The sequence below is a fragment of the Emticicia sp. BO119 genome (assembly GCF_013912375.1).
GTDB lineage: Bacteria > Bacteroidota > Bacteroidia > Cytophagales > Spirosomataceae > Emticicia.
The window spans coordinates 230,685-288,355 of record NZ_JACETV010000003.1; the positions used below are offsets into that span (position 1 = coordinate 230,685).

Sequence of the window (57,671 nt, forward strand, 5' to 3'; positions counted from 1 at the left end):
GAACGCCCGGAAGGCAAGACAGGTACTCTTTTAGGCGCAGGTTTACTATTAGGTGGCGGTGTGCTTCTGTATAAAGCCCTGCCCTACCTCATTACTTTAGCTTCAAACACGCTTTATCTGGCTGGTTTGCTGATAGTACTGGCGGCGGTTATCTATATGATACTCGACCCTAAAATGAGAAATCTGATTTTCTATATTTACAAAAGTATAATGCGCTGGATAACTGGTCTTTTTGTTCAATTGGACCCGATTGGAATCCTGAAGACATATATTGATGAACTGAAGGGCAATCTGGGCAAAATGAATCAGCAGATTTCGACGCTGAAAGGCCAGATGTATAATCTGAAAACTATCATCGAAACCAATAAAAAACAGATTCAGAATGACCTCAATCTGGCAAGTAAAGCGAAAGAGACAGATAAACAGGCCATGATGGTACTGAAAGCCCGTAAGGCAGGCCGCTTACAGGAGTCTAATGTAAAGCTGGAGGATTTATACAAAAAAATGGAGATTTTATACCGGGTTTTAGGTAAAATGTATGAAAACTCTGAAGTAATGCTGGAAGATATTAAAGACCAGGTAGCGGTAAAAGAACAGGAGCGTAAAGCCATTCGAGCCAGTCACTCTGCCATGCGTTCGGCCATGAATATCCTGAATGGTAACAAAGACCAGCGCCAGATGTTTGATATGGCTATGGAATCAATTGCAGATGATGTAAGCCAGAAAGTCGGTGAAATGGAACGTTTCATGGAAATGTCGTCTAACTTCATGGACTCTATCGACCTGCAGAATGGAGTATTTGAGGAAGAAGGCCTGAAAATGCTGGAAAAATGGGAGCAGGAAGGGGTATCGTTACTATTGGGTAATGATAAAAAAGCCCTCATTGCAGGCAAAGATGTGCCTACTACCCGACCTTCAGGCAATCAGTACGATAAACTTTTTGAATAAGATCTAAACTAAAAAAGAATGAAAACAACACTCACCCCATTTGCCCGCTTTCTGATTACGCTCGCAATTCTTGCCGGGCTATTTTTTGGAGGGAAATATCTGCTGGATAATACCGAATGGGGCAAATCTCTGAAAAACGGGTCTGCAACTGACAGAAAATCAGCTGATAATGATGGCAATGCTGCTTCAGGTGATGTGGTGAAGGTAGGTGTGGTTACCTGGGGTGGGTATGCTGGCGGACAGTATTTTAATAATGGTTTCAAACCCAACGCTGATTCGCGCTATAGAGAAGACTATGGCTTTGATGTGGAATTTAAGGTGCTTGACGATTTTGAAGCGTCACGCGCGGCCTGGAAAAATGGCGATATAGATTTGCTCTGGACAACAGCCGATGCCTTTCCGACAGAGGCATCAGGTTTGAGTGATTTCGACCCACAGATTGTTTTCCAGTCGGACTGGTCGCGTGGTGGTGATGCCATTGTGGCACGCAGAGGTATCAATTCAGTGGCAGACCTGAAAGGCAAGAAAATTGCTGTAGCTGAGCTAACACCTTCGCACTCATTCCTGCTTTGGTTATTAGAAGCAGGCGGCTTGAAGCTGTCTGATGTGGAAATTGTAAAACAGGCAAGTGCCATTGATGCCGCCAGTATTTTCAAGGCCAAACAGGTAGACGCTGCCGTGGTGTGGTCGCCTGATGATGCCCTATGCGTACAGGCCGTTGAAGGCTCAAAAGTATTGCAAAGTACCAAATCGGCATCCAATATCATCGCTGACGTATTTATTGCCAAGAAAAAATGGGTAGATACCAACACCGATAAACTACAGAAGTTATATGAAGGCTGGATGAAAGGCGCAGCCGAAATCAATACCGATGCCAAAGCCAAAAACGAAGCAGCAAAGATTTTAGCTGCTCAGTTTCAGATTTCAGAAGCAGACGCCCTGCAATCTATCAATAACGTGCGCCTTACCACTCACGGTGATAACCTGAATTTTTTCGGCAAAAATGCTGATTATAAAGGAGTAACAGGTGAGCAACTCTATAGCCGCATGGGTGGTGTGTATAAAGGCTTAGGTTATGTAGACAAATTAGTCAACTGGCGTATTGTAGCTAACCCAACAGCTATCAATGCGACTTCGCTTTCGGGCAATGCCAATGATGCCGAAGGACAAAAAACCTTTACAACAGTGTCATCTGAGGATGCCACTAAAGAAGCCATTGCTACCAAACGGGTCAGTATCAGTTTCCGCTCAGGTGAATATCAGTTAGACGATAACGCCAAGTATATTGTAGATAAAGAAATGGTTGAGATAGCCAAGGCATTTTCTGGTGCACGTATCAGAGTAGAGGGCAATACAGACAATGTGGGTAGTGCTGCAACTAATACAGCGTTGTCAAAAAGAAGAGCACAATCGGTAGTTGATTACATGGTCAGTACTTACGGAATGCCCCGTAATCGCTTTATTGTGGTAGGAAACGGTCCAGGCAAACCCATAGCCTCTAATGATACAGAAGAAGGCAAAAGTAAGAACCGACGTACTGATTTTGAGATTGTAGAATAAGTTATCAGAAACCGTTTCTTAAATCAAAACTCCAAAACCGCTATGTTTAAACTTCATGGCAAACTCACTACGCAACAGACTTTAGTGTTAGGCATATTGGGTTTGGTAATATTTCTTGTGTGCTGGTTTTTGCTGGCCGAGGCGTTTTCAGAGCAAAAGGCCGTGGTTTCTGCAACAGATTCAACCAAAATTAGTTATGAGAAAGTATATCCACTCCTGCCACGCCCCGACAGAGTAGTGAAATCGTATCAGGAATTATCACAGAAAGATGGTTTGTGGTCAAACACTTCCCGTTCAATCTGGCTTAATCTGAAAGGCTATTTCTGGGCTGTTATTTTAGCTATTCCTTTAGGAGCAATTATTGCTTTAATTCCACTTTTAAGAGGGCTCTTCAGTAAGCATGTAGACGCTTTAAGGTACTTACCATTAACTGCTCTAACCGGACTGTTCATTATTTGGTTTGGCATTGAAGACCAGATGAAGATTGCCTTTCTGGCCTTTGGGGTTCTGGTCTATCTCCTGCCCATTGTAGTGCAACGCATAGACGAAACCGAAGATGTATATCTGAAAACTGCCTATACATTAGGTGCAAGCAACTGGCAGATTATCAAAAGCGTGTATATGCCTTCGGTCTTTTCTAAGCTGATTGATGATATACGGGTATTGACTGCTATCTCATGGACTTACATCATTATTGCCGAATTACTCAATCGTGAAGGAGGCATAGGCGCATTGATTTACATTAAAGCCAGGCAGGGGCAAATCGATAAAGTATTTGCGATTCTGATAGTAATTATTCTGATTGGCTTTTTACAGGACAGGCTCTTTGCTTATCTGGACAAAAGGTTTTTCCCGAATAAATACTACAAAACCACTGTTGCCGGCAACGAAGAAGTCAGGTATGGAGTTTGGATTATTTTAGGGACTTTTACCCTTAAAGTCTTACAGGAAATCTTTCTTCCACATATTTCGGAGAGCATCAACAGTTTTATCTGGATTGTGGTACTGGCAAGCGTGGGTGTAGTATTGTATGGAGAATTCAGACTCAGAACACAAGCCAAGAGTGCTGCTAACTAATCTTAATTGCGAAGGAAATGATAAAGTTTACAGATACACCCCTTAACAACATCATTGAGCTAAAGAATGTCTCACAGAGTTATGATGGAGGGAAAAGCTATGTAATTCAGGATTTAAACCTTTTGATTGAAGATAAACCGGCGCAGGGGCAGTTTATTGTCTTGTTAGGGGCATCGGGTTGTGGTAAATCTACGGTGCTACGCTATATTTCTGGTTTACAGGAGCCTACTTCGGGGGAGATATTGTTGTATGAGAAAAAACTGGCAAGCGGGCAGCACGTGGGCATGGTATTTCAACAATATTCGTCGTTTCCTTGGCTCACAGTATTAGAAAATGTAGCTTTGGGGCTCGAATATCAGGGACTCGGCAAGAAAGAACGCAATGAAAAAGCAATGGAAATGCTTAAACTGGTTGGCTTGCAAGGACACGAAAACAAGTTTGCTCAATACCCTACCTTGTCTGGCGGACAGTTGCAAAGGGTAGCTATTGCCCGCAGCTTGTTAGTGAACCCGGATATTCTTTTGATGGACGAACCCTTTGGGGCTTTAGACATCAACACCCGCTTACAGATGCAGGAATTATTATTAGAGATATGGCATAAAATTCATCCAACCATTATTTTTGTGACGCATGATATTTCGGAAGCGGTTTATCTGGGTGATGATATATATATGATGAAAGCACCACCCTCGTTAATTACTGAGCACGTAAAAGTAGATTTACCCCTTAACCGTAATCATGAAACCAAACGTCAGAAAAGATTTGTAGAGTTAGTAAGAGAGGTAGAAGATAAGATGATTGTATTGGGAGGTGGAAAGATTTAAGAATGAATGGTCAGGAACAATGGCCATCACAAGTCTGGGACTTTGATTGAGCAAAGAATAAAGCCATTTAAGCCGAAATACAATAAATTTAAGTAAATACCAAAATAACAAATATCCATTTACACAAAATCTCAGTAGATTTTAACTTTTAACACAATGAAAACAACACTTACACCATTTGCCAGATTTCTGATTACCCTTGCGATTCTTGCGGGTTTATTTTTTGGGGGCAAATATATTCTTGAAAATACCGCCTGGGGCAGGTCTGTGTTGAATAAAAGCAATGAGACCACCACAGAAGAATCATCCACGAAAGCACCGGAAGATGGCCCGGCAGCTGAAAGTTCTGCTACAGCTACCTCATCTGGCAGTGAGAACAGTGATAATGAAGCCACAGCTGCAGGTTCTTCTTCATTCAGTTTTGTAGCACCTGAGCCTGTGAATGGCAAACTGAAAGGTGTGGTAGAATTAGGTGCCAGCGGTTTCAACTCATTCATTGTAAGAATAGACAAAAGTAAAAACTGGAAACTGGAAAAATCAGAGTTCGGAAACAGTCTCGTAACCGAAAACATGGCTACTGATGAGGACATCAGAACAGGTCTGAAAAAATATATCGGTAGTATGCTTGATTTCGGTGTGAGTGGCCGTGATATTCACTTTGTGGTGAGTTCGGGTGCAGTAAAAGCAGATGTTACACAGAAAATCGTAAAGAACTTAAAAGCACTTAATTATTTCGTAAATACTGTATCACCAGAGCAAGAGGGCGCTCTGGCCTTGAAATGTGTACTACCTAAAGATTTTGAAGACGAGGCTTTTGTAACTGATATTGGTTCGGGTAATACCAAAATCTCATGGTCGAGCAACGGCAGTGTATCGGCCCTTGAGACCTATGGAGCAAAATATTTCCAGAATGGCGTAGATGATGGCAAAGTATATGATGACGTAAAAGACAAAGCCTCATCAATACCAGGCATGAAACGCAAAACCTGTTTTATTATAGGCGGGGTGCCTTTTTCAATGGCTAAGAAAGTGAGAAACGGCAAAGAACGCTATACTGTTTTGAAAGAACCAGCCTATTACAAAGATCTGAAAGATGCCAAGGATAAATCAGGCGTAAATATCTATAAGGCTATTAAAGATGCTACTAATTGTAATCAGTTCGTTTTCGACTGGGATGCGAATTTTACGATTGGTTTTTTGTTAGGATTACCTTGAGGAATCAATCATGAATACTGAATTAGCGAATATCTTATTTAGTGATTGAGCGAACATACGACACAGTTGAGTTCTCCCACTTTATAGATGCGGGAGTGTCTAAAAAGGTTTTTACGCCAAATAATATTTGGAAAAGACCCCATCCCAACCCTTCCCAACAATGGGGAAGGGCTAAAAAGTCCCTCTCCCCACAGTTGGGGAGAGGGATTTAGGGTGTGGGCGGACGCCGCGCGGGTTGAGATTAGCCAAATAATATTTTGCGACTCTGGACTTTTTAGACACCCCCTAATTCAGGTGCTCTGCAAATCTTATATCAGTCAATCTAATCAGACAACTACATACCTCTATTCTACTTTTAAACTCTTCACCGGATTCATAAGAGCCGCTTTGATACTTTGAAAACTTACCGTCAAAAGTGCCAAAAGCAATGAGATAACGCCTGCCATTACAAAAATCCACCACTGCGTTTCCATTTTATAGGCAAAATTCTGTAACCATTGATGGCTCAGATACCAGCCTGCTGGTATTGAGATACATACAGCAATTAATACCAGCTTAAGGAATCTGGCAGACAATAAAGCTATAATACTTGCTACTGATGCACCCAGAACTTTACGTATCCCGATTTCTTTGGTACGTCGGTGTGCCGCAAGTCTGGCTATGCCAAAAAGACCAAGACAGCAGATAAAAAAAGAAATGAAAGTAGCATAGCCAATAATCTTTTGCCAACGCTCCTCCTGATAATACTGTTGATGATTGAGATCATCTAAAAATCTATATTGATATACAGCTCCTGGCATTATCTTTTTGAAAATTTTCTCCCATGATTTTAAAGCAAGTTGCTGATTTTTATGATTTATTTTTAACCAGATGCCCCCTGCAAACGGTTCGTACATGAATAGAATCATCGGTTGAATCCGTTCTTTTAAAGACCCTGAATGAAAGTCTTTAATAACTCCTATAATCTCCCTTGAGCTATTCTCATAATAGGGCGCAATTTCTACCTTTGTTCCTAACGGATTTTTAAGATTGTATGCTTTGACAAATGCCTCATTCACAATCAGCCCGCGTTGCTTATCTCCTGAAAAATGCGAGGAGAAATTTCTGCCAGCAATTAATTGAATACCTAATGTCGGGATATGATTATAGTCTCCATTCCTGTAAGTAGTTTTAATGGTACGATTGCCCACTTTTGTATCATAAGTACCTGCCTCAGCACCGAATGAAATATTCTCAATGAATGGATCACCAAAGACCTCAGTTCTCAATTGTGCACTGATTTTAGGTACATCTCTGTTACCCGGTATCTCCGTTCTTAAAATCTGAGCAGGAACATAGCCTAAATCCTTGTTCCGGATAAAATCCATCTGGCTGTAAAATATCAGAGTGGCAATAATCATAACCATAGAAAGCGAAAACTGAATCACAACAAGACTATTACCCAACAGACCATTATTCAATAATTTTGTCTTTTTATAAAGCACATCAACAGGTTTCAGAGAAGACATCACCATTGCAGGATACAAGGCCGCCATCAGTATATTTATTAAGAGTATTGCCCAAAACCACCAAACAGTCTGGATACTGAATATATCTCTAAACTGAATAAATTTTCCTGATAAAACATTAAACACAGGCAGTACAACAAGTACAATTGCTATTGCCAATACAAAAGCAATGATACACACAAGAGCAGATTCACCCAGAAACTGGAAGATTATCTGGCGCTGTGTACCCCCTGTTGTTTTACGGATGCCTACTTCTTTGAAACGAGAAAACGAATTGGCCAGACTTATATTAATAAAATTAATACTTGCCATAACAAGAATAAAAGCAGCAATACCGATAAAGAGAGAACTATAAACAGGCGAGCTTGTATTCACGACGCCTGATTCACCCCCTCCATTCAGTGGGTTCAGGTGTATATCTGTAAAAGGTTGCAAGCTATAGCTTATCTGAGGATCAAATTTGTTTTTAAGGCTTTCTGCCAACTGGTCTTTTGCATATACACTATAAATCTTATTCATTTTATTGATAACATTCCGGGTATCAGCTTTAGGATTCAGCACCATAAATGTTCCCAGATAGTTATTCAACCAGTTGTCATCGTTAAAAGCAAGTTGCATAAACCCGAATGGGAGCAGCATATCAAATTGAATTGACGAGTTTTCAGGGGGATCTTTTACAACACCTGAAATGATTAAAGGCTTACCTAATCTTTCTGCAGACGGGTCAGCATCAAGTTCCAATAATTTTCCTAATACATCAACAGTATTAAAGAAACGAAGGGCAGTTTTTTCAGTAATTACTACCGAATTTAAGGTGTTCAGGCTTTTTTCTTTCGTACCTCTGATCATCTCAAAAGAAAAAACCTCAAAAAAAGTACTATCGACAAATAAAGGCTGTAGCCTGATTGCTTTATTTTCCGACTTCACATCACTGTAAATCTCACCACCCATTACTCTCGCAATCGTTTCTATTTCAGCAATCTGTTGTTTAAAAGCAGGTGCCTGTACCATTCCTGTGCCGCCAGACAGGTGTGTTTCAGCCTCTCTTTCCTCTTTGATAGCCGTTATAACCCGATAAAGGTTCGGATTATGCCGATGAAAGCTATCAAAGTTCATTTCATCTCTGACAAACAGATAAGCTAACAGCATACAGCTCATACCAATAGCCAGACCAACAACATTGATGAAAGAATAAATCTTGTTTTTAGCAAGATTACGAACAGCAACTTTCAGGTAATTTCTTAACATACAAGTATAATTGTGAATAGTGAATCAGCGATTGGCACATTGAGAATATTTACTAAATGTCAGATATATCCCTTTCTGATAAATCAAAAGCATATCCTATTCAAAGAAAGTGTTTTCGTTATGATATTTTCCTGAAAGATTGTAAATCGTTTGTAAAAGAATGTAAATCAACTTTATCCAAAACGGATATTCAAATAAGAAGGCTATGAAATAAAAATATCCATTGCTATAAGCTGGTTCTTATAGTAATGGATATTTTAAAACTAAAATTTTCACTAACTCTGCAACGTTGCCAGTTCAATAACGAATCACGATTGCTTCACCGCCTCTATCACCCGCATCTGGGCTACTATCTGTTCGGGTTTAATCAATTGCTCCTTCCCTTCGGCAATCACTTCGTAGAGATTCTGAAATAAGATGCCCCAGTTTCCAGGCTCAGTATCAACTGTTCCTCTGAAAGACACACCGTTTATCTCTGCATTCAGAATACCGCTATTGGCTTTAGATTCCACACCAAAGCCCTCCATACCAGGCATTAGTCCGGCTTTCAGATTGTCTTCCTGCACGTCCAACCCGTATTTCACAAAAGAGCCTTTGGTGCCGTGTATCACATATCTCGGGCCTTCTTCTCTTACTAATAAACTTGATTTAAGGGTTACTTTTAGTTTACCGTAATCAAGACGGATGTCAAAAGCATCATCAATGGCAGAGCCTTGTCTTTGAATAAAGGTTTCACCCCAGACGCCTTCAGGTGCGCCAAACAGGGTGATTGTCTGGTCAATGATATGAGCACCCAAATCGTAGAGAATCCCGTTAGCCGGGCTTACCGCTTCTTTCCAGGGTTTAGGATTCAACACAGGTTTATACCTGTCATAATGCGCCTCGTAGCTGATTAATTCGCCTAATATGCCACTTTCTACCACTTTCCTGACAGTTCTGAAATCACCGTCAAAACGTCGGTTCTGAAACACACAAACTACTTTATTCTTTTCGGTGGCTAAAGCAATTATCTCTTCTGCCTCTGCAACCGTAGATGTAAATGGCTTTTCAACGAGAATATGCTTATTAGCCTGTAGGCTCTTGATGGCTAATTCGTGGTGCGTAAGGCTGGGAGTACATATACTCACCAGTTCTATCTCATTATCGGCTAATACTTCATCGATGCTTCTGGCTACTTGCACATTCGGAAAAATAACTCTTGGATCCTGACTATTACAAACGACCGTCTTTAAACGAAAGTGAGGGTTAGCTTCAAAAAAAGGGGCTTGCAGGTATCTCCCCGATAGTCCAAAACCTACTAAGGCAACGTTAATCATGGTTATAATAAAGTAAGGTTGTAAATGAAGGGCTAAATTAAGTAAAAAAGCCTTGCTGAAATAATACAACAAGGCTTTTTTCTCCGAAACCTGATACGTTAGTACTGATTTGCTGGTATAAAAATCTCAAAAGTAGCCCCCTTACCTGGTATGCCAGTTGCCCTTATTACCCCATGATGGTTGTCTACAATTTTCTTTACAATAGCCAGCCCTATCCCAGTTCCCTTATACTCACTTTTTCCGTGCAAGCGTTGAAATATCTCAAAAATCCGGTCTTTATATTCTTCTTCAAATCCTATACCGTTATCTGCCACCGTTATCTGACAATACTTCTGGTCAGGACTAAAAGGCAGCCGGGCTTTATCATTTGTTAATATAATCTTGCATTCAATCTGAATCTTTGGCACAACCCCAGGTTTTGCAAATTTCAGGGAGTTGCCAATAAGATTACTCATGATCTGTTTAAACTGGAAAAGAATGGCTCTCACTTCACAGGTGCCTTTCACCTCAATAACTGCCTTTTTTTCTGCAATAATCTCTTTAAAATCCTCTTTTACCTCATTAATTATTTCTTGTGTATTAATTTGTGTAAAAACCCGCTCTCCTGTATTGGTTCTCGAATACGCAAGCAGGTCTTCAATCAGTGTTTGCATTCTGGCTACTGATTTCTTTACCCTTTCTAAATAGTCTTTACCCGTAACTGATAAATTCTCCAATTCTTTTTCTAATAACCTGCCCGAGAAAGTCTGTATTTTTCTCAGGGGTTCCTGTAGGTCGTGGCTTGCAACGTAGGCAAAAGACTCCAGTTCGGCATTTATTCTTTCCAGTTCTTTGTTTTTTTGTTCAAGTTTCAATGCATCAACTTGCCTTCTGTCATCGGCTCGTTTTTTTTCTGTCAGATCATGCGTAACTTTTGAGAAGCCAATCACTTCATTCTGGTCATTATGAATAGCTGTAATTACCACATTCGCCCAGAAAAGGCTCCCATCTTTACGAACCCGCCAGCCTTCATGCTTCGCTTTGCCAATATCTCTTGCCTCTTGTAATAATTTTTCGGGCAATCCACTTTCTTTATCCTGCACCGGATAAAATGTCGAAAAACTCTTACCTACAATTTCGTGTGCAGTATAACCTTTTATTTTTTCTGCTCCCTTGTTCCAGCTCTCAACTATCCCGTTCCGGCTGAGAGAGAAAATGGCGTAATCCTGTACTTCCTCAACCATCTGATGATACCGCTCTTCATTCTTTTTCAATACCTCATTCAGGCGCTTCATCTCTATTATCTGGCTTTCTACCTCTTTTTCCAATTGATTAGCAAATGCCTTCTGTTGGTGTATATCCGTGCTTGTACCTACCCACATCTGTATATCTCCTCTGGCATCTCTTTGTGCAGTAGCACTACTCAAATGCCAGCGGTAGGATCCATCTTTACGTCTGAACCGGTGCTCAAACAAGAACCCCTGACCCGTTGTCATTGCTTCAATCCATTTTCTTATGTTCTCTTCTCTGTCATCAGGATGAACCATCTGAAACCACTTGTCTTCTTTAAAATCTTCAGGTGTAAAACCAGCGTAGTCAACTACCGCCTGATTGTAATAATTCAGATTTCCTTGTGGATCGCTCGTCCATACAAACTGGGGCATCGAATCAGCCAATAATCTGAACTTCTGCTCACTTTCTTTCAGTTTTTTTACCGAATGTACTTGCTGTGTAATATCCTGCAATGTACCACTAAAGCGATAAGCCACCTTGTTTTCGTCAAATAAGGCTTTGCCCTTGGCCACTACAATTCGCTCCTGATTCGTTACAGGATTCAGAATTGTATATTCTATTGAGTAATGTCCTCCTGAGTTATATTGCAGAGCCGATTGAATGGAATCTATTACCCTTTGCCTGTCTTCTTCTATGATATTATTTATTGCCAATGGAAGTTCTATTTCAGCACCTTGTGGCAAGCCAAACCAGTCTTTTAAACGTGCATTACCAGTAAAGCGATTTGTAGAGGGGTTCAGATCCCAAGTACCCAATTCGGCAGCATCAATCGTGAAGCTAAGAGTATCCTCTCTTTCCTGCAAGGCTTGTATATTCTGAACCTGTCGGGTAGTTTCATAACAGGTAACAAAAACGCCGACAGGTTTATTGAACTCATCATTAACAGGGCTATAGCTGAATGTCCAGTACACATCTTCAATCCGATTATTCCGATAAATCGGCACTAACTGATCCTCGCTCCAGGTGGCTTCGCCCGTAGTTAACACCTGATCAATAAGTGGTTTAATAATATGCCAGATTTCAGGCCAGGCTTCCTGAGCTCTCATTCCTAAAATCGAAGGATGCTTCCCCTCTTTGCCTAAGCTTGGGCGATAAGCATCGTTATAAAAGCATATCAACTCAGGCCCCCACCACAAAAACATAGGAAACTTTGAATTAAGCAGAAAATTAACCATTGTTTTTAAACTTTGTGGCCAGTTTTCAGGACTCCCGATGGTAGTTGTACTCCAGTCTTTCAGGCGAGTCAATTCGCTCATTTCTCCCCCTCCCGAAATAAATGAATTTATTGTGGCTTTAGATTTCATGCAGTTCATATATTAATCAATATAGTTTTACCACTATACTGTTCTGAATGATACCGATTCTTTAAGTATAATAATTTAGCAATAGAGCAATTCTGTTTTAACAATAAGACTTAACCCGATGATAGTAAAGTTAACATCAGATTGTCAGCAAGAAAATTAGAAATTAATAAATAAAAAATAGAGTTATCTATCTGAATAATAGAGGTAACAATCTATTCTTTCAGACAAATATAAGGGAGGCGGCAGGTAGGTGTCAACAATTATTGTTGAGTTTTTAATTAAAAAAACCGACCTAAAATTAAACAAATAAATTAAGATTTTAAACAGATATTTTCAGTATATATAGATAAGCATTTAATATCTTAGGCTGAATTAGCCAAAAAGGAGTGTCTAAAAAGTTTTTTACGCCAAATAATATTTGGAAAAGACCCCATCCCAACCCTTCCCCAACAATGGGAAAGGGCTAAAAAGTCCCTCTCCTCACAGTTGGGGAGAGGGATTTAGGGTGTGGGCGGACGCCGCGCGGGTTGAGATTAGCCAAATAATATTTTGCGTAAAAAACTTTTTAGACACCCCCTTTTGGGCAGTTAATTATCAGTCTATCTCACTACTTCACATCTCCATGATTTACCGCTGCAAGCGTTTATTCTTTATAGGTGATTAAAATTCTGGCGGGTCTTCCGGCAATATTTGCATGGTTACCACTTGAGTTTTCAATGACAATCGTAGTACTTAAAACAAAAAAATAGTACTCGAAACCCGTAAAAACAGTAGATTTATAGCTGGGTGGTATATCGCTCCCTGTAGTCGCATTAACAAGAATCGATACTGATAATATCTTGGCTTGTGTCAGTCCGTGTGCTATCGATGCCGTACCTGAAGATGCACCACTGGTGGTCAGTGATAGTTCTTTCATTTTTATCTTAGGTGCGGCAGCTCCCCCTAAACTTGTGTAGCCACCAACAGAAGCATTTCTTTCTATAATCGCATCTCCTTCACCTGTTAACTTGAGTGGCGTTTTACTGAAAGTCGTATTTACCCACGAAACGATATTGGCAGCTGCGGTATCGCTGGTTGCAAAACGATTTTCCCACTTCCCAGACCGGGTAGAAATAGCTCTGATAACCGAAGCGGCAGAAGAAGTACTTTCCAGTAATAAGTGAGGGTTATCACTTACCGCCAAATGCGTGATATGCAACTTAGATTTAGGTGCAGGTGTATTGATACCGATATTGCCATCATGATAAATGGTTAATCTCTCTGTTGTAGCATTAGTATTAAGAGGTGTTGTCCAGAACGTAATTCTTGCACCCGATGCCCCGGGGCCCCAGTTCTGGCTGGCAACAAAATACATAGCGGCTCTCTCTGAATAATAGCTTGCCGGAAGGTAGTAACCACCCCCACCTATTCTCAGTAAAGACTGCCCGAGTGTTACTGCTGTTTCTGCGTCAGTTGTACCATTATATTTATAACTTTGAAGACCTATCAGGGAGTTACTTGATCTTAGCGTAATATTATCGCCGGTTGCGTTGTCTGAGCGTACTTGTTCAGGCAGAATCGTGAGGCTTTGCCCGTAAGACGAAAGAGCGGTGAAAAACAACAAAAGAAAAATAAGATTAAGTGCAATCTGGTAATTATTTTTTTTCATGTCTTATAAATGTTTAAAATACAAAATCAACAACATCAAAAGCACATGAAAACTATATAATTATTGGTCTTTAGAGTAATGATTCCTGGCCTGAGTTAGTGAATACCAGCCTTTGCTTCGTGAATAACAAAGAATTTATTAAACGATTTGAAGTTTCCTGAGTAATTCTTCTTTACGGCTTCTTGAAACCGGAATTTCAGAGCCATCTTGCAACGTTAAGCTACCACCATCGCCTCGCTTATACTTCGTCACTAAGCTGCAATTGATTATGTGTGATTTATGAACCCTGATAAACTTTGATACATCGAGTTTTTCTTCAAATTCCGCCATCGTGCTTGAGGCCATAACTTGCGGTTGGTTCTGCACATAAAAAATAGTATAATTCCCGGCTGCTTCAACTCTGATTATATTCTCCTGCCTGATAACAATGGTTCCTTTATTAGTAGCAATGCTCAGTTTATCAGGCTGTAGCGGTACTTCTTTTTCTTTATGTTTATTGAGTTCTTCCAATAGTTTCTGATGCTCATTATGCTGGCTTTCAAGGGTCTGTTTCATAAGTGCGGTACGGTGAAACAAGCCTGTGGTGAAGAAAGCCATTTCGCCCAGATACGAGATCCCCCAGAGCAATTGCAGGTATTCATCCTGTTCGAGTCGGCTCAAAGTACTCAGGCGCAATAGTATCTGCTGTCCGACAAAGGCACCTAAAAACAGTGTACATACACCCCAGACCAGAAATTTATTTTGTTGATTGTATAACCTTAACAACCCCAGAAGCGTAACCATGCTCAATATCATTTCTACAAACTCGAAGCCATTATGAACTGAGATGTAAAGCGGTACAGTATATTTCTCGACCACGAAGAAAAGCTCGCCCATCATGTACAAAGCCATGAAAAGGATTTGAAATTGGATAAATTTATCGAATAAAGGCCATCTTTTAGGAATATCGGCAAACTCACGGATGAAAAACAGATAGCAGATGATTGACAGAAATGAGAATGTTTGAGAAAAACGACTGATAAAACCAACTTCTCGAAGCCCGACAAATATATCTTCAATCACCAGTAAGCTTATGCTCATGGCTACCCTTAGCAAGATAAAAACTATGTAAAGCAGATAGATAAAATAGATTCGCTCCCGAAAGAGAAATAGCTGAATGGCGGTGATTATCAGAATCAGCACTACTACGCCTAAGAAAATGGGTTGCGCGTATTTGCTGATAAACGAATTACTCTGGTTAATCTTGATTTCCTGATACTGACTGTAATCATATTTTAACAGGGTTAATGCATCATGCTCAATGGCATAGTTTTTTATTTCGAGGATATATCCGTGAAGTTCGTCTTTAGGAATATCTACCTGAATAAATGAGATTTCATCTCGTAGAGAGCGCTCATGATACGGGCAGGTAAAACCTGTTTTACCCAATAGCTCCATACCCGATTGGGTTATACGGAAGAGTTTAACTAAGCCCTGGCTATTGCAATAGATATAAGCTTTTGTGTGTTTATCAGTTTCGCCCTGAATCCGGAATTTAAATCTGAGTGTAGAAAATTTTGGTAAAATCAGTTGCCCGTTGGTTTTCTTGAAGCGTAGAGTATCTTTTAGAGCAAAAGCCTTTGTGGTTTGTTGGTTATCAATAAGATATGAACCCTCTTGCAGCAGAGATACCTGACCGAGACCAGGAAAAGATAGAACCAACAAAAACAAAATCGTACGAATTGCTCTCATTTTTGGGGTACACCGTATAATAGTATTCCAAAATATAAAAAATGCGCTTATCATCCTATGATTCAACGCATTTTTTAGTGTTTGTACCATTTCTGCGAATGAAAGCTATCAGACTTTTGAAAAAGCAGCTACAATTGTTTGCTTAAATTCTTCATAATCAGTGCTTATTCTGGTGGCCTGTTTTTCTTTATCTAATAAAGCTGAAAGTCTCTCTGGAATGGCTTGCTCGCCTATTACCTCCTCTACTACATCCAGAAATTTGGCATAGTGGGCAGTAGACAAAAATACACCCGTTACAGGTTCGTCAAGAGTTCTGGTATAATCTTTTAAGCCCAGATAAGCCACCGCCGTATGTGGGCACATCACATAGCCTGTGCGTTCATATACCGTACGCATGGCTGTGCGTGTTTCGGTATCGGTATAAAAGTAGCCCTTCAGCATTTTCTGCATTTCGGCTAAATCGTTACCAAACAATGCCTCCATACGAGGAAAATTGCTCGGGTTCCCCACATCCATTGCATTAGAGATTGTGGATAATGATGGGCTGATAGGCTCATAAATACCGGATTCCAGATACTCAGGCACTACTTTATTAACATTGGTAGCCGCAATAAACTGTTTCACAGGCATACCCATTCGCCAGGCAATGATTCCGGCACTCAGGTTGCCAAAGTTGCCACTTGGCACAGCAATGACCATTTCTTTAGCCAGCCCTTTTTTCTTCAGTTGTGCATAGGCATTCACATAATAAAATGCCTGTGGAATTAGACGGGCAATATTAATTGAGTTAGCAGACGCTAAGTCGAACTGGGCAGTTAATTCTTTATCTAAAAAAGCCTGTTTTACCAGTTTCTGGCAATCATCAAACGTGCCATCAACCTCTAAGGCACTAACGTTTTCACCTAGAGTAGTCAATTGCTTTTCCTGAATATCGCTTACTTTGCCGCTTGGGTAGAGTATCGTTACATCAATGTTGGGTGTCTGATAAAACCCTTGTGCTACGGCTCCACCGGTATCGCCCGAGGTAGCCACCAGAATATGAATCTGTTTTTCTGATTTTTGCAGAAAGTAAGACATCAAAGCCGCCATGAATCTGGCTCCGAAATCTTTAAACGCCATAGAAGGCCCATGAAACAATTCAAGACAAAAAGTATCTTCTTCTACCTCTATCAAGGGCGCGGGAAAATCAATAGCTTTGTTTATCAGGCTTTTCAAATCATTGGCAGGCACATCTTTTCCAATCAGCGCATGGGCAATCTCAAAGGCTATTTCCTGTAAACTCAGGTTTTCTACATTATCCCAGAATGATTGAGGTAAGACTGGAATAGAGGTAGGCATATAAAGTCCATTATCAGGGGGTAATCCACGGAAAATGGCTTCTTCTAAAGATACCTCAGGGCTTTGGTGTTTGGTACTATATAATTGCATAGGAATGATTTCAGATTTTTTATTAGAATAACCTATTTCGGTAGCGACCCAAGGCCTTACGTCTCTACCGAAAACAAAAAATAATTGTTCCTCTCCCCCTTTCACAAATATAGGACGATTGGGAAAATCGTCCTATCAAATTATCTTTTCGCTGTTAATACTGCGCTAAGGCCTATTATTTATCAAGCATCTTCACGAAATCATCGAACAAATATCTTGAATCATGCGGGCCTGGTGATGCTTCAGGGTGATACTGAACCGAGAACGCAGGTTTATCTTTCCTACGGATACCCTCAATCGTATTATCGTTCAGATTCACGTGTGTCAGTTCGATATTCTCATTTTTCATTACTTCATCAGGTTTTACTGCAAATCCATGATTCTGCGAGGTTACCTCGCAAAGCCCAGTAATAAGGTTTTTAACCGGATGATTCAAGCCACGGTGTCCGTTTTTCATTTTGTAGGTATCAATTCCACTGGCCAGGGCCAATAGCTGATGTCCGAGACAGATACCAAATACAGGTTTCCCTTCCTCTACTACTTCTTTGATCGTTTCTACCGCATAAGGCATGGCAGAAGGGTCGCCAGGGCCATTCGATAAGAAGAATCCATCCGGATTAAACTCTTTGATTTCTTCAAGGCTTGATTTAGCATTGAATACCTTGCAGTAACAATCTCTTTGAGTGAAGTTTTTCAGGATACTTTTCTTCACACCAAAATCCAGAACTGCTACTTTATACCTGGCATCTTCTGCCCCTAAAGTATAAGGTTCTGGAGTACTAACTACAGACGAAAGTTCAAGACCTTCCATCGACGGACATTTTTTCAGTTCAACCATTAAATCTTCCGGGTCAAGTATCTCGGAAGAAATAATACAGTTCATTACACCCTTGTCACGGATATGGCGTACTACCTGGCGTGTGTCTACATCGCAGATACCTACTATACCTGCGCGTTCAAAGTATTCCTGCAAAGAATAATCAGCCGTTGTGCGGGAGTAATAGTGGTTGGCATAGGCATTACAAACCATACCACTGATTGTTACGCTCTTCGATTCTTCTTCATCATCTAACACTACTCCGTAATTACCGATATGTGAAGTAGTATTAACAACGATTTGGCCGAAATAAGACGGGTCTGTATAAATTTCCTGATAGCCGGTCATACCGGTATTAAAACAGATTTCGCCAGCCGAAGTACCGATTTTACCAAGAGCTTTACCTTTGAAAAAAGTACCATCTTCAAGAAGTAAAATGGCGTCAGAAGGTGTATGAGTCATTGAAAGGAGAATGTATGTGTTCCGATAAATATTAAAAAATCTGCTCGATTCATTGCATTTATGCAAGTAATTCAAGTACAGTATCGGAGAACAAAGGTATAAAAAAAACAGATACGTTCAGCAGAAATCTATGATAGTGCGTATTTTTTCTTTTTAAAATACAATTGTTATTCTGAAGAAATGCTTCTGATGATAGCAAACAGGACATCGGATCCATTCGTTGTAATCAGAAAACGTTGTGAAAGAGAATCTATCAGTTACCGTTTTTCATATTTCTGAAATACTGGTCTCTGGTTACATTATCGCTTGGGGCAGCCTCAGCACCTGCCTTCCACGACTTATCCTTCCAGGCACCACTTTTAATTGATTTCACAAAATTAGCCCATGAGAACGGATTCAGCAAAGGATTGGTTGTTACCTGCCCCCTGCTTTCAATCTGTTTCAGAAACTGATTCTGCCCATACTTATAATTATCGTATGAGGTCATGCCATGCACAGACGCCAGCTTAGCTACATTCTCTGTACTATAAGTTTCTCTCAGAATCTGTCTCTCCCGTTCGTCCGGTAGTTTCATATCTACCAATGCCTGTTTAAATTCTTCTTCGGTACTGAACGGATAAACTTTAACTTCTTTTAACATTTTGGAGTCTACCTGTAACTCAACAAACACCGAATAATCGACGTCTGTCTTCTTCGGGATCACATGATACTGTTTTTTAAAACCCAGATAACTGAACACAACCGTATCGCCGGGAAACACTGCTATACCGAAATATCCTCTACTGTTTGAGAGCGTACCTCTACCTGCCTGCGGAATCGTAATATATGCTCCCGGTAAAGGTTCTTTGGTTTGTCCGTCAATGACTACCCCTGAGAAAGTTATATATTTTATCTCACCTTGCGAATGCGCTAAATGACTTACTACCAGGCAAATAAAAACAAAAAGATATGTAAGATTTTTTTTCATAGTATAGTCAATAAGGGTATATTCAACCAGAATAAAAACATTTTTTTTTATCAAACAGGTTCAAAAATATCAGATAAAAATCTTCAGAAATGTTACAATAAAAGGCATTGAAAGCAGGAGTCCGTCAAATCTGTCTAAAAATCCACCATGCCCCGGAATCACACTTCCTGAATCTTTAATAGCAATACTACGCTTAAATAACGATTCTACCAAATCGCCTAAAGTTCCGGTAACAGAAATAATCACAGCGATTCCATACCATTGCCAGGGCAGAATACAGTCGAAATACTGTGTTAAAATAAACGCTATTACCAAACCCAATATTGCCCCTCCGAAGAATCCCTCCCAGGTCTTTTTGGGCGATACCCGTTCAAACAATTTGCGTTTGCCTAAAAACCTTCCGGCAAAGTAAGCACCTGTATCATTAGCCCACAAAATAAACAGGCAACCCAGTATCAGCTTAGGCTCATAGCCTCTGTCGGTCAGCACCAGTTCATTGATCAAAGCAAACGGCACTGCCACATAAGTAATACCCAAAAAAGTGTACCCAAGGTTGGCAAAAGGCTTTGAATCTTTCTTTTTATAGAGTTTTATAAAAAAAGTAGTAGTAAGCAAAGGCACTATAATATAATAAAACTTAAAAGAGAGCATATCTTTCTCGATAAAGAAAGTAAGTGCATTCAGCACAATCCCGCAGAATGTTCCGTAGAAGGTTAGAGGCAGGTTAGCGTCTAATTTCAACAATTTATAAAACTCGCGTTGGGTCAGTACACTAATTGCTAAAAACAAAATCCAGAATGTCCATTCACTATATAATACGGCAGTTAAGATAATAGTTACTCCGATAACAGCAGCAATGATTCGTTGGGTAAGGTTAGAGAGTTGGTTTAGTTTCTGAGTCATTTTGGTTAAATATATCGATAATCACTTTTGCGATGCTCTCCTGGTGGTCAGGCACCTGTATTTCGCACCAGCCCCATAGATAATTGCGGTCTTTTCTATTTAAAACTACAGCCATCACTTCGTGCGTCAGTAATTCATTCTTAAGGAGTTCGGCTTTAAAAACATCGGGTGTCTCAAAAACCTTTATCCATTTTACCATATTTCCAATGTTATTTTTTCATCAAATATAAAGGTATTTTCTTTAAATGTGTAGGTTCAGAATTCCCATTAGGGTTATTTTTTAATTTTTCTGCAAGCCATGCTCCAATGTTCTACTTCATCAGCCGAGATTATTGACTGGCTCTTAGGTGCTTATTACGGTTTTCCGTAATTGATGGGTATTTGTAAATCATGGAAATTTGCTCCATCTTTTTCAAGAAACCGTTGAATGATTTAAAACCATGAAAAAACTTCTATTATTAATTTTCATCTCAGCAACGGCCTTCGGGCAAGCTGTAGAAATTACACCATCTTCGGCCTATTCTCTGTCTAATGCAATCATAAAAAAGAACGGGGTAGGTTTCGAACAATCTGATGTTTCGGGGAATGTCAGGGTAGGAACATATGCCGACGCCGGAGCAGCGTTTATTCAGACCCACTCAAATCATTCGCTAAGATTCACGACCAATAATGGAGGTCAGCAGATGATTCTCACAACCGAGGGCAAAGTTGGAATCGGGTCAGACGCCCCCGCTTACTGGTTAGATGTGAAAGGCCGGGCCAGGATACGACAATATAGTGGAGAAACTGCGGGCATCTGGTATAATAAATCTAACAATAGCGAAGGCGCATTTACAGGGATGTTTAACGACGATATTTTTGGCTTGTTCGGTATGGGTACAGTTTCTAACTGGAAGTTTGGTTTTGATATGACCAATACCCGATTGGGCATCGGAACCATGACACCCAAACACCCGCTAACTTTCCCGACTGCCATTGGCGACAAGATTTCATTGTGGGGTGGTAATACAGCCTCTACCGACAACCACTACGGTATGGGTGTACAGGCGGCGGCTTTTCAGTTGTTTGTACCTACCACCAGCGACAACATTATGTTTGGCGTAGGTAGAAGTGCGGCTTTTACCGAAAAAATGAGAATTACCGGAAACGGCAACGTACAAAGCCAGGGGTCTGATGCCGGCTACCTTTTTTATGACAGAAGCAATGTAGCAAAGGGCTATCAATGGTATGCCAACAACGGGAATGCTTATCTGTTCAAGCAACACGCCAGCTCAGGAAACGTGATGACAATCCTCGACAATGGCAATGTAGGTATAGGCTTCAATACAACGCCTGCATTCAAATTACAGGTAAGTACTACCGGAAACTCGGCTGGTATGGTGCATATCAACAATGTGGGTATTCAGGTTGGTACGTATGCGGGTTCAGGCATGGGCTGGTACGGAACCTTGTCCAATCATCCTTTGGGCCTATTCGTCAATAACGGAGGCCCCGCTTTCACCATCACTACCGACGAACGCTTTCAGTTTGGTGGTACGCCCATTCCGGCAGGATACAAAATGAGTGTAGACGGCAAAGTGCTCTGCACCGAACTGGAAGTGCTTGTTACACCCTGGCCTGATTATGTGTTTAAACCAGATTACCGCCTGAAACCACTACATGAAGTAGAGCACTTTATTCAAACCAACGGGCATCTGCCGAACATTCCGAAAGCAGAAGAAATTGAAAATAAATCACTGGCAGTAGGTAATATGAGCAAACTGCAAATGGAGAAAATAGAAGAGCTGACCCTCTATTTAATCGAAATCAATAAACGACTGAAAAAAGTAGAAGATGAAAACGAAGCCCTGAAAAGAGAATTAGCCAATGTAAAATCTAAAAACTAATCAGGCCATGAAAAAACTCTTGTTACTTTTATTGGCGGCATTAATTTATACTAATCTGCGCGCACAACATATTGACTGTGATACCAGACCAACCGGTAAACTTATCATTTTCAGCCAGGAGCAGAAAGACAAAATAGCTAATGCCATTAATGCGCCCTTTACTGTAAAAATCTTTGTTACTGTATTTGCCGATGACGATGGTTCGCATCGCGGCGCAACAGATGAAAATATTTTAAGACAGATTCAGAACATGGCAAACCAATATCAACCCCAAAATATCTGTTTTGTATTGGGAGGTATCAGACAGGTTAATAATTCCGACCTGAACACCCACACAAAAGATACCGAGGCCGCAGAAGTACTCCCATTCAGAGAACCCGGGTTTATCAATATTTTTATTCATAATTCATTACCGGGCCTCAATGGCACTGCCTATGGAATCCCGAACACTTATCTTAGTTTATCAGGAGGTGCAATAGCAAGTCTTGATAATGTCTCAACCCTCGGGCACGAATTAGGCCATTGCCTGGGGCTTTATCATACTTTTGAAACCGTAGACGAAAACGGCAACAGCAACAAGGAGAATGTAGCCCGTGCAGGGGCTTGTCAGAATTGTGCTACCGCCGGTGATGTAATATGTGATACCCCTGCTGACGACGATGGCGGAGTAAATGCCGCGTGCGTTTATATTGGTGGCGGAAAAGATGCCTGTAATGTAAGTTATGCACCCATGACAACCAACATGATGGGCTATGGAAGCAGACCCTGCCGTAGCATTTTTACCAACGGACAAGGCGAGCGTATGCGCACTTTTCTGACAACTGACCCTTCATTAACGCCTCTTGTGGTGCAGGATATTATTTATACGCCTATCTTTGGCAATACTACCATTTCAAGCGGTACGGGTTATATTTTTGCCCGCGATGCAGTATATGTATCTGATGGCAGTCCGAACCTGACTGTCAATAGCACGGCTGTCCAGTTTTTTCAGGCCAAGAAAGTATCACTCAAATCAGGCACTAAATTTTCGCCGGGTACAGGCGGAAAAGTGTCTGTCAAATCAAATCCTTATTGTAATTAAACTATCTATTCTGACATCGTTTACAGGGTATATCAGCAAGCTGATATGCCCTTTTATTTTCAGGTTTATAACGGTTTCCCGTAATTGATGCGTGTTGCCTAAAACGCCAACTTTGCCATATCAAGTTTAATGAATCGACTTTTGCTTCGAGGGGACTATCGGCCAAGCCGACAGACCCCTCCTTTTCAAAACTCATCTACAGGTTTTCCTGTAGATACAAATCACGGTTTACCGTGATTGACAGGCAATATTTAATACACGAATTTTGTCTTGTTGGTCGTCGGAAACCAAATGAAAATTTTTTATCTGACTTCTAACATCAAGTAAAACCATGAAAACCGTAATCAGTATTGTCTTATGCGTAATTATTTCTGTAAGTTTTTCCTGCCAGAAGGCAGATGCCCCCATTGAACCGATAGATTTTGCCTGTGATAAAATGGTAAAAATAGCGCGTCAGTCCTTTGGAAATCTTGAAATGGTGATAAGTTATGAAAATGGTAAAATAGCCAGGGTTACTCGTGCCGACGGAAAAGGGCTGACAGAAAATTACAGCTATCAGTCGGACACCGTGTTGGTTATTACCCGAAATTTTTCAGACGGCAGTGTCGGCAATATTTTTAAAACAAGTTTGAATAAAAAGGGGTATATTGTGAAGCTCGTTCAGGACGGAAGTGCAGGTTATACCAATACTTTTACTTATGATACAGATGGCTTTTTAAAAACAGCCAGTTATGCCTATGTAAATGACCCGAAACTGAATAGTAGCTCAGCTTATACCTATGCCAATGGCAACCTGATGCAAATAAAGAACGTAACCGGTAATGTATTGAATTATACAGTAGATTATACCTATTATGAAGATAAACTGAATAAGGCCGACCTGATAGGTAATCAGAATCAACCAGATATGTATGGCAGAATATCAAAGAACCTGATAAAGACTATAAAATATACTTATGCAGATAAAAAGACCGAGCTAACCGAATACACCTACGAGCAGAATACAAACGGATTTGTGAAATCGCTTGTAGAGAAGTTTACAGACAAAGACCTTAAAACCACCACACAAACCAATAAATACGAATATATATGCCTTTAAATCCCTTTTGAATCATGAAAACTAAAACTGATGTAACCCCCGAACCAAGTGTATTGTGGTTTAACCACAAGAAAAAATGTGTCCGCACCGACGACGTTGTGTATCTGAAAAGTTTTGATAATTATACCCGGTTTTACCTGAGCAATGGCCGGCAATTCCTTTCTTCTCACACCATGAAAATCTATGAACAACAACTGCAGAGCAAAGGAGATTTTACGCGTGTACACAGAGGAACCTTACTGAATCTGAAATATCTGACTAAATTTGAAAAGAATACCGAAGGGAACTGGGCTTGCCTGTCGACCGGAGAAAAGATTTTTGTTTCAAGAAGAAAAATCAAGAAGTTTGAAGAGCATACCTCTTCAAACTTCTCTGAAAATTAAGCCAAAGCCTTACGCATAAGTCTTAGCCAGTTTTTATTAAAAATATTCTCAATATCAGCATTTGAATAACCCCTTTTGCTTAACAGATGCTGATATTTCTGCAAATCGGCAATGCTTTCCAGATCATACGGCGATTGCTCCGTACCAAAAGTACCATCTAAATCACTGCCAATGGCAATATGCAGGCTATTACCTGTCAGCTGGCATATATGGTCGTAGTGATCAATCAATACTTCCAGATTTGCCTCTGCTTCACGTGGGTTTATCTGCCTTTGTATCAAATCAGGCTTCAGCATCCACACATCCAGACACCCCCCTATTACAGCATCTCTTTCTGCCAGCCGTTTAATCTGCTCATCATTCAGTTGTCTTTGGTGCGGCACTAAAGCCCGGCAATTATGGTGGCTTGCCCATACCTGCCCCTGAAAAAGATCTAAGGCTTCATCAAAACCCTCGTCTGTCAGGTGGGTGGCATCAAGCACCATACCTAATCTATCCATTTCTTTTACTAACTCCCTACCCTCTTTGGTCAATCCGCCTGTCATTCCTGTACCGGGTGCATAACGCCCGGGGCCATAGTGAGCAGGGCCAATGGCTCTTAAACCATAAGCATAGGCTTTTTCAAGATACGAGAGATTCACCAGAGAGTCGGCACCCTCCAGACTCAGAATAAAACCTATGGGCTTAACCACATCACTGATAGTGGTATCTTCCCACATGGCTATATGGTTATCTAATTGCTCCGTAGTAGTAATCTGCACCATTTCTTCGGCCTCTACCATTGCCTGATACCAGGCCAGTTGGGCTTGTGTCATAGCCCATGCCTGATGTGGCGAGTTCCAGCCTGAGCCTGGCATATTGCCGTTGTTTTCACTATATCTGGCTAATTGTGTGGCAACCACTACTGCAATTTTTCCTTTGCGCAGGTCAGGTAACGATACCACCCCTTTAGCACGGTCAATCTTATCAGTCATGTCTTTTTCCATTGTTCTGATTTCCTCTACCGGTCGCCGGTAGTCTCTGTTCCATTCAATAGCATTCATAGCCATGTCGAGATGTGCGTCAATAATTAGCATAATAGTATTGATTTATTGAAGATATTTTAATGGCGAATGGTGAATATTCTGTCTGAACTTTGGTTTACCTGATTAAATTGATTTACCAGAATGGCAATTGTCGCCCATTCTTAGTATGATTCAATAATAATAACTTAAGTAATCAAAATCAATCATTACTATAATCATCAGTTTAATCGCAATAATCAGCTAAATCATCGTTCAGTACAATCTCAGTTCCATTTCATCATTCGTTGCTTTAAATCCGAATTTCTCATAAATCGGGCGGCCGTCTTCAGTGGCATGGAGTAAAATACGTTTGTAGTTCCGCTCTTTGGCTGCTTCTAAAATATGATAAAAAACCTGCTTGCCAATGCCCTTTTTGCGCCAGCCAGGCAAAGTATAAATATTCATGATATAGGCTACCCGACCATCTAATAGCGTAAAACCCGGCATGATAGTAGAGAAGCATAATCCGCTTGTTGATACTACTGCTCCATCAGCCAAAGCCAGCCATGCAACAATCTGCCCGGTTGCTAACTGCTGTTGAAAGAAGTCTTTCAGAATTTCATTCAACCCATCTTCACTCACCAGATGTGTTTCAGGGCTTTGTACTTCTTTCAGAAAATCAATTCTTAGTCTTGCCAGTTCTGGCACATCGGCAAGGGTAGCTTTACGATAAGTAATATTCATACTTTGTGGTTAATTCAATCAGGCTTCAACCGGATACAACCCCTGCTCCGAAAGTTTTCTCAGTGCCTCGGTAACGGTTGGTTTATCTTCAGGATAGGTTACCCCAAACCACTCCGACTCGTTCGAGAACACTTTACACTTGCCAAGCCCGTTTTTAATCAGGTAAGTCATTACAGTCGGAATATAAAACTCTGCTTTCGGTGAGTTGATATTCTGTGCCGAGTATTCCTTGAACATCTCGTTGATGACCGGAAATACAGATGGCATAAAGCCCCAGAAATTCATCGACACGATGGTATCTTCTTCCAGTTCGGTCAGTTTATCGCTTTCTTCAAACACTATCTTTCCGGTTGGCTGCCGGTAGATTTTGGTGCGTTCTGTTACCACTTCCAGAAAACCGTCTTTATCGAGTTCGCAAACTCCTCTTGATACAGACCCGTTTTCTGATAACGTATTTTTAATCTGATAACCTACCATTGCCTGACAGGTTTCGTCTGTATTGCCCGATAAAAAATCAGCCATGATTTTAAAGCCCTCATAGCCATAAAAATCATCGGCATTGATAACCGCAAAAGGCGTACTTGTTTGCTCCCATGCACATAAAACAGCATGGCCTGTACCCCAGGGTTTAGTGCGTTCTATAGTGCCCAATTCGGCAGGCACATAGCTTTGTACGCTCTGAATCGCAAAATCGTAATCAATTTTACCTTCTAATTTCGGCCCGAATATTTCCTGAAAATCTTCTCTGAGTTCTTCTCTGATAATGAACACTATTTTGCCGAATCCGGCTTTTATAGCATCATTTAATGAATAATCGATAATTGTTTCGCCATTAGGCCCAAACTTATCTAACTGTTTAATACCTCCATAGCGGCTCCCCATTCCGGCCGCCAAAATCAATAATGTTGGTTTCGACATAATATGCTTTGGTTTCATGAATTCACAACAAAAGTACAAAACTGTTTTGTTAACCTATAAAAAGTTTTTTCGATTTTAATTGTATAAAATACAGTTAATCCCATAGTTTTGTACTAAAACTCTAACAGATTCAACCATGAACCTACGCTTCCTGTCCGTTTTAGGGGCATTATTTCTTTGTTTTCAGGCATTTGCGCAAGAATTTCCGCTTAATCAATTATCAACTGACAACTGGAGTTCAGGCAACTGGAAACCGGCCGAAAGCATTGATAATCCATATAAAAAGAAAGCTGGTTTTACTGCCGGCAACAAAATGTTATTCTCTGATACTCCGGGTAAAACTACCTCAAAACTTGTAACTGCCGATGCCAGAGTAAAGTTTGAGTTTATGCTAGGCAACAACAGTGACGGCGTTTTTTATATACAGGGTAGCCACGGCATTGTACTGAGTAATACCCGTGCAACAGGAGCCATTATCAGACCAGACGGCACGCTGCAATTACCAGAGCAAAACGCCGGTAAAGCGGTTGGCTTATGGCAGAGCCTGGAAGTGACCTTCTCTGATGCACCCTATGGTGGTGCCTTGATTATCGAAAAAGTTACGCTGAATAATGTAGCCATTCATCAGGGATACGTAATTCCAACCACAGGCGCAAACCAAGGCCCTCTCGCTTTTGAGAACAAAAGCGGAACGGTAGCAGTAAGAAACGTTCAGTACCTGAAATACAACAAGGAAAAACCTTTGAAGCTCACCGACCTGACTTATGAAATGTATGAAACCTGGGACTGGAATCAGCAGTTTGCGCCTAAGAAAGACACGCCAAACGACAAAGGTACTACTACTTCTCTGACGAAAGATTTTGGCGCAGGATTTAACCGTTTTCTGTTGATTTTCAGAGGAAATATTGACGTAGAAAAAGATGGCAGCTATTCGCTCATTGCCGACTACGCCGGCAAAGCTTCATTGAAAGTAGACGGTAAAGACATATTGCCAATGGAAAGCGGCGAAAGCTATCGCAAACCAAGGGCAGCTTATGTACAGCTAACAAAAGGCAAGCACCCGTTTGAGCTTCGTTATAATAAAGTATGGTGGAAAGCCGAATTAGGTTTGTTTGCTGCCGGGCCTGAAATCAGACCTTATGCACTCCATGCCGAAACCTCCCTCCCGTCGCCACAGGCAGTGGGCGAAATTGACATTACCCCAACCAGTCAGGTAGAGTTGATTCGCTCGTTTGTAATGTTCGATGGCAAAAAACGTACGCACGTCATTTCGGTTGGTACTCCTGCTGGCACACATTATACCTATGATTTAGACCAGGGCACTCCGCTTTATGCCTGGCGTGGCGATTTCGCCGATGTTACCGAGATGTTCCACGAGCGTGGCGAACCCCAGTTATTGAAACCAAGAGGTGTAAAAACTACTTTCTCAGGCAAACCGACGGTAGCCTATTTAGTCGATGCCAACGCCAATATGCCCGATACCTTAGATGATTACAAAGACCTCGTATTCAAAGGCTATTCATTAGACGCCGAAGGTCTGCCGGGTTTCAGATACCAATACAAAGGTGCAGAACTGACAGAAAAACTCGTACCATCGGCTGACGGTGGCATTACAACCACTATTACAGCCAACGGTGGTAGTAATCTTTACGTAAAATTAGGTCAGGCTGAGACCATTACAATGATAAACAAGGGCTTCTACCTATTAGAAAGCCCGGATAATGACAGGTATATTCAGCTCGACCCCAAACTGAAACCCATCATCAGAAGTGCCTCTAAAGCAGGTCAGGAAATTATTCTGCCGCTGGCAGGTAGCGTGAGTTTTACTACATTGTGGTAGATTTCAAACATATTAAGATTAAATGAACCTATTTGAATTTTAGATTCAAATAGGTTTTTTGAGTACATTTCATTGAAATTCAAAAAAGATATTATCTGTACAAAAGCCATAAAACAAACGGCTTTAAAAGTAAATACACTCACCTCATGAAAATGCCTAACTATTTGTTAAGATAGTCTGTCATTTTTAATATCATTATCTAAGATAAATAGTACTAATTTAAAGATGGGTTTGGCATTTTAATAAAATCCTTAATTTTACCACCTCTAAAGGAATTTAAAGAATTTAGAATTTCAGAGTAATAATGAATATCTACTAACCTCCAGCTTATCCACCCTGAACTAACTTTACCATCAGAAATATTAGTGACCAAAACAAATTTAATATTTTGATTAGTTTCTATTATGACAAAATCTCTATTTCTATAAGCAATATGTGAATTAGAGGTAATAATTTTATAATCAAATTTGGTGTTGCTTAAAAAATTGCGTTGATCTTCTGAAACCTCTTTGTCTATAAAACTTCTTAATTCTTTATCAGGGGTTTCAATAACTATGCGCTGTTTTACTCCAATACTAAGTATTTCCTGAAATTTATTAATCTCAATTAATTTTCTCAGAAATTCTACACTACAGACAGCTTTTGTTTCGCCTATTTCATATAATTTCTTTATAAATTCTAATATATTTTCATTGTCAAAGTCAAAATCAAATTTCCTTTTTGAAAAAGAATCAACTTTTTGTGAAAATAATGAGATTTGAGGGATACTTTTCAAAGTTTCCAATGCTAAGTCTAAAGGCTCAGGTTCAGTTAATGGATTAAATGGAAATTCTGTAATTTCATTTTTTAGAATTTTGTTTTTTAACTCGTTCCTTACCACCGCTTTTTCAAGATCAGTATTCCAGTAAATTTCACTAATTTTCAAATCGATGTGATCATTTTGAGACCAAACTATTTCAAATAGACCGACAACTTCAGGCATATTACTTTTTTCTACACTCCAAAGCTCAACTGCTTTAGTGCTAAAGGCATTCGTAAGTGATAAATCAAATCTTTTGGTTAATTTAACTTCAGTTCCCTTTAATTTTTGTGAATCTTTGCCTATTATGAATTCTGTTTTTGCCCCTGCGTAAATCCAACCACCTCCGAAGTTGAATTTTCTCCATTTGCTTTCTTGCTCAGCCGTTTTTAATACAATTTCTAAGTTTTCTTGTGAAGTATCTGAAACATACATTATATTTTCCCTTTTGAGTCTATAAGTATCTGAATACGCCAAATATTTACTTACTTCCTCCTGCTTCCTTTTGTAAACAATGTATAAAGCAACTAATAAAAATAATTCTATAGCAAACAACAGATAAGGTATCGAAATTGGGAAATTACCTATCTTAATAGCGTTTGGATTTACAGCATTATCGACCCAAAAATCGAAACAAATTAAGAAATCTGACTCATTATTAGGAAATCGATACCAATAACTTCGTGTAAGGTTAACGTTAGCATAACTATCAATATCAGGATAAATAGAGGTTAAACCTGCATCATTATTTTTAAATTCAGATGTAGGTTTTCCTAAAAAACCGGATTTCCACCAAAACCTGTCTAATGGCACGAATCCAGGTCCAAAAGATTCTGTCGTGTAAGGATAAATAACCACACTCCCATCTGAAGAAGCCAAATATATCCTATTAATTTTTAAACCCGGAATATAATTTCTTAACTGTTTAGCATCAAAAAAAGTCAAGGCTAAATCAGAAAAATTGTCTGAGTTTATATTGCCCCCCATTTTGGTTAGTTCATTAATAAATAATGTGTACATTGTAGCAGTATTATCTCCCTTTTGATTCTTTTTATATGTCTCATACTTAATAATTGAGTCCTTTTCAATTCCCTTTACTGTTTTTTTGCTATTTAGATAGAAAATCCCATTTTTATATGCAAAATCCTCAAGTTTAGTTTTACCAAAATCAATTTTTGTCCCATAATCAACTATCAAACCCTCAATTGGGTTTCTTGGAGTAGTTATCTCCGTATATATATTTTTTATTTTTGTGTAAATTTTTTCTTCAAATATCTCCTTAACTTTATTTCTATCATTATTAATAGTCTCAAATTTTGATTTAAACCAAAGATTTGTATCTTCATCAATAATACTTTTTTTGTAATAATTAACCCAAATAATAATACTATTTAAAGACAATAAAACAATCAGAACATAGAATAGCTGATTTTTGATGAATAGAAGAAATTTCATTGGTCCAAAGGTTTAGGTTTATGATACTTTAATAATTCCATTTTATTCTGAAAATTAGCTTATTGATACTGTTAAATATATCTGTTTTGGTGATATGCTCTCAACAAATATCTCTTATGATTATATAAAAGAAAATGTGTAAATTCTTCTATCTTTAGGCTGAACGTCATATTTGAATCACATTTATTAGCTTCAATTTTTGTTTATTGAATCAAATAAATGATATATGAGAAATTATGTGGTGCAGAAGATAAATCTATAATAAAAGTGGTTACTTTAGAAATTAAAATCGAAATTTTTATTTTAAGGTTCTTTTTTTAAGAAATAGGGAATTTTACTACTCAAAGTATATAAATCGACTGAAAGTCAACAAAAATTATCCACCAGATAAGAAAACCCCCAACCATACAATTTATTTAAAATTTCCACTATTTCTTTGTGACCGAAAAGTACTACTTTATAAACATTCAGGATATTTGGTTTATACTGACCTTTTACCATCATTCCGAATAAGAATATCCCCAAAAAATAAAAAATGGCTCAATTTTTGCATTGGTTTTTGTAATTAGTAATTGCAGACAGTTTTTAAAGGTACAGAATGCTGTTGAAAATTATCTATCTTTTTTATAACTAACTTTTGTTGAATTTCTAAAAACTAAAAAAATGAGAAAACTGTCTTTTCTTATCTCATTCGTTGGATTAGGTCTTGGTGCTTATGCACAAGATACCAACGAAGACTCTCACACCATCCAGGTCACTATTCCGGAAGTTGCTCTTCTCGACATCGAAGGTTCAAAAGATTTCAGTGTTGCCTTTACAGCTCCCACTCAGGCTGGTAATGCATTAAACAACCCGACGAACAACACGGCTCTCTGGTTGAACTGGTCGTCTATTGTTACTGATGCAGAAGGTGATAACCCCACGCGTGCAATTAAAGTTAAGCTCGATGCTACCATTCCGGGTCTGGATATTAAGGTTACGCCCGGCACCATTACAGGCGGCCAGGGTTCGCTCGGTACAATTGTGTCGTCACCAGTAACCCTTACAACCTCTGATCAGGACCTGGTTACGGCTATCGGAAGTTGCTACACCGAAGACGGTGTTAACAAAGGAAGTAATTTAACCTACTCCTTTACACCCATTACCGCTAATTATGGCCTGCTGGTCAGTTCTACGCCTACTGTTACAGTTACTTACACTTTAACAGATCTTTAAATTCAGGCAGGGTAACAGGTAACTGGTAATAGGCTGAGTGCCTGTTACCCGAATAGACTTTTGCTATCATTCATCTAAAAAACTTTTACTGTGATCTTCAGCATATACTTCCGCAAGCTGCATCTACAGCTTATAGGCTTATGCCTTATTTCTATGGCTTCCAACGCAGGAATACAAGTACAAAACGGACTCACTCATACACATTCAGGCATTGCCGGAAACGTATTGACCGGCAAAATACGGGTCAAGAATATTGGAAAAAAAGAAGAGAGAATACTCCTTTACAAACAAGACCTTTCCTTATCATGTAATGGCTCACTCGAATATAGCAATGTGGGCAATCATCTCCGTTCATCAGCCAGTTGGATACAAACCAGCGTAGACGAAAAAGTGATTGGGGTCAATGAAGAATATGACATCATATATACCATTACAATTCCCGATTCAGCAGATATTTCGGGCACTTACTGGAATATCATTATGGTTGAAGGGGTTGACCCCATAAAAGAAGAGGCCGACAAAGGCGTGAAAGTTTCATCAAGAGTAAGATATGCGGTACAGATGATTGTAGACGTGGGCACCTTTCAAAGCCCACAAATGGCCTTTGAGAATTTTGCCTATAAAAAAAATCAGGCCGGCAACCAGACAATCCATGTGCAGTTAGCCAATAAAGGGAACTACGCCTCTAAAACCAGGCTTACCCTGGAGGTATATGATGCCAAAGGCGAAAAACTGAAGGTTATTGAAAGTCAATCAAAAAGGCTTTATCCGCAAAAATGCAACGATTTTGAATTAGAACTCAAAGATTTACCTATAGGTAAATACGAAGGAATTATAGTAGCAGATAATGGAAAAGACCTCTTCGGAGCAAATATTACTATCAGTATTCAGTGAAAACCCATGTGCTTTCCATATTATTTTTCAGTAGCTTTTATGTTGTACTTGCTCAGGAAAACTTAAGTATCCATTTACTTAATGTACCTGAGAGTATTAGTGCTAATACCCATTTTACATTATTTTTTGAAGTTGAAAGTACAAACCCGCTCGTTGATTCGGTTTATACAAGGTTAATAATTCCCGATGGCTGGCAAACGCTCATTGCCAGAAATCCTCAGCAGACAATCAGGCACTTGTCAATAAAATATATTTATACGCTGGCTACCGCTCCTACTGCCCCGTCAGGTAATTATCCTGTTACTCTCTGTGTCTATCATAAAGATATGCTAAAGGTGCAAAAAACAGTTACCATCAGGGTGAAGCAGGAGCGGAAAATCGAAGTTACACCCATCTTTGTTCCTGATTATGTGATGGAAGGTGATTCGCTGAATATTGAATATCTGATCCAGAATAAAGGAAACAATCCAGAAAAAGTATGGATAGATTCGCCAAAAAGAAAAACCAGTCAGAAACTTGATTCGCTGACCCTACTGCCCGGCGAGAATATCCGCATAAGCAAATCACAAAAAGTACCCGTAGGTGATGGCAATTCCTGGACAATCTCACCCAAACTCTGTGTATTTATGCGTGACTCCGCAAACCCCGTTACTCAGATACTTTCTGTTCAGGTTTATTCAAAAAAGAATAAAAAGAATGACCCCTATCTGCGATTCCCGATTGAGGTTGGCATGGCATACAGCAGGTTTTCAGGCAGTAACTATATTGCTGGCTCATATCAGTACGATGCCCGTGGAAGAGGTTTCCTTGATTTTAAGCAGCATCATTATGCAGATTTTGTAATTCATGGCCCTGACCAGTCGAACATCCAGTTTATAAGTGGCTATAGCCAGTATTCTTTGGCCTATCGCTATAAAAAAAATACGGTAGTTCAGGCAGGTGATTATTCTTTAACCTTTAATCATCTGATGGAGTTCGGCAGGTTTGGCAGAGGGCTTAAAATTGACGGAGATTATACCAGAACCGGTTTTTCGGTCTTTTATCTGCAACCCCGTTTTTTTCCTGATCAGAAAGCTACCTATGGCGGTAGCCTCACTTACAAATTTCAGAATAAATTCCGGGTTTCGGCCAGTTACCTCTCAAAAAATATCTTTACAAACAAGCAATGGGCCTGGGCAAGGTTTGCTGGTGTAACACTTCAATTAAAAACAAACTTGCTTAGTTCAGAAACAGAAATTGCCCTGAGTTCTGCTCATAAAAAAACAGACTTCGGAGCCTTTAACAGGTTTGGTTTTCATTATAAAAAATTTCAGCTAAACAATAATCTTATTTATGCCGGAAAAAATTTCTTAGGATTTTATAATAACAGCTGGGCTCTGGTCAATTCAGTCAATTACCATCTGTCAAAAAAAATCTACTTTGGTATAGTGAGCAATGTAACAAGAGTCAATCCGAATTTTGATGTTCTGGTTTTAAAAACCTCGCCTTATTATTCCAGTCATACGGCAATGGTATCTTATGCCTTCCATACTCAACATCGGATTATGCTGAGTTATCATCAGCAGACGAAAGAAGACCGACAACCTCAGAAACAATTTCATTATCGTGAAAATTATACCCGTATCGGTTATTATATCAATACTCCAACATTTAACCTATTATACGATGCCCGATATGGGTTTTCAGAAAACCTCCTGCAAAAATCGGATAATAACCCACGCGCCAGAAGTTTCTCAAACCTTATTCAACCGCAGATACAGGTCTTCCCTTCCTGTTGGTTAAGTATTCTGGCCGAACATCAGCATACCAATAAGTTTTCAAAGGATAACCAACTAAAAAATTATGTCTTTTATGGTGGTTCTATTAGAGTTCACCTTAAAAAATACGTTGATGCTTCCTTTATGTATCGAAACTCCTATGCTCCTGATGAACTCGTAGAACGCCAGTCATTTATGGATTTAGCAGTCAATTGCACCATAGGCAATCATAAACTAAGCCTGACAGGTGGTAGAGTATTTGTGCCTACCTACACACAAACAAACCAGAATACATTATTTTTTCTTTTAAAATACACACTTACACTCAATACTCCCTTAGCTAAAAACCGAAACCTCGGGCATATCAGAGGGCAGATTTCCGGCTTGTCAGAATCAGTCAGAAAAGAAGGCATTCTGATTCAGTTAGGAAACAGAAAATACGTAAGTGATGCCAATGGCTTTTTCTATTTCAATGATTTAGTCCCAGATAAATATTACCTCACATTAGATAAATCATCGTTGGGTACGGGAGCAGTAGCAGCCATCAGAACGCCGATAGAAGTAAATGTATCAGCAGACAGCACCCGATTGATTACCATTCCTCTCATAAAATCAGGAAGTATCGAAGGTAGCCTGAATTTTGCAACCACAACAGAAGATGAAAAAACAAAAAAACAAATCCCGGTTATTCTTCTGAAAATTTATAATGATACCGAAAGCTATCTTACCAAAGCCAATGATAAAAACAATTTTTCATTCAAAGAACTCAAGCCAGGTATCTGGACAATCAAGGCATGGTTTCCTGACAATCAGAATCAGTTTACCATCCAAAACCCCGAACAAAGTATTCAGATTGAAGAAGGGGTTGCCAATAAAATAGCATTCAATGTGCTGGCTGTTCAGCGCAAAATTCACTTTTCTAATAAAAGCTATCAGGTAGTATTACAACAATGAAACTATCGGTTTGCATATTACTCTATTTATGTATCCAGACAGCCTGGTGTCAGACCTCTGCAACCGTAAATTTTACACTGCCTTCTATTGCGCTGCTCGACCTCAACAGTAATTCGTCTATTACTTTAGCTTTTCAATCACCTGCTCAGGCAGGGTCATCCATTGTTAGTCCGACCACTAATACCACCAAATGGCTCAACTTTACATCGGCTGTTGCTCCGGGTGTAACGCGCAGAATCACCGCTCAGGTGGTTTCTGGTACAATCCCGAATGGTGTTCAGCTAAAATTAGAAACCGCCACTTATACAGGTGCGGGAAGTGGCTCGCTGGGCACAGTCACAAGTCCGGTTTATCTTACCACCACCGCCACAACCTTTATCAATAATATAGGCGGAGCTTTTACAGGCAATGGCACAAGTAATGGATTTAATCTGAAATACTCATTAGAAATACAGAATTATAGCTTGCTGCGCAATACAAATACCTCATTTACCATCATTTACACCTTTATCGATAACTAATGCCCCGATACCTGTTTACGATATTATTTCTATGGAGCTTTGAGTTCAGCCTTGCCCAATCAGTAAGTGGTAACTGGACAAGCAACCTGCCTGCCAGCACCATTACAGAGGCTGGTAGTAACTATAGCAGTAACTGGACAAGCCTCACCAACCAGTCTGTGATATCAATGGCAGCGTGGTTAACCAATTATACCGTGCGTGTAAAGAAAATAGATGGCGTGTGGCATTCAGACCTTGGCCTCTGGATTCATAAAACAAGCGACAGAGTAGGGTTATTAGGAAGCGCAGCCCCATCAGGCAATAGCACTTATTTTCAGCTTACGGCTGCTGATCAGGTTTTTTTCACCACATACACAGGTGTTACTTTAACCGGATTACCTTCATTTAATATCCAGTACGAAATCAGAGGTTTGTCGGTAACCATACCAGCACAAACTTACTCTACCACAATTGTTTATACGATTTCCAGCCCTTGAACAAAAAATAACTATGATACACGCCTGCCAAAGAGTAACTATTTTGAAAAAGTTAAAAACTTATTCTTTCAGCAATTAATTTATTCGTGTCATTAATACAATTTTTAATGATAACCTAACTACATTTTTCCTACATTTGTAAAGGAAAGCCTATTCAAGCAATAATACCTGTCAGCATGACACTTATTGACCTGTATAACTTTTCAGATATTCAACCAACCCATTAAAAATGAAAAAAATATTCATTTTAGTACTATTCGCTGTTTCAAGAGTATTTGCACAGAATCGTCCTTTAGTAGAAGAGGATTTTTATCGAATCGTAACCCTCCCTGTACCTGAGGGTATTCAGTTAGAAGTAGGCGGATTAGCCACTTTACCCGATGGTCGTCTGGGTGTTTGTACCAGACGTGGCGATGTATGGCTTATCTCAAACCCCTACATGAAAAACGGTACTACCCCTACCTACAAAAGATTTGCCACAGGCTTGCACGAGCCATTAGGCCTAAACTATATCAACGGTAACCTTTGGGCTACACAAAGAGGCGAATTAACGATTCTGAAAGATACCGATGGCAATGGCATAGCAGACGATTATACCGCTTTCTACAAGTTTCCGCTTTCGGGCAATTACCACGAATACTCGTACGGCCCTGTATTATTGCCTAATAACGATATGCTGATTACACTGAATCTGGGCTGGATCGGTCATGGCGCAAGCCTGGCCAAATGGCGTGGATGGATGTTGCGTCTGACACCTGATGGTAAAATGACCCCCTGGGCAACAGGCTTACGTTCTCCGGCAGGCTTTGCAGTCCTGAAAAACGGAGATATTTATTATACTGAAAATCAGGGCGACTGGGTAGGATCAGGACGTATGACACAACTGGAAGAAGGTGATTTTGCCGGAAACCCTGAGGGATTAGTCTGGACATCAGAGCCTGATTCTCCACTGAAATTAAAGGCTTCAAACGTATTAGATACGGGCGAACCTATGTATGACATAGCTCCGAAAGTACCCAATCTGAAAGTTCCGGCTATCTGGTTTCCTCATACTTTAATGGGTATTTCTACTTCTGATATAGCAGAGGATTTATCAGGTGGGAAATTCGGGCCGTTTGAAGGACAGCTTTTTATTGGCGACCAAGGGCATAGCAAAATTATGCGTGTATTTTTAGAGAAAGTTAAAGGTAAGAGTCAGGGTGCTTGTTTTCCGTTCCGTGAAGGTTTCCAGTCTGGTATTCTGCGTATGAAATGGGGGCTTGATAACTCCATGTTTGTTGGTATGACCAGCCGTGGATGGTCATCAACAGGCAAAGACGAGTTTGGTTTGCAACGCCTGGAATGGACAGGCAGAACACCTTTTGAAATGAAAACCATCAAATCAATGCCTGATGGATTCCTGATTGAATTTACGCAGCCTGTAAACAAGGATATTGCCAGAGATGTGGAATCTTACAAAGCCAATAGCTTTACTTATAAATACCACCACAACTATGGCAGCCCGATTATCAATGCCAAAGCTTTGAAAATCAAGGCGATTCAGGTGGCAGAAGATGGTATGAGTGTTCGTCTGGCTATTGATTCTTTGCGTTTAGGGTACATTCATGAATTGCGCCTGGAAAGTATTAGAAACACAGAAGACCGCCCCTTATTACATAATTTTGGGTATTATACCCTCAACAACATCAACGATGCTGCCCCTGCAATGGACATTGCTAAATATGCCGTAGCAGAGAAAAAACCAGCAGAAGAGCATGCAGGGCATAACATGAGTAATATGCCTAAAACTGAACTAAAAGCCAGTGCCAAACGTGTAACAGAAATGCCCGAAAGCTGGGGAGGGAAAGCCGACCAGACAATTACTTTAGGAACAAAACCAGGCCTGAAATTTGATGTTGCCAGCTTACAAGTAAAAGCAGGCAGCAAAATTCATATCGTGTTTAATAATAACGACGATATGTTGCACAATTTAGTAATTGTAAAGCCCGGAACTGTAGGTAAAGTGGGAGAAGCTGCCTTTAAAATGGGTCTGGAAGGCGAAAGCAAAGCCTATGTACCTGATTTACCCGAAGTATTATATCATACTGCTCTTATGCAACCGGAAGCCTCGGAGTCTATTTATTTTGTTGCCCCAACTACTCCGGGCAATTATACCTTTGTGTGTACCTATCCGGGGCATTATACCGTAATGCAGGGAACTTTGAAGGTGGTGAAATAACAAGGAGTCTTACATAAAAAAATGCCGTAATATCACATATTACGGCATTTTTTATAGAATACAGTAACACTTCCGACTCGTATCTCAATAGAAAATGCAGATATTCTAATTGTGTTATACCACCACATGAGAGCACGCTGCAATAAATGTCTCCACCATTCTGGCACATTCATTTGGGCGTTCAAACATACCTGCGTGAGCAACGCCACTCAATACATCGGTATAGCCTTTTTTCAGAAGCTTTATCTGCTCTCTGGCTGCCTCCACCGCAACAAATTTATCCTCTTCTCCGGCAATAATCATCACCGGATAATTGGCCTGCTTCAAAACCTGTGTAGTATCCTTACGGTTACGCATAGCAAGCTGGGCATTTTTCAAAGATCGCTTTGATAACACCCTATACCGCTCAATATGCCTCTCAATCAGTTCTTTATTTTTCTTCTTGAAATCATCCGCAAACATTTTCGGATAAAAATCCTTAATAAACTCTTCTGAGCCATGCTTTTGGATAAAATCAATGGTTTTGAGTCTACCTGCTTTTCGTTCAGTATTGTCAGCATAGGCTGACGAATGGAAAAGCCCCAGACCAAGTACCATTTCCTGATATTTCTCTGCAAAGGCTAATGCAATATATCCACCCATCGAATGGCCTATCAACACGCATCGCTCAACATCTCTTTCTCTTAGAAATTCTTTCAGCCACTTTACATAGTCATCTATAGTTTCAACGTCTGTAAATGTGGCATAGTCAGGGGTATAATACGTATGTTTTTTAGGAAGTAACGACATAAATTCTTTCCATACGAAATGGTCTTCACCAAAGCCGTGTATCAGAATAATATTCATAGACTACATTTGAAATTGAGTGAATTAGTGAATGGTGAATTAGTGAATAATTATAAATTATCGCTAAACATACTTACTAACTGATTTTACTTTTCTCACTCCTGTTAATAATGATTATAACTAAAATAATTTCCTCAATCCTCTGATAATAAAGAAGGCGGATAATAAGCCGAAGATAATCGCTAAAAGATTTATGTGAAGCAACGCAAAAACTACTGCAATTCCTAATAGTACCAATCCTATTTTTAATCGTTCGTTAAAACCACGTCCAAATCCATCACGTCTTTTATTTACTTTCTTCTTCTCAAAAAAACCTCTCTTTTCCTGTTTCTGAAAAATCCCCCCTTTCCTGTCATTAGATAAAAACCTTTTCCTCTTCTTAAATAACCATTTCGGAAACAAATCTGTTTTCTCTTTTAACTGATTATTTCCCGACGGAACTACATCATTGATGCTCGCGACAACTTTTTCTGGTTCCGGTGCAGTTATAAATCTTATTTCTTCTATTTCATTTTGCCTGTCTGTTACCTCATCTTTATGAGTTATTATAGGGTTTTCTATCTGTTTTTTAGCATGATGATAATTTTCAGTAGCAGTTTTCTGAAAGTGTGCATACTCACGTCTGCAACCAAAGGCCACACAGAGCACACAGGCAAATAATAGGGTTTTAAGCATTTTCCTGAAATAGCGAATAGATGATGAAAAGGGAAAAACGGCAGCAAAGGGCAACAAAAAACCCTATAAAACTGGTTAGCTTTATAGGGTTTGTTTTATGTTCGCCTAAAATTTATGCTACCATTTTTAATTGATAGAACGCCGAGCGCTCAAATTTATTTTGTGCATAATCTAATGTTAGCGTAAAGTGCTTAATCTCTTTATTTGAAGGCATTTCATACATCACGTCTGTCATAATTGCCTCACATATAGAGCGTAGCCCTCTTGCTCCTAATTTAAATTCCATAGCCCTGTCAACAATGTATTCCAATACTTCCGGCGAAAACTCCAGCGTTACACCTTCCATCGCAAAAAGCTTTTTGTATTGTTTTACTAAAGCATTTTTTGGTTCTGTCAGGATACGTCTCAAGGCATCACGGTCCAGCGGATTCAGATAAGTTAATAAAGGCAAACGACCGATTAGCTCAGGAATCAGACCAAACGATTTCAAATCCTGTTGTGTTACAAAACGCAGCAGATTGGTATTATCCCACAATTCCAGACGCTTGGCATCATTAGAGAACCCGATAGGTCGTGTATTGATACGTTTGGCAATATGTCTGTCGATACCATCAAACGCCCCGCCACAAATAAACAGAATATTTTCAGTATTAATCTGAACCAGTTTCTGTTCCGGGTGTTTTCTACCACCTTGTGGTGGTACATTCACGATTGAGCCTTCCAGGAGTTTCAACAAACCTTGCTGCACACCTTCTCCGCTCACATCACGGGTGATAGATGGATTATCGCTTTTACGAGCAATCTTATCTATTTCGTCAATATACACTATGCCTCTCTCAGCCAGCTCTGTATTATAATCAGCAGCCTGCAACAATCGGCTCAGAATACTTTCTACGTCTTCACCCACATAACCTGCTTCTGTTAATACTGTGGCATCGGCTATGGCAAAAGGCACTTGTAATACTTTGGCAATGGTACGTGCCAGATACGTTTTACCGGTTCCGGTTTCTCCAACCATAATAATATTCGATTTCTCAATCGTCACATCATCTTCGCGCTTATGTTGCATCAAGCGTTTATAGTGGTTATAAACTGCCACGCTTAACACTTTCTTGGCTTCGTCCTGTCCGATTACATACTGGTCTAAATGGCCTTTTAATTCGGCCGGAGGTTTCAATTCAAATTTTGGTGAATCATTCTTTTTCTTTTTCTCCTTCTTCACAACGCCATACAACTCCTGTTGTACAAGCTGGTGGCCTTGTTCTACACAGTAGTTACAAATATTTGCTTCTGTTCCCGAGATTAAAAGTTCAACTTCGTTTTTTCTTCTACCACAGAAAGAGCAATAAGGTTGCTGTCCAAAATCCATTGAGTATGCTTGTTCTTAAAATTTCTTACAAAAGTAAGAAAAATGTTTGAGTATAAAACTAAAAAAGCCTGATTGCAGACTAACCGCTTTCAGGCTTTAACATATTTTTTATACAAAAAAGTTTACTCAGGGTTGTTTGTCTCCTTCCATTGTAGAGCCTTGCATAGTTAATTTTATCTTTTTTACCAGTTTGCTTTCGTCTCTTACAAACTCTACTTTGCCATCATAGCCCACTACCTCAAAAATATCGGTCTCTTTTGTAGGAGCCAACTCTGCCGAGCCTTGCCCTACAGCCTCACCAGCCAGTTTACCGTCTTTTAATGAAACAATTATTTCTTCAAAAGGCGAATCTTTCATTTTATATTTACCTACATAACTCTTTGCTGCTACTGTATCAAGTGCCGCAGTTGTTGTAGTGCTTGTTTGCGCAGACACGTCAAAAGTAACGGCAAATAAGCCAATAAATAATAAGGCCAATAGTTTTTTCATTTGTTTAAATGATTTGATGTTTAAAATAGATAATGTTTAAAATTTGTGATGCAAGATAATTATTTTACACATATCACAAACAAAAAAGTAATTAGATAAAGATTAATTTTACGGAATGGAGATTATTAAATGTTTACGCTTATCATGTTAAGTGAGTACGCCAGATTAATAGTGCATATTGCAACAGCAAGCAGCCCTGAGCCATAGTAGCTTTGAATTACTTCGTAGCAAATATGTCTGAAGCATTTTATATTTGCTCTGCGTAGGCTTATTGTTTTTTTTAGTTATAAATACCAGATCTTATCTAATCCTGATAATTATCTGAAAATCCATCACAAAACCGATATAAAAACTACTCAATCGAAATATTAAAGATAATTTACCTAAAAAAATTTGCATTCATAAATAATATATCTATTTTTGCCGGACAAAAAAGACAGAATTTCAACCAGGACAATGGCTAAAGTAACTGAGCATCTGAGTAATACCCAAGGGAAGCCCGTTTTCTCAATCGAAATCATTCCTCCTGTAAAAGGAAGCAATATCGATGATTTATTGAAATCGATCGAGCCGATGATGGAGCTTAAACCGCCATTTATTGATGTGACCTTCCACCGTGAAGAATATATTCTGAAAAACCTGCCTGACGGTGGCACCAAAGAAATAAAAATCCGTAAACGGCCGGGTACAGTGGGTATCTGTGCTTCAATCTTACATAAGTTCGGAATTGACCCTGTACCACACGTTTTGTGTGGAGGCTTTACCAAAGAGGAAACCGAAGATTTACTGATAGATTTGAATTACTTAGGCATTGAAAACGTATTGGCACTAAGAGGAGATTATGCCCGGCCATATAATTCTTTTAAAGCCAGAAAAGACGGTCACTTTTATGCCAACGAACTGGTAAGCCAAATCAACAATATGAATAATGGCAAATACCTGCACGAAGAAGCAGAATACCTCAATGCCAGTGATTTTTGTATTGGTGTAGCAGCCTACCCCGAAAAACACTTTGAAGCACCCGACCTTGACCAGGATATTGAAAACCTGAAACGTAAAATAGCCGCCGGTGCCGATTACGTAGTAACGCAGATGTTTTTTGATAATCAAAAGTACTTCGATTTCGTGAACCGTTGCCGTGCCGAGGGTATCACCATTCCGATTATTCCGGGCTTAAAAGTATTAGCTACCAAAAAACAATTAGATGTTTTGCCAAAGCTATTTTATTTAGATATGCCCGAGGCATTCAGAAAGGAAGTAACCGCTTGCGAAAACGACAAACACGCCAAACAGTTAGGTATCGAATGGTGCGTACAACAATGCCGTGAGTTAATGGACTTTGGCGTACCTGCCCTGCATTTTTATACTATGAGCAAGTCAGACACTACGTTAGCAGTAGCCAGGCAGATATTTTAAGGTTAATGAAATTTGAAGCAAAACAAAAGCGACGCTGAATAACGTCGCTTTTTTAATGATTATGCTCCTGAGATGCTTATTCGTACATCGCTTCTTTTCCAAATTTCTTCACTAATAGAGCATAAGCTACTGCTCGGTATTTACTACGGTTCGATCTGCCCATTTTTTCCATTACTTCATCAATAGCGGCATCTAAAGCGTCGCTATCTGCCAGACCTAATTTACCGATAAGGAAATTATTTTTTACACGTGCTAATTCTTCAGGATCTGATGCCGAGATTTTTGAAGAGTCGGCATTATAGATAGAAGGGCCTAAGCCTTTTGCTACGGCTGTTAGTAATTCTTCACTAACTCCTAAACCAAGGTCTGCTACTTGTGCTTTGTAGTCTTCAATTGCTTCTGCGAATTTGCTCATTTGATTCTAAATTATGGGTGAGTGTTTTTTTGTAAATATTCTATAAAAACTTATATTTTCCAAACATTCGGGTAGTTTATTGCTCCCGCTCTCCATTAAAAAATCCTTTATTAAGACTTCATCTGTCAGTAAAAGTCACATTCTAACTTAAACATTGATTTTCCTGCGCCGTCCAAGTACCTGCCACACTTGCTCAACCGACTGATTTTCAACCACATACGCCTCATCATATAAATTAACGGTAGGGCATACATGATACGGCACTCCATACAAAACATCGCCTACTTTCAGGGCATCCCAGTCCTTTACTTTCAGTACGCCATGCTCCTCGCTCTGCCCGATTAATTCATAATCAGACAAATTCAGGAAGCGGATCCGTTTATCAATCGGGTTTTCGGCTGAAACCGCCTTATGCCCCATATCAATCGTTATGATACCTTTCTGTGGTTTTGAGATAACCCTCGTCAGCACCAGAGCAGCATATTCAAAAGGCTGTTCGCTTAATTTATCTCCATAGCCCCAATCCCATAATACACAAGTTCCCGGGCTGCAATAGGTCTCAGATCTTAACGCATGAGACGTAAACGCAGGCGTGCCTCCGGCAATCACCATTGGTTTAGGCCAGCCTTCATTTTCAATGGCCTCTAAGAAATGTTTCACATCTACAAAACCCTCATCAATTTCATGCTTACGTTCTTCAAAATCATCGGATCTTATATGCCCGTCATATACATGCAAGCCGTGCAGTTTAATATCTGCCTGTGAAGAAAGATAACGGTATAAGTCCATGATATGCTCATCTAACGGATGCCCCGATCGATCCATGCCGCTATTAACGTCTAAAAACACATGAGATACCAACCCGTTAGCTCCAAAAACCTGATTATGCACTCTTGCATTATCTAAGGAGTCAATCAACGAAGCAAAGGTCACGTCAGGATACATTTTTGAAAGCTGAATCAACCGCTCAATTTTAGGGCCTACCAACTGGTGCGCTATCAGTACAAATTTTCCGCCTGCCATAGCCGTAATTTCAGCTTCAGCAATGGTCGCGCATTTGAATTTGGTAATACCCTGCTCAATCATCATCTTCACAATCTCAGGCATTTTGTTAGTCTTCACGTGTGTAAACAGCCGCTCCGCACTTCCGGCAATGGCAATCATTTTTAGGATATTCTCTCTTACCCGTTCTTTATAAATGAGCAGTGAAGGAGAATCTAATTCGTTTTCGTTATGTACTTTGTACCAGGGCATTATTAAAAAATTAGGGTTGAGAATTTAGATGTTCAGATATTTTATTAAATTCTGTTTGAAAAAATTTTGTAATTCTGCTAATTACTATTTTAACGTTCTATAACACGTTCCATTATAAATTTGAAAAAATCATCATAAGAAAATTTAAGTAATTTTTTCAAATTTAGATTTCTTCAACAGATACAATTTGATACATAATGATTTTGAAATAATCCAAATCTTTCCTTGACCTTATAAATACTAACTAATATCATCGTCTAATTCACTTTCTAAAATATACCTTAGCTTCTGTAAAAGTAATTTTTCTCTTTCTTTGAAGAATTGAATAAAATTATTGAAATCAAAATTTACGTTTGGAATATAATGTCTCTTCTTATAATCATCCTGTTCTTCCCCTTCTAACCTTGCCATCCATTCATCAAATAAAGAATCACTTTTTTGTATATTAGGAGTTGATTCCAAGATTTGTAGATTAGGAAGACTGTCAACGTATGATAAATAATATTCTACATCTTCATCCATAACGTTTAATTTTCTTAACATTCTTTGATTAAATTTACTTTTTGGATATAGATGATCTATGTGAAAAGTATAGTTAAAATTTAAAGTTGGATATAAAAGGGATAATATCGCAAAAGTACTGGGTTGCCCATATTTATTAGAAATTAGATGATCTATATCTTCATTACTAAAAATCAAAGATTTAGGGGTTCCTTTAAAATTATCAATAATTTTACCCAAGGGAAAACTATCTCCATTATTCTCAATAATTATTTTTCTAATAGAACGTAAAATATTGTCAGGTTGCCCACTAAATACTTTCTTCAAAAATGTAAGAATAAGCCATTTTTTTATACGGATTCTATCTTTATTAGTATTAATATTTGAAGAAAAATTATCAGGCAGGCCAATTTTTAAAAGATAATAAGCTATTGGGATTATAGCATTATTTGAAGTCAAGGTATCCCTACTAAAACCAAAGCTTGAGATTAACTTAAAAGCAAGTCTAATACTTTTACAAATATTATCCCAGTTTTTTTCAATCTTAAGCATATTCTCCTTATTGAAGTTATCCACTTTAAAGGCAATATCCCCAAAATCATTTAATACTAAACAAGCTTTTAATACAAAGTCTTTATTAATATTGAATCCTAAACCAATGTTATTGATTTCATCAACAAAGTTGGTTATTTCTTCCCTTGCATCTTTTTCTTCCCATTGAGCTGTTGCAATTGATAACAATAAATCTGAATAGCTTAAAACAGTTCCTCCACTATTTATGCGAATAAATATGTTTAAAACTTTATCAAGCTCATCGCTCTTTTCTAAATAATAACTAATCGCAGGTTTTATATGAATAATCTCGTGAAGTTTTGACAATGCTTTATTAGCAAAAGAAGCCTTCTCTTTGCCATAGTCTGAAAATAGTCCATTTTCAATTAAATAACTGTTTACTTCAAAGGATTCTTTTAGGTTTAAGATATTTCCTACTGGAAACCAATAATTATCACTATCTTTTTTTTGTGCCTCCTCTTCTGTTAAAAAGAGAAAGTCAAATTGAAATTCAAAATCATTTGAAGGGTTAAGTAAATTTAAATACAATTTTTTTTGAGGATAAGCCTGCTCATTATCCCATCTTTTTTTAGGCATTTTACTTGAATAATTGCCTTTCAGTCCAATATATATAGATGTTAGCCTTTGTTGTCCATCAAGAACTGCAATTATTTCCTCATCACCATTTATATTGGCTTTGGGATTGTGTCTATGATTCTTTTCATGATATATTCTAAGAAACTCATAGAATTGATAATCATTTACTTTTTCTTTCCCAACTTGCCAAAACAGGAAGGAACTTATAGGATAATCACGCATTAAACTATCAAATAATCTTTCTATTTGACTTGTATTCCATACAAATTCACGTTGAATTGCAGGCAAAAGATATTTTTTTCCATGTATTTCTTTTACAACAGAAGCGATTGTTAAAGCAGTTTGATATGACATTTTAAATAACCTTAAAATATAAATTTTTATACTAATTATGCTCAATTGTTATGGTCAAATATACTATACCTGAGGTATCAGGATTACTTTGAGTTTGAAAAACCACCTTTCCTGAATTTAAAGAACTATTAAGCCCATCTTCCATAATACGATAATCATTATTAAACCCAAAGGCTGATATTATTTCTGAATTATCTTCAGAAATTTTTATAATAAAAGTAGAATTCTTCATTGTCGTAAAATTTATATAAGTCCTTAAAATAATCCTAAAAAACTAAAATATATAGATTGATTTTTAGCACCACTACCCCTCATAAATCTCAATCGGTAAATCATCGGGGTCGGCAAAGAACGTGAATTTCTTACCTGTAAATTCATCAATTCTGATAGGCTCTACGGCTACTCCTTTTTCTTCAATGGCTGCTTTGGCGGCTTCCACGTCGGCAACTTCAAAAGCTAAATGCCTTAATCCACAGGCTTCCGGGCGTGAAGGGCGTGCTGGAGGGTCAGGAAACGAAAACAGTTCTATCACATAATTATCATCAATCGCCAGATCTAACTTATAAGATTGCCTTGCCTGCCGATAAACCTCTCTGATAATCCGCAAGCCCAGAACTTCTGTGTAAAAATGTTTGGATTTGGCATAATCCGACCCGATAATAGCTATATGATGCACTTTATTAATTTGCAACATCTTATTCCTCGTTTAACTCAAATAATACTTCAATTTCAACCGGAATATTCTCCGGCAACGAACCCATGCCAACCGCCGAGCGAACACCGATACCGTTTTCTGTACCCCATATATCGGCAAATAATTCGCTGCAACCATTAATCACATAAGGGTGGCGACCAAAATCAGCCGTACAGTTTACCATACCCAGGATTTTCACCACCCTTTTAATCCTGTCAAGACTACCTAAAGCGGTTTTAAGCGTAGATAATATGGTAAGCCCAACCTGACGGGCAGCTAATTTTCCGGCCTCAATATCCATATCATCACCGATACGGCCAAAAATAAGATTGCCATCGGTCTGCACAGGGCCATGGCCCGATACATATATAAATTTATCGACAATCAGGGCTGGTTTATAAACACCTTTCGGGGCTGGTGCAGGGGGTAATGCTAAGTTAAGTTTTGCGAAATTCTCTTCGGCTGTCATTTTTAATGTAATTTTCTTTAATGTTGAATATAATTAAATTAATAATTATCAATTTGACTACAGAAATAAACCTATGGGTGCATAGTAGAGACAGGGCGTTGCCCTTTCTCTACCCATGTTCATATTACGGGGATACCAACCCTATACAAACAAATTCAAAACCAATACTCCCAGCAAACCTACTACTGAAACGATGGTTTCCATAACCGACCATGTTTTAATGGTATCTTTAATTGAAAGATTGAAATACTCTTTAAAGAGCCAGAACCCTCCATCATTCAGGTGCGAAAACAATAAACTTCCCGCACCAATCGACAATACCATTAATTCAGGTTTTACACCTGTCTGATGCTGAATCAATGGAGCAAGAATACCCACAGCTGTAAGACCTGCCACAGTGGCTGAGCCTACGCAAAGGCGAAGCACCGCCGCAATTGTCCAGCCCAATACCAAGGGATTTATATCTAAACCCTGCAATTGCTCTCCTATATAACTACTGGTGCCGCTATCCTGTAAAATCTGTTTCAATGCGCCCGCTCCGGCAATAATCAACAGAATAACCGAGCAACTCTTAAAGGCCTCTTCCAGTTGTTTACTCACGACTTTAATGCTATGCCCCTGCTTGATACCCAGCAGATACATGGCCAATAGTAGCGAAATCAACATACCAACGTAAGGTTCGGCCACTAACTGCACAAGCTGATTATCGGGCAGGTATTTTTTAATGAAAGATGTCAGAGTCAGTAATACCACAGGCATCAGCGCCACCAAAAGGCTTTCGGTCAGGCTTGGTTGTTTATCTTTCGGAATAGGCTTTAAATTAAATAAAGTAGTATCTAATTGTGGCTTATACTTTTTCAGGGTACGTCCGAATACCGGCCCTGCAATAGCAATAGCCGGAATAGCCACGATAATCCCATAGATGAGCGTTTTTCCTAAATCAGCATTGAGTTGAGAAGCAATAGCCGCAGGCGAAGGATGAGGCGGCAGATACCCATGTGCTACCGACAAAGCCGAGAGCATCGGGATACCCACATAAAGAATCGGCATATTGGTAGATACTGCTATGGAGAAAATCAGCGGCACAACAATAATAAATCCTGCATTATAGAACAATGGAATACCGATAATAAAGCCCGCCAATGCCAAACCCCATTGCAGGTATTTTTTACCAAAAATAGTGATAAGCGTATCAGTAATGCGCTGGGCAGCTCCACTTTCGGCCACTAACTTGCCGAGCATTGCCCCGAAACCAATAATCAGAATCAGGTCGCCCAAAGTACCACCAATACCCGTCTGAATGGCTTTACCAATGGCGGGTATCGCCATGCCTGACGCCAGACCCAGACATATAGCTATAAGAATGAATGAAATGAAGGTGTCGAGTTTTACGAAAGCTACCAGTATCACAAGTGCTATGATAGCCAATAAGGTGAGTAAAATAGGCATTTTTTAGATCAGGTTGAAGGTTGCATCTGCAAGATAAGTAAAAATGTCTAAAGCACCTACCTACAAAAGTTCTCATTGCATTATTTTCCTAACCTCTGCCTCGCCTTCATTCATGAGGTCAAAAGGCAAGACGTGAAGCATTAGATCTTCATCGTAATCAAATACTTCTAAAGGCTGCCGGAAGTTTTCGTTGGCAGGATAAATCAGATACAGTTTTTGTGCCTGATACTTTTTACCATAGGCATACATCTGATACAAATCGGCCTGTTCAATACCATAATTCTGTTTCGGTTTTGACGCATCAATCAGTTTCCATTTCGTATCAAATATGGCTAATTCTCCAGCACTGTTTTCTGCCACAATATCAGGTATCATCCTGAACTTGGCGTTTTCTCTGTGCTTCAGCACCAGATGCTTACGTCTATCCTGTAATCTTATCTGATTGTCTGAATTGGCATACTTCTGAAAGAGTTTACCTACATAGTTTTCAAACAACATCTCCATCGGGAAGAGAAGTGATATTTGAGCATAATTACCCGAAAAAGGCAGAAAAGACTGTTCGTTCAAAAAGACCCATGCCCATTGCAGGAGGTTTTCATAACGCTCAGAATGAGGGCTGGTAGTGCTACTTTTAGTAAAATCCTGGTGTAGATTGGCAGATAAACTGATTTCATCAAAAACAGAGAGGCTCTGCCAGACACGCTGTCGGGTCAGATTAGTAAAAGAATAGTTTTTTAATCTATGCAGACAGGTTTTCAGTATTCTGTTCTGCGGAATATCATGTATGAAATCATCAAACCCGATAAAGACCCTATGCTGTTTCAGCAGATTCTGATGAATGTTCTCAGTAATCAATATTTTACCTTTGATAAAAGTTTCATTGGCCTCTATAGGTTCATAATTCCTGCCCAGACCCATACTCAGAAGTTTGTCTAATTCATCTAAAAAAACTTTCACATAAATTTCCAGTAAAGGCAGGTTGCTGACAGCTAAATGTGCTTTGGTTAAAGCCTGATAAGATGGTATCTTCTGCAATAGTTTCAGCAATATCCGCCGGGCTTCTTTAGGAGAGTCAGCCGTAGATTTAGGCAGAATTTCTAACTGAATGGTATCAGAAACAGGTATCAGACCCACATAATTTTTGACTTTTATCTGCTCCCTACCCCGTTGGGCTGAGTAAGTAAGCAGGGTGTCGCTGGCATAGCTGAATACCAGTTCTTTGATACGGTGGAAGATATTATCTGAGACAAATATTTCAGCAAAGGAATCGATAGGCGAGTCATAATCACTTGCTTTTTTTATGGCGCCGAACTCTGAGATTACTAAGGTTTTTATCAAAATCTATATACCTGAAAACTATTAACTAATCTACTAATATAGCAAATAGTTTTTGAATTGCAAGTTCTGTTGAGACAACATGTATATGGTATCCAGATGTATATCATATCGGATATACTCAAATTGGAAGATGTTTTAAAAACCACTTAAAAACTTCTTCATTTATCAGTCTGTGCAGATTCCATGCTGGTTGTCTCTCCTATAAACAATTACCTGAAATTTAACCTTTTTACTCCATCATATCCGCCCACTATACTTGGCAATCTTCTGATGCAGTTCTTTCGGATTGAAAGGCTTTGTTACGTAATCATTCATACCTACATTAAAGGCCCTGTCCTGATTGTTGAGTGTAGCCGAGGCCGTCAGGGCAATAATTGGTATCTCTGCACCTGTTTCACGTATCTTTTCTACGGCGGTATAGCCATCCATTTCGGGCATCAGTAAGTCCATCAGAATCAAATCATATTCATTATTCTTAAACTTATCGATAGCCACCAACCCATTATCGGCCGTATCAAATTCTACTTTCCATTTTTCAAGGAATTTAGAAGCCACTTTGATGTTCACAAAATAATCATCTACCAGAAGTAACTTCACACCCTCCAGGCTCACATCATTATTATCAGTTTCCGACAGCGCAATCGCCATTTGCTGTTTAACCGTATTACCGATTCTTAAATCCAACGTAAACGAAAACTGTGCGCCTTTGCCCTCTTCACTTTCCAGCTCAATATCACTGCCATGCAATTGTACCAGTTTTTTACTGATTACCAGGCCTAAACCTGTACCACCAAACTTACGGGTGGTTTCAGAGTTGGCTTGTGTAAACCGTTCAAAAATCAGTTTTTGTTTCTCAGGCGAAATCCCGATTCCTGTGTCTTTTACTGAAAAATAAACACTGGCTTTCTCCGCATTCTTTTTCATTACCGATACCTCAATAGTTACGCTTCCGTTCATTGTAAATTTCACGGCATTAGAAACAAGATTGGTTAGTACCTGCCCGATTCTTAGCGGGTCTCCTACCAGTGTAGTCGGAATATCATCATCAAACATCAGTTTTATCTTATTGCCTTTTTCCTCTGCCTTTACCTGATTGGCCTTCTTCACATTCGATACCAGCAATTTCAAATCAAAAGGTATTTCTTCGAGGTCTACCTTTCCGGCTTCAATCTTACTGAAATCTAATATATCATTAATGAGCAGGTGCAGGTTTTCGGCCGAAAACTGCAAAGTCTTCAGGTTTTCCATCACCGATGGTGTCTGTTCCTCCTGTTGCATCAGGTAAGTAAGCCCCACAATGGCATTCAGTGGCGTTCTGATTTCATGGCTCATCATCGACAAAAACTCAGACTTGGCCTGTGTAGCGTTTTCGGCTACTTCTTTGGCATGAATCAGTTCAGATTCAATCTGTTTTCTGACCTGAATCTGTCTTTGTAACAAATCGACTAACGATGATAAGTCGTTATAATCTACCTCTGCCAGTTCGCCACTTTCGGGGGTTTCAAGCAAGTAAATCGCCTCAATCAGTTTTTCAACTGACTGCCGGCGTTGTGTTATCTCACTTTTTAATTTCTGATTTATCTCGTAAAACTCAATTTCGTTCAGAGACGCCGAGTGTTCAGAAAGCTCCTTATCCCGGTCGAAACTATGATAAGAGTCATTTACAGCCTTTACAAAAGACTGAAAAGCCTCATTTTGCAAGCAGTCTTCAGACAGATATTTCTTTAATTGTTTAGCAAGTAACCTATGTGTATTCTCAAGCTCCATTTGTTAATTCTCTGAAAAGGTAGTGATTGTCATGGTCTGGTTATGCAATTCGCATTGCGCATTCGGTCGAAGCGGCGAAATCTCACCATACGAATAGAAACCTGTCATAACAGTATCTTTACCAAAAACCTCTCTGGCGGCTTCTACTTCTTCTTCCGTTCGTTGCCCTAAAACCAATTTCCGGCCTACACAGCTCACCAATAGAGCAAGTTCGGGCGATTTCTCCAAGTTTTTGATAGAGCTCTGGGCAGCGGTTGCGCTCGCATCAACAAGGTGGTCAAAATTGGCTTTCATAAATCTTACCATTGCGCCTTTAGGTAGCTCTCCGGCAAAAGTCATACTTTTTTTATCTTCATCAATCGTCAGAATCGTTCTTACGATCGGTTCTGAATCTGGTTTTACACGCATGGATAGCGGAAACAGCAAAGCCGCTCCGGGTAATTCTTTGGCATATTTACCCAGATACTCCTTGTATAAATCAAGCGCAGCTTTATCTCCTATTTTATATAAGACGTTATATTCAGATTCCGTCACTTCTCTTTCTGGCCCGAAAACATCCCAGCCACCCATAGTGCCATGTCCTATTTTCAGGTCTTTCCCATACAGACCAATACCAATAATGCGGCCTTCCGTCGGCTCTTCGTTCAAACCTACCAGGGTCTTCTCGAAGCGTCCTGCATCACCGGCCAGTCCACCCGAAATCGGAATTTCATGGTTAGTCGCAATATTCAGGGCTTCTATCAGTTTACTCCCATTCACCTTTCCTCCATCTGATATTACCAGAATCGCTGCCAGGTCGTCGCTCATCAGATTATGTGCAATGGTTTCGCCGGCACGAAAACTCTCGGTATGGTTACTAATATCAATTTTGGTGGTTTTTACCGTAGTTTTATCAAATTCTACTGCTGTAACTATAATCGAATCGTCGTGGACACTATCGTCATAGATTTCGCCCGAAGTAGAATTAATAATAATCTCGGCAGCAGGATATTCTTCTTGTAAATACGGATACGGATTATTCGATTCCAGCAATTTTCTTTCACCAAAAGCAAGAACCAATTGCGCCTTTTGTGCAGAGAAATTTTCTTCACTCGATAATTCTTTCCAGCCATTGCTGGTAAATTTAGTTTGGCATATTTTCATTCGGTTGCAGTTTTTACAAATGCAATGCAAAAATTATACTAATTATTTTAAAAAACTGAAAAATCTTCTATTATACGTAATAAAATAGAAAATTGTTTAACAAATCACCCATTTTTGAATAAAATGATTAAACGGATATATACTTATTCTTACCTGTAAGCCTTATGCCAAAATATCCGAATCTATTTTTTTTTTAAAAACTCATCGTTCCCTTGTCAATTTTAATCACATAACTTCTGCCGCCAACGGCATCAATCGCAGCCGCTACCTTCTCCGGTTTATTGGGAGCATATACAAACATACATCCTCCGCCACCTGAGCCATTAATCTTGCCGCCTAAAGCTCCAGCCTTTAAGGCTGCTGCCATCATCTTTTCAATTTTCGGTGTTGAAATTTGCAATAAGTCCCGTAAAATACCATGATGCTCAGATAAAAGTTTACCCAAAGTCTCATCAGTCATTGATTCACTTTCAAATAGTGCCAAAGCCTCTCTCAGAATATCCCGGTTTCTCAATGTGCCGCTCAACAGTTCATATTCATCATTACTCAAAAAGGCTTTTGTCTGTTCCTTATGTGTGGTTTCAAAAGTATGCAAAGAAAAATCCGGCAACTCCTGTCTGATCTTTTCTATCAGATCGAGGCGGGCAAATTTGGCGCGTTTCAAAACCCCGATAGTATCTTTAGGTTCCAGCGAGTCGGCCAGCACAAATGCTCCTAAATCTGGGTTTAACGCTTCAGCAGTTACTTTTGGGTCAAACTCCAGATACACCGCATTGCCAATGGCAGTGGAGAGGTGATCCATCATACCCCCTGGTTCATTAAACTCAACAATTTCTGCCTCAAACGCCAATTCGCCTAACTCCTGTGCCGAAAATTCATGTGGATTATCAGCCATTTTCGATAAAAAATGAATCCAGGTCACGAGTAAAGCGGAAGAACTTGAAGTGCCCGAATTAATAGGAATATTACCATTCACCCTACACTCCATCCCTTTAGAAAACCTGAAACCCCGGTCAATCAACACATTGTATCCACTTCTGAAATAATCCCGTTTCTCGAGATAAGGTAGTCGGGTATCAGAAACCTCCATTTGTAATTCTGACCCTATATCTGGCAGATGGATAATGATTTTGTTGTCGTCCCGATGTTCTCCTTTAATCTGTACCCTTCTGGAAATAGCCGCTGCAATAACTGGTAAGCCTAAATAATCCTGATGTTCACCAAAAAGGCATATTCTGCCTGGGGTAGAAATAGTTAGCATGTTTTATGTATTGTGGTAGTGTTGATAGTATTTATTGTCAATTTATTAAATTCCAGAAAATAGTTGTTTCCTGAAAACAAAAAAGATTAATAACTGAATCAACAACAAAATTAGCCTTTGTGCAACCAATTAAGAAAATAAAAAAAAATTATTTCAAATGTCTTTGTAAACTCAAAACCATGTCGTATGTTTGCGTCATACTTATTAGATCAGTAAATGACCTACGCTAAAACAGAACTTTTTCAGGCCGACCAACAAGAGATTGCTAAAGTGGCCAAGGTGCTTTCGCATCCGGCACGCATAGCCATTATCCAGTTATTAGCCAGAAAACAGGTTTGTATTTCAGGAGATATTTCTGATGAATTACCTTTGAGCCGTACTACGGTTTCACAACATTTAAACGAACTGAAAGAATCAGGCATCATTCAGGGCGAAGTAACCGGTTTGAATGTCTGCTATTGCCTTGATTTAAAAGTACTCGAACACGTAAAAAATCTGTTCGGCTCTTTTTTTGAAAACTCATTACAAGAGACATCAGACGGGTGTTGTTGATTTTTTTTGCCCTGAAATGTCGTATGTTTACGTTATACGAAATTAACTATTAAACAAATAAAATCATGACAGCAAACGAACACGAATTAAAAGAAATGGTAAGGCAGAAGTACAACGAAATAGCCTTACAGGATGCAGCAACCAATATGGCTTCATGCTGTGGCGCAGGTGGGTGCTCCACCGAAGTATATAATATCATGTCGGACGACTATACCGAATTGAACGGCTACGCCACCGATGCAGATTTAGGATTAGGCTGTGGCCTGCCCACAAAGTTTGCTAAAATCAACAAAGGAGATACCGTAGTAGATCTGGGTTCGGGAGCCGGAAACGACTGCTTTGTGGCGAGAGCCGAAACAGGAGAAACAGGTAAGGTTTATGGCATTGATTTTACCGGAGCCATGATTGAAAAGGCACAGGCAAATGCCAGCAAATATGGTTTTAACAATGTAGAATTCAGATTAGGAGATATTGAAGATATTCCACTGAGAGATAATATGGCTGATGTGGTAGTAAGTAACTGTGTGCTGAATCTTGTACCAAACAAAAAAGGAGTATTTGCCGAAATAAACAGAATACTGAAACCAAACGGACATTTCAGTATTTCGGATATTGTTTTGGTGGGTGAACTACCAGACAACATTAAGAATGTAGCAGAAATGTATGCAGGTTGTGTATCGGGTGCTATCCAGAAGTCAGAATATCTGAACCTGATTAAAGAAGCTGGCTTTCAGCATATAACTTTGCAGAAAGAAAAAGTTATCAGCATTCCTGACGATATTTTAAGCAATTACCTGAGTGCTGAAGAAATAGAAAATTTCAAGAATCAGGATGGCGGTATTTTCAGCGTAACCGTTTATGCCGAAAAAGAAGGTTTAACCAAATCAAATTGTTGCCCGCCAGAATCGGGTTGTTGTTAATCGTATGAAAAACATTTTAGTTTTATGCACAGGCAATTCATGCCGAAGCCAGATTGCCGAAGGGTATCTGAAGTATTTTGCAACAGACAAAGCAAAAGTGTATAGCGCGGGTATAGAAACCCATGGTGTAAACCCTAA

The 57,671-nt window shown here is 39.4% G+C and carries 49 protein-coding genes (2 of these 49 cut by a window edge); 20 read left to right on the forward strand and 29 right to left on the reverse strand.

Translation table 11 applies throughout. From position 1 onward, the window contains the following. The 5 genes from H1R81_RS12360 to H1R81_RS12380 form a co-directional block, all read left to right on the forward strand. Positions 1-948, forward strand: the 3' portion of a protein-coding gene (locus H1R81_RS12360) for a hypothetical protein (RefSeq protein WP_181841036.1). The gene continues 36 nt to the left of window position 1, outside the view; the window shows 948 of its 984 coding nt (coding positions 37-984); its start codon lies off the left edge, out of view; the stop codon is at positions 946-948. Positions 949-966: 18 nt separating this feature from the next. Then, a complete protein-coding gene (locus tag H1R81_RS12365) occupies positions 967-2,508 on the forward strand; it encodes a phosphate ABC transporter substrate-binding/OmpA family protein (protein ID WP_181841037.1) in 1,542 nt (513 codons plus the stop codon). Between the two features lie 42 nt (positions 2,509-2,550). Continuing rightward, positions 2,551-3,585 carry an ABC transporter permease gene (locus tag H1R81_RS12370; RefSeq protein WP_181841038.1) on the forward strand — a complete coding sequence of 345 codons (1,035 nt, stop codon included), beginning with the start codon at positions 2,551-2,553 and terminating at the stop codon, positions 3,583-3,585. Positions 3,586-3,602: 17 nt separating this feature from the next. Next, positions 3,603-4,409 carry an ABC transporter ATP-binding protein gene (locus tag H1R81_RS12375; RefSeq protein ID WP_181841039.1) on the forward strand — a complete coding sequence of 269 codons (807 nt, stop codon included), beginning with the start codon at positions 3,603-3,605 and terminating at the stop codon, positions 4,407-4,409. Between the two features lie 156 nt (positions 4,410-4,565). After that, on the forward strand, positions 4,566-5,624 hold the full coding sequence (locus H1R81_RS12380) for a hypothetical protein (protein ID WP_181841040.1): 1,059 nt from the start codon (positions 4,566-4,568) through the stop codon (positions 5,622-5,624). A gap of 344 nt (positions 5,625-5,968) precedes the next feature. Here the strand turns inward: H1R81_RS12380 and H1R81_RS12385 are convergent, their stop codons facing one another. The 10 genes from H1R81_RS12385 to H1R81_RS12430 all read right to left on the reverse strand — a co-directional run bounded on the left by H1R81_RS12385 (position 5,969) and on the right by H1R81_RS12430 (position 20,427). Next, complete coding sequence (locus H1R81_RS12385) at positions 5,969-8,380, reverse strand: ABC transporter permease (RefSeq protein ID WP_181841041.1); 2,412 nt, start codon at positions 8,378-8,380, stop codon at positions 5,969-5,971. Positions 8,381-8,688: 308 nt separating this feature from the next. Then, on the reverse strand, positions 8,689-9,696 hold the full coding sequence (locus H1R81_RS12390) for a Gfo/Idh/MocA family oxidoreductase (RefSeq protein ID WP_181841042.1): 1,008 nt from the start codon (positions 9,694-9,696) through the stop codon (positions 8,689-8,691). A gap of 98 nt (positions 9,697-9,794) precedes the next feature. Then, positions 9,795-12,272 carry a PAS domain-containing sensor histidine kinase gene (locus tag H1R81_RS12395; RefSeq protein WP_181841043.1) on the reverse strand — a complete coding sequence of 826 codons (2,478 nt, stop codon included), beginning with the start codon at positions 12,270-12,272 and terminating at the stop codon, positions 9,795-9,797. A gap of 643 nt (positions 12,273-12,915) precedes the next feature. Then, positions 12,916-13,920, reverse strand: a complete 1,005-nt coding sequence (locus H1R81_RS12400) for a hypothetical protein (protein WP_181841044.1) — start codon at positions 13,918-13,920, stop codon at positions 12,916-12,918. Between the two features lie 138 nt (positions 13,921-14,058). After that, positions 14,059-15,651 carry a LytTR family transcriptional regulator DNA-binding domain-containing protein gene (locus tag H1R81_RS12405; RefSeq protein WP_181841045.1) on the reverse strand — a complete coding sequence of 531 codons (1,593 nt, stop codon included), beginning with the start codon at positions 15,649-15,651 and terminating at the stop codon, positions 14,059-14,061. 108 nt (positions 15,652-15,759) lie between these two features. Further along, positions 15,760-17,079 (reverse strand): threonine synthase, encoded by a 1,320-nt coding sequence (gene thrC / locus H1R81_RS12410; protein WP_181841351.1) that lies wholly within the window; start codon positions 17,077-17,079, stop codon positions 15,760-15,762. 175 nt (positions 17,080-17,254) lie between these two features. After that, positions 17,255-18,358, reverse strand: a complete 1,104-nt coding sequence (gene carA / locus H1R81_RS12415; protein WP_181841046.1) for a glutamine-hydrolyzing carbamoyl-phosphate synthase small subunit — start codon at positions 18,356-18,358, stop codon at positions 17,255-17,257. Positions 18,359-18,611: 253 nt separating this feature from the next. Continuing rightward, a complete protein-coding gene (locus tag H1R81_RS12420) occupies positions 18,612-19,325 on the reverse strand; it encodes a carboxypeptidase-like regulatory domain-containing protein (protein WP_181841047.1) in 714 nt (237 codons plus the stop codon). Between the two features lie 69 nt (positions 19,326-19,394). Next, on the reverse strand, positions 19,395-20,228 hold the full coding sequence (locus H1R81_RS12425) for a phosphatidate cytidylyltransferase (RefSeq protein WP_181841048.1): 834 nt from the start codon (positions 20,226-20,228) through the stop codon (positions 19,395-19,397). Continuing rightward, positions 20,200-20,427, reverse strand: a complete 228-nt coding sequence (locus tag H1R81_RS12430; protein ID WP_181841049.1) for a hypothetical protein — start codon at positions 20,425-20,427, stop codon at positions 20,200-20,202. Before H1R81_RS12430 ends, H1R81_RS12425 begins: the two co-directional genes overlap by 29 nt. Before the next feature lie 241 nt (positions 20,428-20,668). Between H1R81_RS12430 and H1R81_RS12435 the strand changes: the two genes are divergently transcribed. From H1R81_RS12435 to H1R81_RS12450, 4 genes are all read left to right on the forward strand, one after another. Beyond that, positions 20,669-22,114 carry a hypothetical protein gene (locus tag H1R81_RS12435; protein ID WP_181841050.1) on the forward strand — a complete coding sequence of 482 codons (1,446 nt, stop codon included), beginning with the start codon at positions 20,669-20,671 and terminating at the stop codon, positions 22,112-22,114. Between the two features lie 7 nt (positions 22,115-22,121). Beyond that, a complete protein-coding gene (locus H1R81_RS12440) occupies positions 22,122-23,195 on the forward strand; it encodes a M43 family zinc metalloprotease (RefSeq protein ID WP_181841051.1) in 1,074 nt (357 codons plus the stop codon). Positions 23,196-23,526: 331 nt separating this feature from the next. Further along, positions 23,527-24,294 (forward strand): DUF4595 domain-containing protein, encoded by a 768-nt coding sequence (locus tag H1R81_RS12445; RefSeq protein WP_181841052.1) that lies wholly within the window; start codon positions 23,527-23,529, stop codon positions 24,292-24,294. A gap of 14 nt (positions 24,295-24,308) precedes the next feature. Next, on the forward strand, positions 24,309-24,677 hold the full coding sequence (locus tag H1R81_RS12450) for a LytTR family DNA-binding domain-containing protein (protein WP_181841053.1): 369 nt from the start codon (positions 24,309-24,311) through the stop codon (positions 24,675-24,677). On the opposite strand, the gene H1R81_RS12455 is transcribed toward H1R81_RS12450, so the two are convergent. The 3 genes from H1R81_RS12455 to H1R81_RS12465 form a co-directional block, all read right to left on the reverse strand. Beyond that, the gene (locus tag H1R81_RS12455) at positions 24,674-25,753 is read right to left on the reverse strand and encodes a dipeptidase (RefSeq protein WP_181841054.1); all 1,080 of its coding nucleotides are present in this window, start codon (positions 25,751-25,753) and stop codon (positions 24,674-24,676) included. The genes H1R81_RS12450 and H1R81_RS12455 overlap by 4 nt on opposite strands. A gap of 201 nt (positions 25,754-25,954) precedes the next feature. Beyond that, positions 25,955-26,425, reverse strand: a complete 471-nt coding sequence (locus H1R81_RS12460) for a GNAT family N-acetyltransferase (RefSeq protein WP_181841055.1) — start codon at positions 26,423-26,425, stop codon at positions 25,955-25,957. 18 nt (positions 26,426-26,443) lie between these two features. Continuing rightward, on the reverse strand, positions 26,444-27,343 hold the full coding sequence (locus tag H1R81_RS12465; RefSeq protein WP_181841056.1) for an NTP transferase domain-containing protein: 900 nt from the start codon (positions 27,341-27,343) through the stop codon (positions 26,444-26,446). Between the two features lie 136 nt (positions 27,344-27,479). Between H1R81_RS12465 and H1R81_RS12470 the strand changes: the two genes are divergently transcribed. After that, the gene (locus H1R81_RS12470; RefSeq protein WP_181841057.1) at positions 27,480-29,183 is read left to right on the forward strand and encodes a hypothetical protein; all 1,704 of its coding nucleotides are present in this window, start codon (positions 27,480-27,482) and stop codon (positions 29,181-29,183) included. Positions 29,184-29,397: 214 nt separating this feature from the next. Here the strand turns inward: H1R81_RS12470 and H1R81_RS12475 are convergent, their stop codons facing one another. After that, positions 29,398-31,437 carry a hypothetical protein gene (locus H1R81_RS12475; RefSeq protein ID WP_181841058.1) on the reverse strand — a complete coding sequence of 680 codons (2,040 nt, stop codon included), beginning with the start codon at positions 31,435-31,437 and terminating at the stop codon, positions 29,398-29,400. Positions 31,438-32,100: 663 nt separating this feature from the next. Between H1R81_RS12475 and H1R81_RS12480 the strand changes: the two genes are divergently transcribed. The 6 genes from H1R81_RS12480 to H1R81_RS12505 all read left to right on the forward strand — a co-directional run bounded on the left by H1R81_RS12480 (position 32,101) and on the right by H1R81_RS12505 (position 39,472). Next, entirely contained in the window at positions 32,101-32,652 is a 552-nt protein-coding gene (locus H1R81_RS12480; protein ID WP_181841059.1) for a hypothetical protein, read from the forward strand. Positions 32,653-32,805: 153 nt separating this feature from the next. Then, positions 32,806-33,546 carry a hypothetical protein gene (locus H1R81_RS12485; RefSeq protein ID WP_181841060.1) on the forward strand — a complete coding sequence of 247 codons (741 nt, stop codon included), beginning with the start codon at positions 32,806-32,808 and terminating at the stop codon, positions 33,544-33,546. A gap of 8 nt (positions 33,547-33,554) precedes the next feature. Continuing rightward, positions 33,555-36,257, forward strand: a complete 2,703-nt coding sequence (locus H1R81_RS12490; protein WP_181841061.1) for a hypothetical protein — start codon at positions 33,555-33,557, stop codon at positions 36,255-36,257. Next, positions 36,254-36,778, forward strand: coding sequence for a hypothetical protein (locus H1R81_RS12495; protein ID WP_181841062.1), 525 nt, complete (start codon positions 36,254-36,256; stop codon positions 36,776-36,778). The genes H1R81_RS12490 and H1R81_RS12495 overlap by 4 nt, the downstream gene beginning before the upstream one ends. Continuing rightward, the gene (locus H1R81_RS12500) at positions 36,778-37,254 is read left to right on the forward strand and encodes a hypothetical protein (protein WP_181841063.1); all 477 of its coding nucleotides are present in this window, start codon (positions 36,778-36,780) and stop codon (positions 37,252-37,254) included. The genes H1R81_RS12495 and H1R81_RS12500 overlap by 1 nt, the downstream gene beginning before the upstream one ends. A 229-nt stretch (positions 37,255-37,483) precedes the next feature. Further along, entirely contained in the window at positions 37,484-39,472 is a 1,989-nt protein-coding gene (locus H1R81_RS12505; RefSeq protein ID WP_181841064.1) for a plastocyanin/azurin family copper-binding protein, read from the forward strand. A gap of 114 nt (positions 39,473-39,586) precedes the next feature. Here H1R81_RS12505 and H1R81_RS12510 read toward each other — a convergent pair whose 3' ends face one another. From H1R81_RS12510 to H1R81_RS12525, 4 genes are all read right to left on the reverse strand, one after another. Beyond that, positions 39,587-40,318, reverse strand: coding sequence for an alpha/beta fold hydrolase (locus H1R81_RS12510; RefSeq protein ID WP_181841065.1), 732 nt, complete (start codon positions 40,316-40,318; stop codon positions 39,587-39,589). 120 nt (positions 40,319-40,438) lie between these two features. Further along, on the reverse strand, positions 40,439-40,993 hold the full coding sequence (locus H1R81_RS12515) for a hypothetical protein (protein ID WP_181841066.1): 555 nt from the start codon (positions 40,991-40,993) through the stop codon (positions 40,439-40,441). A 112-nt stretch (positions 40,994-41,105) separates the two neighbouring features. Continuing rightward, positions 41,106-42,362 (reverse strand): ATP-dependent Clp protease ATP-binding subunit ClpX, encoded by a 1,257-nt coding sequence (clpX, locus tag H1R81_RS12520; protein WP_181841067.1) that lies wholly within the window; start codon positions 42,360-42,362, stop codon positions 41,106-41,108. Positions 42,363-42,488: 126 nt separating this feature from the next. Then, positions 42,489-42,851: a hypothetical protein gene (locus H1R81_RS12525; protein ID WP_181841068.1), complete on the reverse strand. Its 363-nt coding sequence runs from the start codon at positions 42,849-42,851 to the stop codon at positions 42,489-42,491. 456 nt (positions 42,852-43,307) lie between these two features. Here H1R81_RS12525 and metF point away from each other — a divergent pair, with 456 nt between their 5' ends. Continuing rightward, positions 43,308-44,267 (forward strand): methylenetetrahydrofolate reductase [NAD(P)H], encoded by a 960-nt coding sequence (gene metF, locus H1R81_RS12530; protein ID WP_181841069.1) that lies wholly within the window; start codon positions 43,308-43,310, stop codon positions 44,265-44,267. A 76-nt stretch (positions 44,268-44,343) separates the two neighbouring features. Here the strand turns inward: metF and H1R81_RS12535 are convergent, their stop codons facing one another. The 11 genes from H1R81_RS12535 to H1R81_RS12585 form a co-directional block, all read right to left on the reverse strand. Further along, positions 44,344-44,682 carry a DUF2853 family protein gene (locus H1R81_RS12535; RefSeq protein ID WP_181841070.1) on the reverse strand — a complete coding sequence of 113 codons (339 nt, stop codon included), beginning with the start codon at positions 44,680-44,682 and terminating at the stop codon, positions 44,344-44,346. A gap of 147 nt (positions 44,683-44,829) precedes the next feature. Next, positions 44,830-45,936, reverse strand: coding sequence for a D-TA family PLP-dependent enzyme (locus tag H1R81_RS12540; RefSeq protein ID WP_181841071.1), 1,107 nt, complete (start codon positions 45,934-45,936; stop codon positions 44,830-44,832). 240 nt (positions 45,937-46,176) lie between these two features. Continuing rightward, entirely contained in the window at positions 46,177-47,940 is a 1,764-nt protein-coding gene (locus tag H1R81_RS12545; protein ID WP_181841072.1) for a DUF262 domain-containing protein, read from the reverse strand. A gap of 31 nt (positions 47,941-47,971) precedes the next feature. Then, positions 47,972-48,172: a hypothetical protein gene (locus tag H1R81_RS12550; protein WP_181841073.1), complete on the reverse strand. Its 201-nt coding sequence runs from the start codon at positions 48,170-48,172 to the stop codon at positions 47,972-47,974. A 72-nt stretch (positions 48,173-48,244) separates the two neighbouring features. Beyond that, on the reverse strand, positions 48,245-48,634 hold the full coding sequence (locus tag H1R81_RS12555; RefSeq protein ID WP_181841074.1) for a VOC family protein: 390 nt from the start codon (positions 48,632-48,634) through the stop codon (positions 48,245-48,247). Between the two features lies 1 nt (position 48,635). Continuing rightward, positions 48,636-49,103 (reverse strand): RidA family protein, encoded by a 468-nt coding sequence (locus H1R81_RS12560; RefSeq protein WP_181841075.1) that lies wholly within the window; start codon positions 49,101-49,103, stop codon positions 48,636-48,638. A gap of 141 nt (positions 49,104-49,244) precedes the next feature. Next, on the reverse strand, positions 49,245-50,552 hold the full coding sequence (locus H1R81_RS12565) for a gluconate:H+ symporter (RefSeq protein WP_181841076.1): 1,308 nt from the start codon (positions 50,550-50,552) through the stop codon (positions 49,245-49,247). Positions 50,553-50,624: 72 nt separating this feature from the next. After that, positions 50,625-51,890, reverse strand: coding sequence for an McrC family protein (locus H1R81_RS12570; protein WP_181841077.1), 1,266 nt, complete (start codon positions 51,888-51,890; stop codon positions 50,625-50,627). A 237-nt stretch (positions 51,891-52,127) separates the two neighbouring features. Next, the gene (locus H1R81_RS12575; RefSeq protein ID WP_181841078.1) at positions 52,128-53,657 is read right to left on the reverse strand and encodes an ATP-binding protein; all 1,530 of its coding nucleotides are present in this window, start codon (positions 53,655-53,657) and stop codon (positions 52,128-52,130) included. Between the two features lie 3 nt (positions 53,658-53,660). Next, entirely contained in the window at positions 53,661-54,800 is a 1,140-nt protein-coding gene (locus H1R81_RS12580; protein ID WP_181841079.1) for an FIST signal transduction protein, read from the reverse strand. Positions 54,801-54,993: 193 nt separating this feature from the next. Next, positions 54,994-56,061 (reverse strand): galactokinase family protein, encoded by a 1,068-nt coding sequence (locus H1R81_RS12585; RefSeq protein WP_181841080.1) that lies wholly within the window; start codon positions 56,059-56,061, stop codon positions 54,994-54,996. A 216-nt stretch (positions 56,062-56,277) separates the two neighbouring features. Between H1R81_RS12585 and H1R81_RS12590 the strand changes: the two genes are divergently transcribed. The 3 genes from H1R81_RS12590 to H1R81_RS12600 all read left to right on the forward strand — a co-directional run. Then, positions 56,278-56,613: a helix-turn-helix transcriptional regulator gene (locus H1R81_RS12590; protein ID WP_181841081.1), complete on the forward strand. Its 336-nt coding sequence runs from the start codon at positions 56,278-56,280 to the stop codon at positions 56,611-56,613. Positions 56,614-56,678: 65 nt separating this feature from the next. Further along, positions 56,679-57,533, forward strand: a complete 855-nt coding sequence (locus H1R81_RS12595; protein ID WP_181841082.1) for an arsenite methyltransferase — start codon at positions 56,679-56,681, stop codon at positions 57,531-57,533. 4 nt (positions 57,534-57,537) lie between these two features. Continuing rightward, positions 57,538-57,671, forward strand: partial view of an arsenate reductase ArsC gene (locus H1R81_RS12600; protein ID WP_181841083.1) — the 5' end (the start) only. The gene runs 280 nt beyond the window's last position; the window shows 134 of its 414 coding nt (coding positions 1-134); its start codon is at positions 57,538-57,540; the stop codon falls past the right edge of the window.

Coding starts and splice junctions, on each gene's coding strand:
- H1R81_RS12365 (WP_181841037.1), top strand. CDS start 967: ATGAAAACAACACTCACCCCATTTGCCCGCTTTCTGATTACGCTCGCA.
- H1R81_RS12370 (WP_181841038.1), top strand. CDS start 2,551: ATGTTTAAACTTCATGGCAAACTCACTACGCAACAGACTTTAGTGTTA.
- H1R81_RS12375 (WP_181841039.1), top strand. CDS start 3,603: ATGATAAAGTTTACAGATACACCCCTTAACAACATCATTGAGCTAAAG.
- H1R81_RS12380 (WP_181841040.1), top strand. CDS start 4,566: ATGAAAACAACACTTACACCATTTGCCAGATTTCTGATTACCCTTGCG.
- H1R81_RS12385 (WP_181841041.1), bottom strand. CDS start 8,380: ATGTTAAGAAATTACCTGAAAGTTGCTGTTCGTAATCTTGCTAAAAAC.
- H1R81_RS12390 (WP_181841042.1), bottom strand. CDS start 9,696: ATGATTAACGTTGCCTTAGTAGGTTTTGGACTATCGGGGAGATACCTG.
- H1R81_RS12395 (WP_181841043.1), bottom strand. CDS start 12,272: ATGAAATCTAAAGCCACAATAAATTCATTTATTTCGGGAGGGGGAGAA.
- H1R81_RS12400 (WP_181841044.1), bottom strand. CDS start 13,920: ATGAAAAAAAATAATTACCAGATTGCACTTAATCTTATTTTTCTTTTG.
- H1R81_RS12405 (WP_181841045.1), bottom strand. CDS start 15,651: ATGAGAGCAATTCGTACGATTTTGTTTTTGTTGGTTCTATCTTTTCCT.
- thrC (WP_181841351.1), bottom strand. CDS start 17,079: ATGCAATTATATAGTACCAAACACCAAAGCCCTGAGGTATCTTTAGAA.
- carA (WP_181841046.1), bottom strand. CDS start 18,358: ATGACTCATACACCTTCTGACGCCATTTTACTTCTTGAAGATGGTACT.
- H1R81_RS12420 (WP_181841047.1), bottom strand. CDS start 19,325: ATGAAAAAAAATCTTACATATCTTTTTGTTTTTATTTGCCTGGTAGTA.
- H1R81_RS12425 (WP_181841048.1), bottom strand. CDS start 20,228: ATGACTCAGAAACTAAACCAACTCTCTAACCTTACCCAACGAATCATT.
- H1R81_RS12430 (WP_181841049.1), bottom strand. CDS start 20,427: ATGGTAAAATGGATAAAGGTTTTTGAGACACCCGATGTTTTTAAAGCC.
- H1R81_RS12435 (WP_181841050.1), top strand. CDS start 20,669: ATGAAAAAACTTCTATTATTAATTTTCATCTCAGCAACGGCCTTCGGG.
- H1R81_RS12440 (WP_181841051.1), top strand. CDS start 22,122: ATGAAAAAACTCTTGTTACTTTTATTGGCGGCATTAATTTATACTAAT.
- H1R81_RS12445 (WP_181841052.1), top strand. CDS start 23,527: ATGAAAACCGTAATCAGTATTGTCTTATGCGTAATTATTTCTGTAAGT.
- H1R81_RS12450 (WP_181841053.1), top strand. CDS start 24,309: ATGAAAACTAAAACTGATGTAACCCCCGAACCAAGTGTATTGTGGTTT.
- H1R81_RS12455 (WP_181841054.1), bottom strand. CDS start 25,753: ATGCTAATTATTGACGCACATCTCGACATGGCTATGAATGCTATTGAA.
- H1R81_RS12460 (WP_181841055.1), bottom strand. CDS start 26,425: ATGAATATTACTTATCGTAAAGCTACCCTTGCCGATGTGCCAGAACTG.
- H1R81_RS12465 (WP_181841056.1), bottom strand. CDS start 27,343: ATGTCGAAACCAACATTATTGATTTTGGCGGCCGGAATGGGGAGCCGC.
- H1R81_RS12470 (WP_181841057.1), top strand. CDS start 27,480: ATGAACCTACGCTTCCTGTCCGTTTTAGGGGCATTATTTCTTTGTTTT.
- H1R81_RS12475 (WP_181841058.1), bottom strand. CDS start 31,437: ATGAAATTTCTTCTATTCATCAAAAATCAGCTATTCTATGTTCTGATT.
- H1R81_RS12480 (WP_181841059.1), top strand. CDS start 32,101: ATGAGAAAACTGTCTTTTCTTATCTCATTCGTTGGATTAGGTCTTGGT.
- H1R81_RS12485 (WP_181841060.1), top strand. CDS start 32,806: ATGGCTTCCAACGCAGGAATACAAGTACAAAACGGACTCACTCATACA.
- H1R81_RS12495 (WP_181841062.1), top strand. CDS start 36,254: ATGAAACTATCGGTTTGCATATTACTCTATTTATGTATCCAGACAGCC.
- H1R81_RS12500 (WP_181841063.1), top strand. CDS start 36,778: ATGCCCCGATACCTGTTTACGATATTATTTCTATGGAGCTTTGAGTTC.
- H1R81_RS12505 (WP_181841064.1), top strand. CDS start 37,484: ATGAAAAAAATATTCATTTTAGTACTATTCGCTGTTTCAAGAGTATTT.
- H1R81_RS12510 (WP_181841065.1), bottom strand. CDS start 40,318: ATGAATATTATTCTGATACACGGCTTTGGTGAAGACCATTTCGTATGG.
- H1R81_RS12515 (WP_181841066.1), bottom strand. CDS start 40,993: ATGCTTAAAACCCTATTATTTGCCTGTGTGCTCTGTGTGGCCTTTGGT.
- clpX (WP_181841067.1), bottom strand. CDS start 42,362: ATGGATTTTGGACAGCAACCTTATTGCTCTTTCTGTGGTAGAAGAAAA.
- H1R81_RS12525 (WP_181841068.1), bottom strand. CDS start 42,851: ATGAAAAAACTATTGGCCTTATTATTTATTGGCTTATTTGCCGTTACT.
- metF (WP_181841069.1), top strand. CDS start 43,308: ATGGCTAAAGTAACTGAGCATCTGAGTAATACCCAAGGGAAGCCCGTT.
- H1R81_RS12535 (WP_181841070.1), bottom strand. CDS start 44,682: ATGAGCAAATTCGCAGAAGCAATTGAAGACTACAAAGCACAAGTAGCA.
- H1R81_RS12540 (WP_181841071.1), bottom strand. CDS start 45,936: ATGCCCTGGTACAAAGTACATAACGAAAACGAATTAGATTCTCCTTCA.
- H1R81_RS12545 (WP_181841072.1), bottom strand. CDS start 47,940: ATGTCATATCAAACTGCTTTAACAATCGCTTCTGTTGTAAAAGAAATA.
- H1R81_RS12550 (WP_181841073.1), bottom strand. CDS start 48,172: ATGAAGAATTCTACTTTTATTATAAAAATTTCTGAAGATAATTCAGAA.
- H1R81_RS12555 (WP_181841074.1), bottom strand. CDS start 48,634: ATGTTGCAAATTAATAAAGTGCATCATATAGCTATTATCGGGTCGGAT.
- H1R81_RS12560 (WP_181841075.1), bottom strand. CDS start 49,103: ATGACAGCCGAAGAGAATTTCGCAAAACTTAACTTAGCATTACCCCCT.
- H1R81_RS12565 (WP_181841076.1), bottom strand. CDS start 50,552: ATGCCTATTTTACTCACCTTATTGGCTATCATAGCACTTGTGATACTG.
- H1R81_RS12575 (WP_181841078.1), bottom strand. CDS start 53,657: ATGGAGCTTGAGAATACACATAGGTTACTTGCTAAACAATTAAAGAAA.
- H1R81_RS12580 (WP_181841079.1), bottom strand. CDS start 54,800: ATGAAAATATGCCAAACTAAATTTACCAGCAATGGCTGGAAAGAATTA.
- H1R81_RS12585 (WP_181841080.1), bottom strand. CDS start 56,061: ATGCTAACTATTTCTACCCCAGGCAGAATATGCCTTTTTGGTGAACAT.
- H1R81_RS12590 (WP_181841081.1), top strand. CDS start 56,278: ATGACCTACGCTAAAACAGAACTTTTTCAGGCCGACCAACAAGAGATT.
- H1R81_RS12595 (WP_181841082.1), top strand. CDS start 56,679: ATGACAGCAAACGAACACGAATTAAAAGAAATGGTAAGGCAGAAGTAC.